The organism is Mediterranea sp. An20, from assembly GCF_002160055.1.
GTDB classification, from domain to species: Bacteria; Bacteroidota; Bacteroidia; order Bacteroidales; family Bacteroidaceae; genus Bacteroides; species Bacteroides avicola.
On the sequence record NZ_NFJV01000009.1, the window covers coordinates 57672 to 115342 of the forward strand.

51 protein-coding genes and 3 tRNA genes (2 of these 54 cut by a window edge) are annotated in these 57671 nt (G+C 48.3%); 32 read left to right on the forward strand and 22 right to left on the reverse strand.

Annotated features, from left to right (window positions below; genetic code table 11):
• The 6 genes from B5F34_RS06910 to B5F34_RS06935 form a co-directional block, all read right to left on the reverse strand.
• Positions 1-1270, reverse strand: partial view of an acyl-CoA carboxylase subunit beta gene (locus tag B5F34_RS06910; RefSeq protein WP_087336470.1) — the 5' portion only. 284 nt of this gene lie to the left of the window's left edge; 1270 of the gene's 1554 nt are visible here — the first part of the coding sequence; the start codon lies at positions 1268-1270; its stop codon lies off the left edge, out of view.
• Positions 1271-1323: 53 nt separating this feature from the next.
• The gene (gene mce, locus B5F34_RS06915) at positions 1324-1740 is read right to left on the reverse strand and encodes a methylmalonyl-CoA epimerase (protein WP_087336472.1); all 417 of its coding nucleotides are present in this window, start codon (positions 1738-1740) and stop codon (positions 1324-1326) included.
• A 240-nt stretch (positions 1741-1980) separates the two neighbouring features.
• The gene (locus B5F34_RS06920) at positions 1981-3342 is read right to left on the reverse strand and encodes a DUF2130 domain-containing protein (protein WP_087336474.1); all 1362 of its coding nucleotides are present in this window, start codon (positions 3340-3342) and stop codon (positions 1981-1983) included.
• 251 nt (positions 3343-3593) lie between these two features.
• Complete coding sequence (locus tag B5F34_RS06925) at positions 3594-4793, reverse strand: 6-bladed beta-propeller (protein ID WP_087336476.1); 1200 nt, start codon at positions 4791-4793, stop codon at positions 3594-3596.
• Positions 4794-4987: 194 nt separating this feature from the next.
• On the reverse strand, positions 4988-6223 hold the full coding sequence (locus tag B5F34_RS06930; RefSeq protein WP_087336478.1) for a DUF418 domain-containing protein: 1236 nt from the start codon (positions 6221-6223) through the stop codon (positions 4988-4990).
• 7 nt (positions 6224-6230) lie between these two features.
• On the reverse strand, positions 6231-7079 hold the full coding sequence (locus B5F34_RS06935; RefSeq protein WP_087336641.1) for a DUF3737 family protein: 849 nt from the start codon (positions 7077-7079) through the stop codon (positions 6231-6233).
• Positions 7080-7337: 258 nt separating this feature from the next.
• On the opposite strand from B5F34_RS06935, the gene B5F34_RS06940 reads away from it, so the two are divergent.
• The gene (locus B5F34_RS06940) at positions 7338-9605 is read left to right on the forward strand and encodes a cation:proton antiporter (protein WP_087336480.1); all 2268 of its coding nucleotides are present in this window, start codon (positions 7338-7340) and stop codon (positions 9603-9605) included.
• Here B5F34_RS06940 and B5F34_RS06945 read toward each other — a convergent pair.
• The 5 genes from B5F34_RS06945 to B5F34_RS06965 all read right to left on the reverse strand — a co-directional run bounded on the left by B5F34_RS06945 (position 9602) and on the right by B5F34_RS06965 (position 12901).
• Positions 9602-10588: a Gfo/Idh/MocA family oxidoreductase gene (locus B5F34_RS06945; protein ID WP_087336482.1), complete on the reverse strand. Its 987-nt coding sequence runs from the start codon at positions 10586-10588 to the stop codon at positions 9602-9604. The genes B5F34_RS06940 and B5F34_RS06945 overlap by 4 nt on opposite strands.
• A 25-nt stretch (positions 10589-10613) precedes the next feature.
• The gene (locus B5F34_RS06950; RefSeq protein ID WP_087336484.1) at positions 10614-11042 is read right to left on the reverse strand and encodes an RNA-binding S4 domain-containing protein; all 429 of its coding nucleotides are present in this window, start codon (positions 11040-11042) and stop codon (positions 10614-10616) included.
• Between the two features lie 19 nt (positions 11043-11061).
• On the reverse strand, positions 11062-11625 hold the full coding sequence (pth, locus tag B5F34_RS06955) for an aminoacyl-tRNA hydrolase (protein WP_087336486.1): 564 nt from the start codon (positions 11623-11625) through the stop codon (positions 11062-11064).
• Positions 11626-11769: 144 nt separating this feature from the next.
• Positions 11770-12360 (reverse strand): 50S ribosomal protein L25/general stress protein Ctc, encoded by a 591-nt coding sequence (locus tag B5F34_RS06960; protein ID WP_087336488.1) that lies wholly within the window; start codon positions 12358-12360, stop codon positions 11770-11772.
• Between the two features lie 142 nt (positions 12361-12502).
• Positions 12503-12901 (reverse strand): DUF3276 family protein, encoded by a 399-nt coding sequence (locus B5F34_RS06965; RefSeq protein ID WP_087336490.1) that lies wholly within the window; start codon positions 12899-12901, stop codon positions 12503-12505.
• Positions 12902-13076: 175 nt separating this feature from the next.
• Between B5F34_RS06965 and nusB the strand changes: the two genes are divergently transcribed.
• From nusB to B5F34_RS07000, 7 genes are all read left to right on the forward strand, one after another.
• A complete protein-coding gene (nusB, locus tag B5F34_RS06970) occupies positions 13077-14003 on the forward strand; it encodes a transcription antitermination factor NusB (RefSeq protein ID WP_087336492.1) in 927 nt (308 codons plus the stop codon).
• 39 nt (positions 14004-14042) lie between these two features.
• The gene (gene yajC, locus B5F34_RS06975; protein WP_087336494.1) at positions 14043-14369 is read left to right on the forward strand and encodes a preprotein translocase subunit YajC; all 327 of its coding nucleotides are present in this window, start codon (positions 14043-14045) and stop codon (positions 14367-14369) included.
• 14 nt (positions 14370-14383) lie between these two features.
• Positions 14384-15403 carry a YbbR-like domain-containing protein gene (locus tag B5F34_RS06980; RefSeq protein ID WP_087336496.1) on the forward strand — a complete coding sequence of 340 codons (1020 nt, stop codon included), beginning with the start codon at positions 14384-14386 and terminating at the stop codon, positions 15401-15403.
• A complete protein-coding gene (gene coaE / locus B5F34_RS06985) occupies positions 15393-15977 on the forward strand; it encodes a dephospho-CoA kinase (RefSeq protein WP_087336498.1) in 585 nt (194 codons plus the stop codon). The genes B5F34_RS06980 and coaE overlap by 11 nt, the downstream gene beginning before the upstream one ends.
• A gap of 72 nt (positions 15978-16049) precedes the next feature.
• Positions 16050-16484: a DUF5606 domain-containing protein gene (locus B5F34_RS06990; RefSeq protein ID WP_087336500.1), complete on the forward strand. Its 435-nt coding sequence runs from the start codon at positions 16050-16052 to the stop codon at positions 16482-16484.
• A 54-nt stretch (positions 16485-16538) separates the two neighbouring features.
• A complete protein-coding gene (gene tpx / locus B5F34_RS06995; protein WP_087336502.1) occupies positions 16539-17039 on the forward strand; it encodes a thiol peroxidase in 501 nt (166 codons plus the stop codon).
• Positions 17040-17456: 417 nt separating this feature from the next.
• A complete protein-coding gene (locus B5F34_RS07000; protein WP_087336504.1) occupies positions 17457-18026 on the forward strand; it encodes an FKBP-type peptidyl-prolyl cis-trans isomerase in 570 nt (189 codons plus the stop codon).
• A gap of 73 nt (positions 18027-18099) precedes the next feature.
• Here B5F34_RS07000 and menA read toward each other — a convergent pair whose 3' ends face one another.
• Positions 18100-19008 carry a 1,4-dihydroxy-2-naphthoate octaprenyltransferase gene (menA, locus tag B5F34_RS07005; RefSeq protein WP_087336505.1) on the reverse strand — a complete coding sequence of 303 codons (909 nt, stop codon included), beginning with the start codon at positions 19006-19008 and terminating at the stop codon, positions 18100-18102.
• Positions 19009-19284: 276 nt separating this feature from the next.
• On the opposite strand from menA, the gene B5F34_RS07010 reads away from it, so the two are divergent.
• The gene (locus B5F34_RS07010) at positions 19285-20619 is read left to right on the forward strand and encodes an MATE family efflux transporter (RefSeq protein WP_087336507.1); all 1335 of its coding nucleotides are present in this window, start codon (positions 19285-19287) and stop codon (positions 20617-20619) included.
• Positions 20619-20984 (forward strand): YbaN family protein, encoded by a 366-nt coding sequence (locus tag B5F34_RS07015; RefSeq protein ID WP_087336643.1) that lies wholly within the window; start codon positions 20619-20621, stop codon positions 20982-20984. The genes B5F34_RS07010 and B5F34_RS07015 overlap by 1 nt, the downstream gene beginning before the upstream one ends.
• A 47-nt stretch (positions 20985-21031) precedes the next feature.
• On the opposite strand, the gene B5F34_RS07020 is transcribed toward B5F34_RS07015, so the two are convergent.
• The 3 genes from B5F34_RS07020 to B5F34_RS07030 form a co-directional block, all read right to left on the reverse strand.
• Complete coding sequence (locus tag B5F34_RS07020; RefSeq protein WP_087336509.1) at positions 21032-22447, reverse strand: tetratricopeptide repeat protein; 1416 nt, start codon at positions 22445-22447, stop codon at positions 21032-21034.
• A gap of 133 nt (positions 22448-22580) precedes the next feature.
• Entirely contained in the window at positions 22581-24320 is a 1740-nt protein-coding gene (locus B5F34_RS07025) for a glutamine--tRNA ligase/YqeY domain fusion protein (RefSeq protein WP_087336511.1), read from the reverse strand.
• Positions 24321-24374: 54 nt separating this feature from the next.
• On the reverse strand, positions 24375-25193 hold the full coding sequence (locus tag B5F34_RS07030; RefSeq protein ID WP_087336513.1) for a PstS family phosphate ABC transporter substrate-binding protein: 819 nt from the start codon (positions 25191-25193) through the stop codon (positions 24375-24377).
• A 376-nt stretch (positions 25194-25569) separates the two neighbouring features.
• Here B5F34_RS07030 and pstC point away from each other — a divergent pair, with 376 nt between their 5' ends.
• The 5 genes from pstC to B5F34_RS07055 all read left to right on the forward strand — a co-directional run bounded on the left by pstC (position 25570) and on the right by B5F34_RS07055 (position 30138).
• Positions 25570-26763 carry a phosphate ABC transporter permease subunit PstC gene (gene pstC, locus B5F34_RS07035; protein WP_087336515.1) on the forward strand — a complete coding sequence of 398 codons (1194 nt, stop codon included), beginning with the start codon at positions 25570-25572 and terminating at the stop codon, positions 26761-26763.
• Positions 26764-26801: 38 nt separating this feature from the next.
• Positions 26802-27662 carry a phosphate ABC transporter permease PstA gene (gene pstA / locus B5F34_RS07040; RefSeq protein WP_087336517.1) on the forward strand — a complete coding sequence of 287 codons (861 nt, stop codon included), beginning with the start codon at positions 26802-26804 and terminating at the stop codon, positions 27660-27662.
• Between the two features lie 23 nt (positions 27663-27685).
• On the forward strand, positions 27686-28438 hold the full coding sequence (gene pstB, locus B5F34_RS07045) for a phosphate ABC transporter ATP-binding protein PstB (protein WP_087336519.1): 753 nt from the start codon (positions 27686-27688) through the stop codon (positions 28436-28438).
• Positions 28439-28498: 60 nt separating this feature from the next.
• Positions 28499-29197, forward strand: a complete 699-nt coding sequence (gene phoU / locus B5F34_RS07050) for a phosphate signaling complex protein PhoU (RefSeq protein ID WP_087336521.1) — start codon at positions 28499-28501, stop codon at positions 29195-29197.
• Between the two features lie 338 nt (positions 29198-29535).
• Positions 29536-30138 (forward strand): riboflavin synthase, encoded by a 603-nt coding sequence (locus B5F34_RS07055; RefSeq protein ID WP_087336523.1) that lies wholly within the window; start codon positions 29536-29538, stop codon positions 30136-30138.
• A gap of 110 nt (positions 30139-30248) precedes the next feature.
• Here B5F34_RS07055 and B5F34_RS07060 read toward each other — a convergent pair whose 3' ends face one another.
• Complete coding sequence (locus B5F34_RS07060; protein ID WP_087336525.1) at positions 30249-31349, reverse strand: GDP-L-fucose synthase; 1101 nt, start codon at positions 31347-31349, stop codon at positions 30249-30251.
• A 23-nt stretch (positions 31350-31372) separates the two neighbouring features.
• The gene (locus B5F34_RS07065; RefSeq protein ID WP_087336527.1) at positions 31373-31957 is read right to left on the reverse strand and encodes a Crp/Fnr family transcriptional regulator; all 585 of its coding nucleotides are present in this window, start codon (positions 31955-31957) and stop codon (positions 31373-31375) included.
• A gap of 420 nt (positions 31958-32377) precedes the next feature.
• Here B5F34_RS07065 and B5F34_RS07070 point away from each other — a divergent pair.
• From B5F34_RS07070 to B5F34_RS07095, 6 genes are all read left to right on the forward strand, one after another.
• Positions 32378-32466: transfer RNA gene (locus B5F34_RS07070), tRNA-Ser, on the forward strand.
• A 13-nt stretch (positions 32467-32479) separates the two neighbouring features.
• Positions 32480-32552, forward strand: a tRNA-Lys gene (locus B5F34_RS07075).
• 15 nt (positions 32553-32567) lie between these two features.
• A tRNA-Glu gene (locus B5F34_RS07080) sits at positions 32568-32639 on the forward strand.
• An 80-nt stretch (positions 32640-32719) separates the two neighbouring features.
• On the forward strand, positions 32720-33385 hold the full coding sequence (locus B5F34_RS07085) for a DedA family protein (protein WP_087336529.1): 666 nt from the start codon (positions 32720-32722) through the stop codon (positions 33383-33385).
• Between the two features lie 11 nt (positions 33386-33396).
• The gene (locus tag B5F34_RS07090) at positions 33397-35058 is read left to right on the forward strand and encodes a putative transporter (RefSeq protein WP_087336531.1); all 1662 of its coding nucleotides are present in this window, start codon (positions 33397-33399) and stop codon (positions 35056-35058) included.
• A 262-nt stretch (positions 35059-35320) separates the two neighbouring features.
• Entirely contained in the window at positions 35321-37309 is a 1989-nt protein-coding gene (locus tag B5F34_RS07095) for a fructose-1,6-bisphosphatase (RefSeq protein ID WP_087336533.1), read from the forward strand.
• Positions 37310-37471: 162 nt separating this feature from the next.
• Here B5F34_RS07095 and gmd read toward each other — a convergent pair whose 3' ends face one another.
• Positions 37472-38527 carry a GDP-mannose 4,6-dehydratase gene (gmd, locus tag B5F34_RS07100; RefSeq protein WP_087336535.1) on the reverse strand — a complete coding sequence of 352 codons (1056 nt, stop codon included), beginning with the start codon at positions 38525-38527 and terminating at the stop codon, positions 37472-37474.
• Positions 38528-39031: 504 nt separating this feature from the next.
• On the opposite strand from gmd, the gene B5F34_RS07105 reads away from it, so the two are divergent.
• The 5 genes from B5F34_RS07105 (at position 39032) to B5F34_RS07125 (ending at position 45709) form a co-directional block, all read left to right on the forward strand.
• A complete protein-coding gene (locus tag B5F34_RS07105) occupies positions 39032-40207 on the forward strand; it encodes a PCMD domain-containing protein (RefSeq protein ID WP_087336537.1) in 1176 nt (391 codons plus the stop codon).
• 19 nt (positions 40208-40226) lie between these two features.
• Positions 40227-41018, forward strand: a complete 792-nt coding sequence (locus B5F34_RS07110; protein ID WP_087336539.1) for a porin family protein — start codon at positions 40227-40229, stop codon at positions 41016-41018.
• A gap of 6 nt (positions 41019-41024) precedes the next feature.
• A complete protein-coding gene (locus tag B5F34_RS07115) occupies positions 41025-42626 on the forward strand; it encodes an FAD-dependent protein (RefSeq protein ID WP_087336541.1) in 1602 nt (533 codons plus the stop codon).
• A gap of 12 nt (positions 42627-42638) precedes the next feature.
• Positions 42639-43238 carry a LuxR C-terminal-related transcriptional regulator gene (locus B5F34_RS07120; RefSeq protein WP_087336543.1) on the forward strand — a complete coding sequence of 200 codons (600 nt, stop codon included), beginning with the start codon at positions 42639-42641 and terminating at the stop codon, positions 43236-43238.
• Positions 43239-43324: 86 nt separating this feature from the next.
• Positions 43325-45709, forward strand: coding sequence for a TonB-dependent receptor (locus B5F34_RS07125; protein ID WP_239448847.1), 2385 nt, complete (start codon positions 43325-43327; stop codon positions 45707-45709).
• A 309-nt stretch (positions 45710-46018) separates the two neighbouring features.
• Here the strand turns inward: B5F34_RS07125 and B5F34_RS07130 are convergent, their stop codons facing one another.
• The gene (locus tag B5F34_RS07130) at positions 46019-46231 is read right to left on the reverse strand and encodes a hypothetical protein (protein ID WP_087336547.1); all 213 of its coding nucleotides are present in this window, start codon (positions 46229-46231) and stop codon (positions 46019-46021) included.
• Between the two features lie 459 nt (positions 46232-46690).
• On the opposite strand from B5F34_RS07130, the gene B5F34_RS07135 reads away from it, so the two are divergent.
• Both B5F34_RS07135 and B5F34_RS07140 read left to right on the forward strand, forming a co-directional pair.
• Entirely contained in the window at positions 46691-46930 is a 240-nt protein-coding gene (locus B5F34_RS07135) for a DUF2007-related protein (protein ID WP_087336549.1), read from the forward strand.
• A gap of 17 nt (positions 46931-46947) precedes the next feature.
• Positions 46948-48126: a phosphoribosylaminoimidazolecarboxamide formyltransferase gene (locus B5F34_RS07140; RefSeq protein ID WP_087336551.1), complete on the forward strand. Its 1179-nt coding sequence runs from the start codon at positions 46948-46950 to the stop codon at positions 48124-48126.
• A gap of 87 nt (positions 48127-48213) precedes the next feature.
• Here the strand turns inward: B5F34_RS07140 and B5F34_RS07145 are convergent, their stop codons facing one another.
• From B5F34_RS07145 to rsmA, 3 genes are all read right to left on the reverse strand, one after another.
• The gene (locus tag B5F34_RS07145) at positions 48214-50079 is read right to left on the reverse strand and encodes a DUF349 domain-containing protein (RefSeq protein ID WP_087336555.1); all 1866 of its coding nucleotides are present in this window, start codon (positions 50077-50079) and stop codon (positions 48214-48216) included.
• A 118-nt stretch (positions 50080-50197) separates the two neighbouring features.
• The gene (gene mgtE / locus B5F34_RS07150) at positions 50198-51538 is read right to left on the reverse strand and encodes a magnesium transporter (protein WP_087336646.1); all 1341 of its coding nucleotides are present in this window, start codon (positions 51536-51538) and stop codon (positions 50198-50200) included.
• Between the two features lie 18 nt (positions 51539-51556).
• On the reverse strand, positions 51557-52372 hold the full coding sequence (gene rsmA / locus B5F34_RS07155) for a 16S rRNA (adenine(1518)-N(6)/adenine(1519)-N(6))-dimethyltransferase RsmA (protein WP_087336558.1): 816 nt from the start codon (positions 52370-52372) through the stop codon (positions 51557-51559).
• Positions 52373-52519: 147 nt separating this feature from the next.
• On the opposite strand from rsmA, the gene B5F34_RS07160 reads away from it, so the two are divergent.
• From B5F34_RS07160 to B5F34_RS07175, 4 genes are all read left to right on the forward strand, one after another.
• A complete protein-coding gene (locus tag B5F34_RS07160; RefSeq protein ID WP_087336562.1) occupies positions 52520-53512 on the forward strand; it encodes a lysylphosphatidylglycerol synthase transmembrane domain-containing protein in 993 nt (330 codons plus the stop codon).
• Positions 53513-53798: 286 nt separating this feature from the next.
• On the forward strand, positions 53799-56018 hold the full coding sequence (locus B5F34_RS07165) for a S9 family peptidase (RefSeq protein WP_087336565.1): 2220 nt from the start codon (positions 53799-53801) through the stop codon (positions 56016-56018).
• A complete protein-coding gene (gene lipA, locus B5F34_RS07170; RefSeq protein WP_087336568.1) occupies positions 56015-56878 on the forward strand; it encodes a lipoyl synthase in 864 nt (287 codons plus the stop codon). The genes B5F34_RS07165 and lipA overlap by 4 nt, the downstream gene beginning before the upstream one ends.
• Before the next feature lie 48 nt (positions 56879-56926).
• Positions 56927-57671: the 5' portion of a hypothetical protein gene (locus B5F34_RS07175; RefSeq protein WP_140392975.1), read on the forward strand. It continues 368 nt past the right edge of the window; only the first 745 of its 1113 coding nucleotides appear in the window; the start codon lies at positions 56927-56929; its stop codon lies off the right edge, out of view.

A 57671-nucleotide genomic window follows, 5' to 3' on the forward strand; every position in this document is an offset into this window, starting at 1 on the left:
CGTAGTTCATATCGCCCCGGAGCTGTTTGCAGCTCATCACGATGTGCGAACCGCCATAAGACTTGCGCAGCGTTACTGTTACCTTGGGCACTGTAGCTTCACCATAAGCATACAGCAGCTTGGCACCGTGCAGGATGACGCCGTTGTATTCCTGACCCGTGCCGGGAAGGAAACCGGGAACATCTACCAACGAAACAATGGGGATGTTGAAGGCATCGCAGAAGCGTACAAAACGTGCTCCTTTTCGGGAAGCGTTGCTGTCCAATACACCGGCAAGGTATTTGGGTTGGTTGGCCACGATACCCACCGACTGGCCGTTGAAGCGGGCAAAGCCGATGATGATGTTTTTGGCATAATCCTTCTGCACCTCCAAGAATTCACCGTTGTCGATGATGGCACCGATGACTTCGTACATATCGTAAGGTTTGTTGGGATTGTCCGGGATGATTTCATTCAGTGAGTCTTCCAGACGGTCGATGGGATCGGTGCAGTCAATGTAAGGAGGCTCTTCCAGATTATTTTGCGGGATGTAGCTTAACAGTTTGCGGATAAGCTTGAGCGCATCTTCTTCGGTGGCAGAAGTAAAATGAGTGACACCGGACTTGCTTGAATGTACGCTGGCACCGCCCAGATTTTCCTGCGTTACGTCTTCACCGGTTACGGTCTTTACCACCTTTGGTCCAGTGAGGAACATATAAGATGTGCCTTCCATCATCAGGGTGAAGTCTGTCAGCGCCGGTGAATATACTGCACCACCAGCACAAGGACCAAAGATGCCCGAAATCTGCGGAATGACACCCGAGGCCAGGATGTTGCGCTGGAAAATCTCCGCATAGCCGGCCAGGGCGTTGATGCCTTCCTGGATACGTGCACCGCCCGAGTCGTTCAGACCGATGACCGGTGCGCCCATCTTCATGGCTTTGTCCATGATGTGGCAAATCTTCAGTGACATGGTCTCAGAGAGTGAGCCGGCCGATACCGTGAAGTCTTGTGCAAAGATGTAAACCAGACGGCCGTCGATGGTACCGCATCCCGTCACTACACCGTCGCCGGGATAGTGCTTTTTCTCCATGCCGAAGTTGGTGCAGCGGTGTTCTACGAACATGTCCATTTCCTCGAAGCTGCCTTCGTCCAACAGCATGGCTATACGTTCGCGGGCCGTATATTTACCTTTATCATGTTGCTTGGCAATAGCTTTCTCGCCACCTCCCAATCGTGCTGCTGCACGGCGGTCGATGAGTTCTTTTATTTTTTCCAGTTGATTGCTCATTTCTGTTTATCTTTAGGTGATTTTATATCTGTTTGGAGATTGTTCCGGAGTGATTATTCCGGTTTTTCGCAGAGTTCTGTAAGTACGCCCAGCGTGGATTTCGGGTGCAGGAAAGCGATGTTGAGGCCTTCGGCGCCTTTGCGCGGAGCCTTGTCGATGAGGCGCACGCCTTTTTCTTCGGCGTATGCCAAGGCGTTGGCCACACCGTCTTCAATGGCGAAAGCCAAATGGTGCATGCCTCCCTTGCCGCCGTTCTTTTCGATGAACTTGGCGATGGTGCTCTCTGGTGAAGTCGGTTCCAGCAGTTCAATCTTTACCTCACCTACTTTCAGGAAAGCGGTTTTCACTTTTTGGTCTTCTACGGTCTCAATGTTGTAACATTTCAGCCCCAGTACATTTTCGTAATAGGGGAGGGCTTCTTCGATGCTTGTTACGGCAATGCCCAGGTGTTCGATGTGCGAAATCTTCATAATGGTAATTGTTTATTGTATTTTTTCCTTTGCTATAAAGGTATAAAGTCCCACAAAGAAAAGAATTTCTTGCAAGATAACGAAATATTTCCGCAAATAATTGTTGGTAGCAGAAGGTTTGAAAAGACTTTTGTTTCCCAAATGTCAGCTCGGGTTTTCAAAAAAGGCACTTTAGCGGGCTGAGGAGAGAACCTTCCGGGTGGTATCACCCCCTTTTTTTGTCCGGCAGTAGCCTTGGGATTACTCTTCTGGCTTCTGTGCGGCGCGTGCTTCTTCAAACTTGGCCTTCATTGTAGGGTTGTTGCGCGTCAGCTTCTTGATGGTAAGTGCTTCTGCTTTATCGTTGGCCAGGCGGAGGTTATTCTCGCTGCCGATGAGTGCATCTTTTATCTTTTGCAGGTGTTGGATGGATTTGTCAATCTCGTCAATCGCCGTCTTGAAGCGTTCGCTGGCCAGTCGGTAGTTACGGCCGAATTTTTCGCGGAAATCCATCAGTTGGTTCTCGAAGTTGGTCACGTCGACAGACTGGCTGCGGGCGATGGCCAGCTCTTCTTTGTATGCCAAGCTCTTCTTGGAGGTCTGTGTCAGCAGGGTGATGAGGGGCAGGAAGAACTGAGGCCGTATGACGTACATTTTGTCGTAGCGGTAAGACACGTCTACGATGCCTCCGTTGTACAGTTCGTTGTCCGGTTCCAACAGCGAGACCAGCACCGCAAACTCGCAGTTTTTCTTTCGGCGGTCGCTGTCCAGCTTTTTGAAGAAGTCCTCATTCTTGTGCTTGGGGCCTGTTCCGTCCGCTTCATTCTTCATTTCAAACATGATGGAGATGTATTCCGTTCCATCGGGACCGAAGTCGCGGAAGATGAAGTCGCCTTTGGTGCCATCGGCGGCATCGTTGTCTTTCTCAAAATAAGCTGTAGGCATTACAGGGCGCAGCATTTGGTTAAATTGGGTGGAACAATGTGTTTCCAGTGTTTCTCCAATCATTTTGGTAGACATGCGCAGCTTCAGGTCCTTGTAGTAGTCTATCTGTTCCTGCGCCACTTTCAGTTTGTTTTCATATTCCGCTTTGATAGAGTTCTCTTTGATAGTAGCGGCTTGTTGGTCCAATCGGGCTGTGGCCTTCAGTTGGGCTATTTCAGTGTCTTTTTTCTGAATTTCGTCCTGAGCTTTCTGTTGTTCTTGCATCACGGCAATGCGCAGTTTGTCGGCATTCTGGTCAATGGAGGATTGCATTTGGGTTATCACCCTGTCTTTTTCGGCCAGTGCGATACTCATGGCAGAGCGGCTTTTCTGTTCTGCAGCGTTCAGTTCTTGTTGCAGGCGTGCCAATTCCGCATCCTTTTGCATCAGTGAGCGTTGCATTTCACTTTCTTTCTTGGCCAGTTCCACGGCGTTCCGGCTCAGCTCTGCCCGGTATTTGGTCTCGGTCTGTGCCAATATGGCTTTCTGCTCGGCCTGCTGTTGTCTGTGCAGTTCCGTCAGCCGGCGTTCCACTTCGGCGGTAAATTCCGCATTCTTCACCTGGCTGACTATGGAGGCGTAGTCTGCCTCGTCCACCGTAAACATACTGCCGCAGCGGGGGCATTTGATTTCTTTCATAATGACTGTCAATGATGGGTAATACGGATGCAAACTTACAGAAAAATCCGCGATTTTCCGTGCCTGTGGGGTGAAAAACTCCGTCCGGGCGTTGTGCCGCCGCACATCCTCTTGCCCGTGCCGGAAACGGCCTATATATTCCGTGCCGGGAGCATATCGCTTCGGAGTCCGCTCCGGATATGGATGAAGCGGACTCCAAATAGCGTTGGCGTACAGAGCATCGGGAAGCCGGTTCCGCCGGGGTGGTATTCCTACTTGAATTTCACCAGCATCAGCACGGGGTTGTTCTCCGGGTCAAGGCGGGACATCAGTGCTTTCAATTCGCCGGACAGCAGATGCTGTTCGTCAAAACTGTACAAAACATCCGGAAGATAGAGCGTGATGAAGCAGTTGTCCGGTGCGGACATGTTTGCCATGTCAAACCCCGTGTAATTCTTCATTTGCGGGATGTCCTTGTTGGCAAGCTGTACGGTCACCACCTTGCCCGTTTCCCGGTCGCACATCAGCACCTTGTTTTCGGACGATTCCATCTGGTGCGATTCCGGGTTGACCTGCACATGGGTTACGTTCAGAAAGCAATAGCGGTCGCTGATAAGGAGCGTGGACGACAGCATCCCCATGTCGTCTTCGCCGCCCTGCCGGATGGCTATCGGTTCCAGGACGTGGTTGGCATACCGGTAGATGGTGTCCAATGCAAAATCGGTAATCACGGCATCGCTTCCTTTCATAATCAGGGGCGACATTTGGATGGTGCTCAACATGGTAGTCCCGTTTCCTTGGTCATAATAGTAACTGTTGTTTTTCCGTTTTTCCACTTTCAGGGGCAGGCGGGTCACCTCGCCGGTAGTTTTGGATATGAAGCAGTAGGGGTAGGGGCTGGGCGTGCCTGAGCCGGGGATTTGCAGTTTGTGCACATCATAGGCCAGCAGATAATCCTTGTCGTAATTATATATGCCGTCCGCTGATATTTCCTCGCTCAGCTTCAGTTCCCGGATGAAGTTCCCGGCAAAGTCATAGACCACAATCCTGAATTTCATGGGAGTGTCGTACACGAGAATCTCCCTGCGATCCGGGTCCACACAGAGATTGTACGGGAAGGCATACTCCGTTTTCCCGCCTCCCACATGCCCGAACGAGCTTAGATATTTCCCTTCGGTGTTGAAAAAGAACACCTTCTTTTGCTGGAGATCCAGGATAATCAGCGTGTCGTTCCGGCATATTATCTTGCTGATTACTCCCAGCACCGATTCGTCCGTAGTCTCCAGGGGAATGTACGTCACATCGGCTATGTCCTGGAGAAACACTTCCTGCTCCGGATAATCCTTCTGCAGGTCGATGACCGGCAGGCCGGTTTCCGTGCCGCTGTGCGTTTCGGTGCGTGGTTTGTTTCCGCAGGAGGCGAGGAACAGGCCTCCCAAGGCAAGGGTCAGTAAAACGTGGAATGTTTTCATCGGGCTGTCATTTTATGGGTTGAACATGGTAATGACCGGAACCGGCGTCGGGAAATGATTTCTAAGGACGCCGGTTCTGATTGCCGCAAAACTACGAATTTCTTCTGAGCCGCGCAAGGAAAAAACGGGGGGGCAGCTTTTTTAGGGATTTTTACCGCCTTTTGTGTTTCCGGCGGGTAGCGTCGACCGGCAGTTCAAGCCTTCTTCAGCAGGCTGAACCATTGGCCGTAGGTCAGCATGCGCCATATCCACTCCAACGGGCCGAAGCGGAAGAAGCGAAGCCACACCAGGCAGAAAACCACCTGGAAGAGGTACACGCCCAGCACGATGCCCTCCGTGGCGGTCAGTCCCGTATCGGCACCCCGGCCCAGGCCGATGCCGTAGAAAAGAAACATGCCGATGACCGACTGGCTGATGTAGCACGTCAGCGCCATGCGCCCGGGAGCCGCCGGCAGTTGCCACAGCCGCAGGTGTTTCCACCGCAGGTATAGCAGGCAGAACCCCGCCGCGTAGGCAAAGCCCATGGGATAGACACTGACCAGATAGAGCAGGCTGTGGACGGTCAGCCCCAGTGGATGTCCGCTCATACAGCTCCAGGCGTAAGCCACGGACAGGGGCAGGCCCGCGAGCAGGCAGCGGCGGCACACGCGGACAAGCCATGTGCGGCGCTGCTCCAGTTCGGCATACAGTTTCTTACGGCCTATGTAGAATCCGATGAGGAACAGTCCCAGCACCTTGAAGTAGCGGTGCCCGTCCACAAACTCCTGCACCCGAACCAAGGCACCCTGCAGCAGGAACTGGAACACGCCCGTATAGTCGTGAGCGTCGCGCAGCCAGTAGGCAAAGTTGTCGTCGGTGATGCCATAGCGGGCACAGACGGCCTGCTGCGCCTCAACTACGGGTTGCGCGAGGTAGATGCCTCCCGTTTCACAGACCAGGTCAATACATACGGGTGTCAGGAGCAGGGCCAGTGCCCAAGAAAGCACTGCCTTGTCCGAGGCATGGCGGAACAGCGGGAGCAGCATTCCCATCAGGGCGTAGAGCATCAGAATATCGCCGCTCCATATAAACATCAGATGCAGGAAGCCTATCAGCGTCAGCACCCCCATGCGCCGGTAGAAGATAAGGAAGCCGTTGGCACCTTTCCGGGCAGCGTTGGCAATGATGATGGAGAAGCCGATGCCGAACAGCAAGGAGAAGAGGGTGTAGAACTTGCCGTCTACCAAGTAGTAAAGCAGCCAGCGCACTACCTTGTCCGTCTCTGCCGAGGGTAGGGCAGCAGCCGCTTCGGGATTCAGGAATGTGTAGAGCGAGAATTCGGGAAAGTTGGCTAAGGCAATGCCCAGCAAAGCGAACCCCCGCAGGGCATCGAGGATGATATATCGCTCGGAGGGCCTTACGGGGGAGGAATGTATGTGGTTATGGTTCATCTTCGTTTTATTGCTTTCTTTCTTCGATGAGGCAGTTGGCAGGAGCGAGGATGTTCTCGTCCAGTGTGACAGAGCCGATGCTGTCGGCCACGATGTGTCCCGATGTGGGATTCTTGATGTTGGTGATGGCACCGCGGATGTCAGCCTGCAGGGTAGAGTATTCGAAAGCACGGTCGCAGGCGGGGTCGAAGGTACAGTTTTCCAGCACCAAGTCGTGTGCATAGCACAGAGGCTGTTCACCGGAGATGTGGCAGTTGACCAGGCGCAGGTTCTTGGAGTGCCAGCCTAAGTATTCGCCATTCAGTTCAGAGTCGTAGATGGTGACGTTCTCCACTTCCCAGAAAGCATCTTTCGTAGTAATCTTGGCATTGTGGATTTCCACGTCTTTCACGTATTGGAACACGTATTTGCTGTCGCTCTCCAGTCCGTCGATGTAGATATGGTTGCTGAACATGAAAGGATAGGTGCCGTCGTGCAGTTTCAGGTTTTTCACATGAATGCGTTCGCAGCGCCAGAACACTTCGTCGGCATCGTTCATCTGCACGTTTTCTATTTCGATGTCGTTCATTTCGCGGAACATCTTGGGAGCATCAATCACCGTGTCTTTCATCACCAGGTGGTCCGAATACCACAGCGCCGAGCGTCCGCCTACAGCAAAGTAGCAGTGGTCGATGGTAAATCCGTGTACGTGCCAGAACGGGTAGTTGCCTTCAAAGCGGCAGTTGGTGGCCACGATGTTGCTGCATTCCTTGATAGCCGATTCGCCGGCCAGTATGGTCACATTGTCCAAGTGTAGGTTGTGTGAGGCAAACAAGGGGCGCTCGCCTCCGAATTGTTGGTCTTTTATCTGTTTCATATACATATTTATTATAAATAGGGGTTCCTTGTTTAATTGCGTTGCAAAGATAAGCAGTTTTCATGAATCCCCTTGTAGACGGATTACTGATTATGTTCCCAGGATTACTGATACGCATGTCTGGTGTTGAACGCTAAGCCGCCTGTATCTTTTCTTGTTGAAAAAATGCTCATATTTGTCTTTATATGCAGGGAGAGTGTACCAAGGAATCTGCTTTTTCTGTATCTTTGTCGTTGGAATGAATTAAATGCAAACATTATGTCAGATTTAGATCCTTTGATGTCCGACCTTGCCCTTATTCTGATTTGTGCGGGCATTATGACACTTTTGTTTAAGAAGCTGAAGCAGCCGCTGGTATTGGGTTATGTGGTGGCAGGTTTTCTGGCAGGTCCCCATACGCCTTTTACAGTTTCAGTGATGGAGCAGGCCAGTGTTCAGGTATGGGCCGACATTGGCGTGGTCTTCCTGCTTTTTGCCTTGGGATTGGAGTTTAGTTTCAAGAAGATAGTCAAGGTGGGCGGCCCGGCGGTGATAGCGGCTTGCACTATAATATTCTGTATGATTATGCTCGGCGTAGGGGTCGGATCGGCTTTCGGATGGAGCAAGATAGACTGCCTGTTTCTGGGAGGGATGATTGCCATGTCGTCTACTACCATTATCTATAAAGCATTCGACGACTTGGGGATGCGCAAGAAGCAGTTCACAGGCTTGGTGCTCAGCATCCTGATATTGGAAGATATTCTGGCCATTGTCCTGATGGTAATGCTGTCTACGGTGGCTGTCCGCCACAACGTTGAGGGCACAGAGATGCTGGAGAGCGTTGCCAAACTGTTGTTCTTTCTTATTCTGTGGTTTGTGGTGGGGATTTATGCCATTCCGCTTTTGCTGAAAAAGTGCCGCAAGCTGATGAGCGACGAGACGCTGCTCATCGTGGCTTTGGCCTTGTGTTTCGGCATGGTGGTGTTGGCTGCCCGTACAGGATTTTCGGCCGCTTTCGGGGCCTTTATCATGGGGTCTATTCTGGCGGAAACGGTGGAAGCGGAACATATCGAGAAACTGGTGACCCCGGTAAAGGATTTGTTCGGGGCTATATTCTTTGTGTCGGTGGGCATGATGGTGGACCCGTCAATGATAGTGGAATATGCTGTGCCCATTTTAGTCATCACACTGGCGGTGATAGTCGGTCAGGCTCTGTTCGGCACATTGGGCGTACTGTTGGCCGGCCAGCCTTTGAAGACAGCCATGCAGTGCGGTTTCAGTCTGACACAGATAGGTGAGTTCGCTTTTATCATTGCTTCGCTGGGTGTGTCGCTGCACGTTACGGGTCATTTCCTTTATCCCATTGTAGTGGCTGTATCGGTCATTACCACTTTCCTTACCCCCTATATGATTCGTCTGGCCGAACCGGCTTCCACCTATGTGGATGCTCATCTGCCGGAGCGTTGGAAAAACTTCCTGGCGCGTTATGCCTCCGGTTCGCATACCGTGAACCACGAAAGTGTATGGAAAAAGTTGATAGTGGCTTTGCTGCGTATTACTCTGGTTTATTCCATTGTTTGTGTGGCTATCGTAGCTTTGTCTTTCCGCTTCCTGGTGCCTTTGTGTCGTGAAAGTTTGCCGGGTGTCTGGGGCTCCTTGCTGGCAGCGGTGGTGACTATCGTCTGTCTGTCTCCGTTCTTGCGGGCTATCATGATTAAGAAGAACCATTCGGCAGAGTTCGTTACATTATGGAATGAAGACCGGGGCAACCGTGCGCCACTGGTGGCTACCATTGTGTTGCGTGTGCTGTTGGCAGTAGGTTTCCTGATGTTTGTCATATCCGGGCTGTTTGAGGTATCCGTAGGTCTGGTGCTGGGCATAGCCGTATTGCTGGTTGTGCTGATGGTGGTATCACGCCAGTTGAAAAAAAAGTCTATCCTCATCGAGCGGCGTTTCTTCCAGAATCTGCGCTCGCGGGATATTCGGGCCGAATACCTGGGAGAGAAGAAACCACAGTATGCCGGCCGTTTGTTGTCCAAAGACCTGCATCTGGCCGATTATGACCTTCCCGGCGAAGCCGACTGGGCGGGCAGGACTTTGGCGGAATTGAATTTCGGCAAGCGGTTTGGTGTGCATGTCGTGTCTATCCTGCGGGGAAAGAAACGTATCAACATTCCGGGTGCCTCTGTCCGCCTGTATCCTGGAGACAAGATGCAGGTGATTGCTACAGATGCCGAACTGAACGCCTTTGGCGAGGCTATGAACCGGGCTTGTGCACTGGATGCCGATGTCGTGGAAAAAAGTGAGATGATTCTCCGCCAGTTCCGTATTGATGATTCTTCGCCATTCTTACACCTGTCCATCCGCGAATCGGGCATCCGCGACAAATACCGTTGTCTGGTAGTGGGAGTGGAGCGCGAAGAGAACGTACTTCGTGCTCCCGATCCCAATGAGCCTTTCTTAGAGGGAGATGTTGTTTGGATTGTGGGTGAAAGCACGGATGTATATCGCCTGGCAGGACAGGATTCCTTGAATGAAGGGCTTTAGATTTTCCCCAGAATCTTGTCCATCACCCAGTTGGTCAGCGTAGCACTTTCACCGTTGCAGGTACAGACTGATTTGCCGAGCAGATGGTCTACTACAGCTTGGATAAGTGGTTGCTGTACATAGGTGGGATTGTCTACACGTATTTCTTCCCGTCCTTTTTCGGTATGTAAGGCTATGGGGTCGTAGGTGAAGACGGAAAAGCATATCATGCCTTTGTCGCCGATAACTTCGATGCGGTCTTCGCGGGCGGAATCGTGAGCTACGAAGCACCACGAGCCGCTTCCTACCAGTCCGTTCTCAAACTGGAAGCAGGCGCTCAACGTGTCTTCGGCAGGATAAAGTCCTCCACGGTTGCTTTTGTAGCCGCTGGCTTCGAGGATGCAGCCGAATATCTCTTGCAGCAGGTCCAGCTGGTGGGGAGCCAGGTCGTAGAAATATCCCCCACCGGCAATGTCGGGCTGTACGCGCCAGGGCAAGTTCTCGCGGTTGTAGTCCAAGTTGCGGGGCGGTTGTGCAAAGCGTATCTGGATGTTAATGACGTTTCCGATGGTTCCTTCTTTGATCAGTGCTTTTACTTTTTGGAAATAAGGCAGGTAACGGCGGTAGTAGGCGACAAAGCAGGGGACACCTGTTTCGTGGGAGATGCGGTTGATGCGGCAACATTCTTCGTAGGTGACTGCCATTGGCTTCTCAATGTAGACAGGCTTACCTGCTTTCATAGACATGATGGCATAGGTGGCATGTGACGAAGGGGGCGTGGCGATGTAGACCGCATTTACTTCTGGGTCGTCAATTAATTCCTGTGCATCGTCATACCAGCGTGGGATGCCCCGTTCTTGTGCATACTTTTTCGCTTTTTCGCCGTTGCGGCTCATCACGGCCACCACCTCAGAGTTTTCTATCTTCTGGAAGGCCGGTCCGCTTTTATATTTGGTTACTTCACCACAGCCGATGAAGCCCCATTGGATGATTTTTTCCTCCATGACTCGTTATCCATTATAAAATTGTCTACTTGTCTTCTTCCTCGTCGAAGTCGAAATCAAAGTCGAAGTCGTCGGTGAATTCCGGTGTAGTAAATTCCTCCAGTTCCCTGCGGTCTTTCTTGGTGGGACGTCCCGTTCCTTTGGCACGATTGACGAATCCGCTGACACGGCTCATCTCCAGCAGTTCGTACTGGTCGGGCGTGGTGACGTTCTCCATCACTTCCGGCAGTAGTTTGGCACCTACACGCTTTTCGATGGGTTGCAGCACACGGAATGAGTAGGTGATGGGCGGTTTACGTACCTGTACCACATCACCCGGCTTGACTGTACGGGCCGCCTTGGCTTGTGCGCCATTGATGCTGACGCGTCCCTTCTTGCATGCTTCGGCAGCTATGCTTCGGGTTTTGAAGATGCGGGCAGCCCACATCCATTTGTCTATTCTTGCTTCGCTCATGGGTTGTCTTGTCGGATGGTTATTTACGGTTGAATTGGTTCATTGTGATGTCCAAACCTGCCAGGCAGAAACTCCGGATGATTTCACCTGCCGTTTCCAGCCTTTCGGGTATCAGTTTGTATTCTTCATCGGAGAAGTGCCCCAGCACGTAGTCTATCTGTCCCCCGCGCGGGAAGTCATTACCGATACCGAAGCGCAGGCGGGCGTATGCCTGTGTACCCAAGGTAGCGGCGATGTGTTTCAGCCCATTATGTCCGGCATCGCTTCCTTTGCCTTTCAGGCGCAGAGTGCCAAAGGGCAGTGCCAGGTCATCTACTACCACCAGGAGGTTTTCCAGTGGAATGTTTTCTTTCTGCATCCAGTAGCGCACGGCGTTTCCGCTCAGGTTCATGTAAGTGGAAGGTTTGAGCAGCACTACCTGGCGTCCTTTCAGCGAGAAGCGGGCGGTGAAGCCATAACGTCCGTCGTCGAACCTGATGCCGGCTTTCTCTGCCAAGGCGTCTACGGTCATGAAGCCGATGTTATGCCGCGTCTCGTGATATTCCGGGCCTATGTTGCCCAATCCTGCTATTAAATATTTCATAGTCAGTAGCGTGTTGGTTATATTCAAATGCAGAAACGCGGATTAACGTCGTTTCGTCCGCTGATTCGTGTAGGAATCTGCGTCCTTCCTGCGTTAATCCGCGTTCCAGTTGTATGATTCTTATTCTTGCCGACAGCAAGTGGTTTAGTTGTTGGCAGCAGCGGCAGCACCTCTGGCAGCACGTGTCAGTTTCACAGCACATACCACAGCTTCCTTGGCATTCAGCAGTTCCAGACCTTCGTAGTGCAGTTCGCCTACTTTTATAGTCTTGCCCAAGCCCAAGTGAGACACATTGATAGTGAGTCTTTCGGGAATCTCATTGTAGAGAGCTTTCACTTTTAATTTGCGCATCTGCAGTGCCAGCTTACCACCGGCTTTCACACCTTCTGCCAGACCTTCGAGCTGGATGGGCACTTCCATGACAATGGGTTTTGCTTCGTCTATTTCATAGAAGTCTACATGCAGGATGTTGTCCTTTACCGGGTGGAATTGGATATCCTTCATGATGGCATTGTATTTCTTGCCGTCAATAATGAGGTCTACTACGTAGATGTGAGGTGTGTAAACCAAGTTACGCAGTTCATCGTTGGTTACTGTGAAGTGAACGATTTCCTTACCTCCATACATTACGCAGGGTACTCCGTTGTTCTTGCGGATAGTCTTCAAAGCTTTTGCTTGTTCCGAAGAACGTTCTGCAATGGTTCTTGCAGTTCCTTTTACTTCAATAGATTTCATTGTTAATAAGATTTTGTGTTACTCTAAATTAAGTAGTTTGTTTTGCTTAATTCACCATCACACGCTGCAGCCAAGCTGCCTGATGTTGCAAAAAGCGGGTGCAAAAGTATGCTTTTTTTTTGATATAGCCAAGCCTTCCGGCTTAAAAATCAATATCAATATTAATAGTCTGGTCCAGTAGCGGGGTTCCTTCCTCCTTTTGTTTTGTTTCGTTTTCGGGGGTGTCTTGCTTATCGTTCGGCGTGCTGCTGTCATTCTCTTGAGTTTGCCGAATGAAGCGGATACTTTCGTTGAGGCTATTCAGAAATTTGTCGAAGTCTTCTTGGTAGAGGAATATTTTATGTTTCTCGAAGTTTACCTGTTGGCTGTCACCCTCTCCCGTTACGATTTTTTTGCTTTCAGTAATGGCGAGAAACATCTCGTCTTTCCGGTTCTTCTTTACGTCCAGGTAATAAATACGTTTGCCAGCTTTTACGGATTGAGAATACACGATATCTTTGTCGCTCGTATCGGCGCCGTTTTTCTTTTTAAAATCTTCCATTTTTCATTTGATTTAAAATACGGGGTCAAAATTGATGATTTTTTTTTAACTTTCAAAAGAAAAAGGCGGGATAATCGCTTTCTTGCTCAAAAAAAAAGGATTTATTTATGCCAACTCACTAAAAATATCTACTTTTGCAGCTCGTTAGAAACCAGTAAATACTTTTTTAGAGTTTATGATCAACAGAGTTCTTATCCGTATTAAGATTATACAGATTGTATATGCGTATTATCAGAACGGCAGTAAAAACTTGGATGCAGCCGAAAAAGAGTTGTTCTTCAGCTTGTCCAAAGCTTATGATCTTTATAATTATTTGCTGATGCTGATTATTGCAGTGACGAATTATGCGCAAAAACGTATTGATGCGGCCAAGTCGAAACTTGCTCCTACCGTGGAGGAATTGAACCCTAATATGAAGTTTGTGGAAAATAAGTTTGTTGCCCAGTTGGAAGTCAACAGGCAGCTGACGGAATTCAGCACCAACCAAAAACGTTCGTGGGCCAATGATGAAGATTTTGTGAAAGGGATGTATGAGCGGATTATTGCTTCTGACATATATAAGGAATATATGGAATCGGAGGATGATTCGTATGAAGGAGACCGTGAACTGTGGCGCAAGCTCTATAAGACTTTTGTATTCAATAACGATGACTTGGATGCTTTGTTGGAAGATCAAAGTCTGTATTGGAATGACGACAAGGAAATTGTTGATACTTTTGTCCTGAAGACAATCAAGCGGTTTGATGAGAAAAATGGAGCTAACCAGCCCTTGTTGCCCGAGTTCAAGGACGAGGAAGACCAGGAATTTGCGCGTCGCCTGTTCCGTCGTACCATCCTGAATAGCGATTATTACCGTCACCTCATTAGTGAGAATACGCGTAACTGGGAGTTGGACCGCGTTGCTTTCATGGATGTAATCGTGATGCAGTGCGCTTTGGCCGAGATTCTGAGTTTTCCCAATATACCCATCAGCGTGTCTTTGAATGAGTATGTGGAAATAGCCAAGATATACAGCACGCCCAAGAGTGGTAGTTTTGTCAACGGTACGCTGGACGGAATTGTTAATCAATTAAAAAAAGACGGGAAGTTGACAAAAAACTGATATTTTTGCCCCATAAACCAATTAAAAACCTGATATCTTATGAACTTTATGACTGTATTTTTACTACAGACTCCTGCTGCGGGTGGCGGCAGCTTGATTTGGATTATGCTGATAGCCATGTTAGTCATCATGTATTTCTTCATGATTCGCCCGCAGAACAAGAAGCAGAAGGAAATAGCCAACTTCCGCAAATCGCTCCAAGTAAACCAAAAGGTTATTACAGCCGGCGGTATTCATGGTGTCATCAAGGAAATTAACGACTCGGACGTAATTCTTGAGATTGCTTCCAACGTAAAAATCCGTATAGACAAGAATTCCATCTTTGCTGCAGCTGCCGATGCCAACAGCACGCAGGCTGCTAAATAAAGGGAATTGAGGCTATGTTCGATGTAGAGAACATAAAGCAGGCCTATGCGAGAATGAGCAAACAGATGAAGGACTTCCTGCTGAGCGACAAGAGCAGGGAGTTCTTCATTTTTTTGTTTTTCTTCTTTGTGGCAGGAGGATTCTGGCTGTTACAGACTTTGAATGCCGATTATGAAACGGAGTTCTCGGTACCGGTCAGGTTGCGTAACGTGCCCGATAACGTAGTTATTACTTCTGAACCGGTATCCAAACTTCAGGTGCGGGTAAAAGACAAAGGAACTGTGTTGCTCAACTACATGCTGGGCAGAAGCTTTTATCCTGTCACTGTAGATTTCTCTGACTATAAAAACAGTAAAGACAATGTGATAGAGATATTGTCTTCCCGCTTTTCGAAAAGCATTACCAGCCAGTTAAAGAATTCCACACAACTACTGTCTGTCAAGCCCGATACGCTGGAATATATCTATTCGACGGGTGTATCCAAAAAGGTACCGGTATCTTTGCAAGGCGAGGTACGGGCCGGACGCGAATATTACTTCCCCGATACTATTTTTGAGCCGGATTCTGTGCTGATGTATGCTCCGCAAAGTATTCTGGATACCATCCACACTGCTTATACCGAGTATGTAAACCTTCAGGAAGTATCGGATACACTGGTAAAGCAATTGTCGCTCGACAGACGGAAAGGTGTGAAGTTCATACCCTCTACTATCCAAATGACATTGCCGGTAGACATTTATACAGAAAAGACCGTGGATGTCCCTTTACGTGGAGTAAACTTCCCGCCCGACAAGGCATTGAGGGCGTTTCCATCGAAGATAAAGGTTACGTTTCAGGTGGGAGTAAGCCGTTTTCGCGACATTACGGCCGACGATTTCCACATCAATGTTTCCTACGAAGAACTGCTTAAGTTGGGTTCCAGCAAATACACGGTCAGGTTGCGAAGCATCCCCGAAGGTGTAAGCAACGTCCGGTTTACTCCTGAGCAGGTCGATTTCATTATAGAGCAAGTAACTCCTGATTATGGCTATTAAGATAGGAATAACAGGCGGTATAGGCAGCGGCAAGAGTGTAGTGTCGCGTCTGTTGAGACTGGCAGGAGTGCCAGTGTACGATACCGATACGGAATGTAAGGCGTTGATGCAGACCGATGCTGTTATTCGCAGGCAGCTGACCGCCCTCGTAGGTGAGGAGGTGTATCAATGCGGAACACTCAACAAGCCTCTGCTGGCAGCCTATTTGTTTGGTAACACAATCCATGCCGGGCAGGTGAACAGCATCGTGCATCCCCGTGTACGCGACGATTTCCGCCGGTGGGCAGAAGCCCGTGCAGGGAGGTCTGTCTTGGCGATGGAGTCGGCTATTCTGCTGGAGGCAGGGTTCCGTTGCGAGGTGGATGTGGTGGTGATGGTCTACGCTCCCGAAGAATTGCGCATCAGGCGGGCCATGTCTCGTGATAATTCATCGAGGGAATTGGTCGAGAAGCGTGTCAGGAGCCAGATGGGCGATGAGCTGAAGCGGAAGCAGGCCGATTTTATCATCCTGAACGATGGAGAAACCCCTTTAATACCGCAGGTTGTTGACTTGCTGGACCGCTTGGTGAGGTGAATTTAAATTTTTTGTTTACCTTTGCCGCTCGAAAAAGTAACTATCAATAATCAATATAAAATTGAAGACATTATGTTAAAGACTATTTTGTCCATTTCCGGTAAGCCCGGATTGTATAGACTGATTTCCCGTGGCAAGAATATGCTGATTGTAGAATCATTGGCCGATAAAAAACGTTTCCCTGCTTATGGCAACGAGAAAATCATTTCATTGGGAGACATCTCCATGTATACGGAAGAAGACGATGTCCCCCTGACTGAAGTGTTTGCTGCCATGAAGAAGAAAGAAGGAGGAGCACTGGTGTCGTTGGATTTGAAAAAGACTTCAGCCGACGGATTCTATGAATATCTGGGTGAAGTATTGCCTAATTTCGACCGCGAGCGTGTGCATGTGTCAGATATTAAAAAGCTGATATCGTGGTATAATCTGCTGGTATCAAACGGTCTGACGGATTTTGAAGAAGAGACCCCCGCAGAGGAAAAGGAAGAGACTGCTGAAGAAGCATGAACATTTTGAAGGGTAGCCTTGTTCTTATAAGTGTAATTTAAATGAGAATATAATATGGCTACAACAAAATTCAATGGTCAACCGGTAAATCTGGCCGGCAGTTTTATAGTAAAGGGGGCTGTGGCTCCTGATTTTGAGTTGGTAAGAACCGACTTGTCCTCTTTTTCGCTGAAAGACGTAAAAGGAAAGAATGTGATATTGAACATTTTTCCCAGTCTGGATACAGGCGTGTGTGCCACTTCGGTGCGTAAGTTCAATCAGTTGGCAGCTTCCCTGCCCGACACGGTAATATTGGCTATTTCCAAGGATTTGCCTTTTGCTCACGCCCGTTTCTGCACTACTGAGGGGATTCAGAATGTCATTCCGTTGTCCGATTTCCGTGTTTCGGATTTCGACTCAAATTACGGCGTTTGTATGGCTGACGGACCGCTGAAGGGCTTGTTGGCACGTGCCGTGGTAGTTATCGGCAAAGATGGCAAGGTGGTTTATACCGAACTGGTGCCTGAAATTACTCAGGAACCGGACTATGAAAAGGCATTGGAGGCCGTGAAATAATAGATTCTTGTAGTATACCGAAAGGGATGAAACGTGTACGGAATGTCATGTTGCATCCCTTTATTTTTTTTGCACATGCCGACCGGAATTTTCAGCTCCCTTTGGGAGAATAATAGACCAATGGATTAGAATGCTTCATGAAACGGGATAATTAGCTGAAAATAACTTTTGAAAAGCAGATTTCTAAGGTATAAGCAGCAGGGTGCCGGTAGCTTGGGAAGACGCTTCATCTATATGCGCATGTTCTTCAGATGGCTGAGAGCGGTAGAAGACGGCAGAATGCATGCATCATTTTCTCTTGAGAAAAGGAAGCCGGATTTCATTTTTTATTGTATCTTTGTCCACCCTGCCACTGGAGTGGACAGTGACGTATAAGTTAAAATCATTTCGTAGTACTTTCATTAATAAGAAACATTCATGGAAACAGCAGAAAACAAGTACATTACCGTGGCCTATAAGATGTATATGACGGAAGACGGTGAAAGAGAGTTTGGCGAAGAAGCCACTATGGAGCATCCGTTCCAGTTTATTTCGGGTTTGGGATTGACACTGGATGCCTTTGAAAATGCAGTGAAGGATTTGCAGGAAGGCGAGGAATTTGATTTTACTATTCCTTGTGCTGATGCTTATGGAGAGTATGATGAAGAGCATGTGTTGGAACTGCCGAAAGAAATCTTCCTCATCGATGGGAAGTTTGATTCCGAACGTATAGTGCCCGATGCCGTCATCCCTCTGATGACTTCCGAAGGACAGCGTATCAACGGAACAGTAGTGGAAGTAAAAGACAATGTAGTGGTGATGGATATGAACCATCCTCTGGCTGGTTGTGACCTGAATTTTGTGGGAAAAGTGGTAACCAATCGTCCTGCTACCAATGAGGAGGTGGCTGAAATGGCCCGTATGTTGTCCGGCGGCTGCGGCGGAGGTTGTGGAAGTTGTGGCGGTGGCTGCGGCGACCACGATTGCTGTGACGGTTGTGGTAATTGATATACCGATGAAAAGGAGGAAGAATGGCGGGAAAGGGCATCAGAACCGTTGCCTGCCATTCTTCTTTTTGCATTTAAGAGAGAGCCACGCTGAGCAGTATGCCCAGGAAGAGCATGTTTCTCGACGTCTCACCCAATACCGTGTTCAGGCGTTCACCGCTGCGTATGATGCAGATGTGGCGCCATGTCATCAGGTGGAGATAGAGGTAGATGCACGGTGCCCAGATGAACTCCAGCCAGGTAAGCCGTCCGCTCCATACGAACCAGCCGCATAACAGCACGGCGGCAATGCCCAAGGCCAAGTAGAATTGCCTTCCGAAGCTGGCCCCCAGACGTACGATGAGGGTTTGCTTGCCGCTCTTCCGGTCTTGCTCCACATCGCGGTAGTTGTTGATGGTCAGTAGCGTATTAATAACCAGTCCCGAAACTAAGGACAGTATCCACACATCTGCTCCCAAGGTGCCCGTCTGCACATAGTACGTTCCGGCCACAGGCACGAAACCGAAGAACACCAGCACCAGCACATCGCCCCATCCGTGATAGCTGAGGTAGGTGGTGTAGAGAAAGGCAAAGAGTATGCACGTCACTCCTACCGCCACCAGTTCCCAACCTCCTTGCGGCAACTCGCCCCACGAGCGGTAGAGCACTCCTAAGCCGCACAGGCAAGCCATCAGCAGGGTCACTCCGATGCCCAGGCGCATGGCGCGGAGGGTAATCCAACCTTCGGCACATGCCCGCTTCGGGCCCAAGCGGTCTTCGCGGTCGGTGCCTTTCTGGTAGTCCAGCAGGTCGTTGATGAAGTTGGCGGCTATTTGCATCAAGCAGGCAAATCCCAGGCACAGCAGGGCATCTATCGTTTGGAATTTTCCGTCGGAAAAGGCCAGTCCGCTGCCCAGCATGACGGGAATTAGGGCTGCTGTCAGTGTCTTGGGCCTTGCGGCCAGCAGCCACGCATAAACTGAATTTTGTCGGATGTCTCTCATAAGGATTGTTTTAGGAATTTCTTAATACAAATGTAAGAAAAATAGTGCTATGGTTGTGCTTCGCAGCAAGGAAAAATGGCTGTTTCTTCGTAAATAGGTAGTCTGAAATTTGAATATTCCGATGCTTTGTCCCATCTTTGCACCACAAATCAGAGAAGCCGTGTTTTGCAATCCTCATCGGAGGCAGAAAACAGTATATGCCGGATAAGATGACTGGGTAAAGCCAATCAGCTTGTTCGGCTTTATTGTGTTAAAGTAGAATAAGAGTTTTGTTGTATGCAGAAAGAACTTGACTTGACTCAGGGCAAGGTGCCTTACGTATTGCTTCAGTTTGCCGTACCTTATTTGTTGGCCAATGTGCTTCAGGCCCTCTATGGAGGTGCCGATCTTTTTGTGGTAGGGCAGTTTGACGATGCTGCCAGCGTGGCGGGTGTAGCCATCGGCAGCCAGGTGATGCAGACAGTGACGGGCATCATCTTGGGACTGACCACAGGCATCACCGTGCTCATTGGTATAGCGACCGGTGCGCGCAATCACCGGGAGTTGGCTTCCATCATCGGATCGTCGGTCTGGCTTTTCGGCATTGTTGGGGCAGGCCTGACGCTGGTGATGACGGTCTGTCACAATCCCATAGCTGTGATGATGCACACCCCCGTAGAGGCCATGGCTGATACCGAACATTATCTGTTGATATGTTCGTTGGGTATCCCTTTTATTATAGGTTACAACGTGGTTTGTGGTATCTTGCGCGGGTTGGGCGATTCGCGCACACCTCTCTATTTTGTAGCTTTGGCTTGTGTCATCAACATAGTGCTCGACTTTGTATTGGTGGGCGGTTTCCATCTGCGTGCCATGGGAGCAGCCATTGCAACGGTGGCTTCGCAGGGCATTAGTTTTTTGTCGGCTCTTTGGTTCTTGCATCGCAGAGGGTTCAACTTTGAGTTTTCCCGCCGTGATATTCGTCTCAGCAGATACATTTCGCTGCGTGTGTTGACGTTGGGTGCGCCTATAGCCTTGCAAGATGCGTTGGTCAATGTATCTTTTCTGATTATCACGGTCATTGTCAATCAGATGGGGGTAGTAGCCTCGGCTGCCTTGGGGGTGGTAGAGAAGATAATTGTCTTTGCCATGTTGCCTCCGATGGCCATATCATCGGCTGTGGCAGCCATGACAGCGCAGAATTATGGAGCAGGACTGACTGAGCGTATGAACCGCTGTCTGCGTGCAGGCATCGGTATGGCTCTGGTGTTCGGAGTAAGTGTCTGTGTCTATTCTCAGTTCTTTCCCGAAACACTGACTGCCATCTTTACGAATGAAAAGGCCGTTATCGCCATGGGCGCAGAGTATTTGCACGGGTATAGCATCGACTGCATAATAGTCAGCTTCGTGTTCTGCATCAATTCTTATTTCAGCGGGCAGGGTAATTCGTGGTTCCCGATGATACATAGTCTGATAGCCACTTTCCTGTTTCGCATTCCTTTGTCGTGGCTGTTCAGCCACATCGACCCGACATCGCTTTTCTGGATGGGATTTGCCCCTCCGTTGGCCACTTCGGTATCTTTGCTGATATGTTTCTGGTATTTACACAGGAGAGCATCTGTTGCGCGATGATGAAGTATGTCTTTCTGATTCTTGGTTCAGTTTCTTTGGCGTGTGGCATCGTTGGTATATTTGTACCTTTGTTGCCTACCACTCCTTTTCTGTTGTTGTCGGCCGCATTGTTTTTCCGCAGTTCACCCCGTGCTTATCACTGGCTGCTTCATCATCGTTATCTGGGAGGATACATCCGTAGTTTTCGTGAGGAGAGAGCCATTCCCTTGCGGGCAAAGGTAATGGCTCTCTCCTTGTTATGGATAACTTCTTTGCATGGTTTCTTTTTCCTGCTCGATCATTGGATATGGAAAGGAGGGATGCTGCTTGTCTCTATCGGCGTGACGTTTTATCTGCTTTCGTTCAAGACAGCCCGGAAAAAATAACCTGACTATACGGACGTTCTACGTTTGTTGTCGAATGGTAGAATTGTTTATTTTAATGCGTCCAGTATGTTTTTCATTGCCAATATCAGATTCTCTTTGTTCTCTTTTTGTACAGAATCCTGTATATTCTGCAATTCTTCCATAGTAATGGGATACTGGCAGAGTTCGTTGTACTTCTGAAAGTTTTCCTTGTCTTTTAACAACAGGTAAACTGTAGCCAGTTTCTCGTTGATGCCGATGAATTCCGGATCCATTCTTTTGGTCATCTCCAATGCTTCTTTGGCCTGTTTAATGATGCCATATTCCATGCATATGATGCCAATTTCATACCAAGTACTGGCCTTGGGGGTGTAATGGATGGCGTATCTCCAGCAGTCATAAGCTTTGTCATATTGGCTTTCCTCCAAATACATTTTGCCTTCTAAGAGATACACTTCTGAGCTTTCCGGATCATATTCATGAGCTTTCTTCCAATATTGCGTGGATTTACGCTTCTGGCCAATGTGTCGGAGGCAGAAAGCTGCGTTGGCATAAAGTGAGGAGAGAGTCACGAGAGCGTCATTCTCGTACTCATCAATGGCACGTTGTAAATATTGGTAGGCTTCCTCCCATTTTTCTTGGGCAGTTTTAGTCAATCCGATAAATGTGTTTACAAAACTTTGGGATATGCCTCCTAAACGTGCTGTTTCTTCAAAATTTTCCATCGCCTTCTCGTCGTTTTGAAGAAAGAAATAGGCATTCCCTTTCATCAGATAGGCATCCGCAAACTCTTCGTCAGAAATAATGGCATAGTCGCAGGCTTCGATAGCCTTGTCATACTTTTGCTGGTCAAAATAACAGCGTGCCAGCCCAAACCAGTAAATGGCCGAGTAGGGGTCTTGATCTATCAGTTTGTTGTAGGTATCTTCTGCTTCCTTCATCAGTCCTTTTCCATAGTATGCATCAGCTAACACACTGAGAAAAGGTTCATCGTCTTCATAGCGTCCAATACCTGGAGAGAGCCATTCCAATGCTTTGTCTGGCTTGTTTACACTAATAAACATATAGGCCACGTTTATCATGGTATCTATATTCTTTTTGTCCTTGATGGAATCAAGCACTTGGAGACCTTTCTGTAGTTTTTTATCCTGAATGTAAATCTGTGATTGCAGAATCTTGGTTACAGTAAGTGACGGGTCTATCTGATTGGCTATCTGTTGGGCGATGGTTGTGTTACTGTCATCTAAATATAGATAAGCTTTTTCTATCATCAAGGAAGTATTAGCCGGATGAAGTTTAAGTCCATAGTCCGCTATTTCAAAGGCCATATCTCTTTTTTGTCGGACGTTGTACCAGTCAGCCAAATCAGCCAGGTCTTCTGCATCCAAGTAAATACTGCGTTGTTCGCTTCGGGCATGCTCATAAGAGTTTGCCATGTCCTGTAATTCTTTCTCACGTCCAGACAAAAAATTCTTTTTATTCATAGTGGTATGATTTCTTAAAGTCCGAAAAAGGCTGTTTAGAGCATATTGAGAGGAAGTCTGAGAGATTTAAAGTGTTCTCTTTTAACTTCCTCACACCTATGCCAAGGGCGTTTTGCAGACTTGGTTTACTTATTTATTTGTTTATTTTTCCCCATGTATCTTTCAATCCTACGGTGCGGTTGAATACCATCTTTTGGGGAGTGGAGTCTTTGTCTACATTGAAATAGCCGATGCGTTGGAACTGTAGGTAAGTCAACGGTTTCATGTCCTGCACGAACTTCTCTACATAGCAGCAGGGTAAGATTTGCAGGGAGTCAGGGTTGATGATTTCCTTCATGGCTGTCAATGCATCGCAGTTTTTCTCTTCGCGGATGGAGGCCAGTGCATCGCGCGGGTTTTCTACCTTCCACAACCGGTCATAGAGACGTACTTCGGCTTTCAGGCAATGTGCGCAACTTACCCAATGCAGCGTTCCTTTTACTTTGCGGTTGGCTTCGGGCATGCCGCTTCGTGTATTCGGGTCGTATTCGCAATAGACTTCTTCTATTTCGCCAGCCTCATTTTTCTTGCATCCAGTACATTTTACGATATAGGCATTTTTTAGGCGTACTTCCTGCCCCGGTGTCATGCGGAAGTATTTCTTGGGGGCCACTTCCATGAAGTCGTCGCGCTCCATCCAAAGTTCACGGCTGAACTCAATGAGGTGGGTACCTTCTTCAGGGCGTTCGGGATTGTTGATGGCTTCCAGTTCTTCCACTTGGTTCTCGGGATAGTTGGTGATGATGAGTTTCACGGGGTTAAGTACAGCCGAAACACGGGTTGCACGCTCGTTGAGGTCTTCACGCACGGCACTTTCCAGCAGAGCAAACTCATTGAGAGCATCGTAGGTTGTGTAGCCTATCTTGTCAATAAACTTGTGAATGGACTCGGGTGAGTAGCCGCGGCGTCGGAAACCACAGAGGGTCGGCATACGGGGATCATCCCAACCGCTAACAAGACCTTCTTTGACCAGCGTCAATAGGTTGCGTTTACTCATCAGCGTGTAGCTTAGATTCAGTTTGTTGAACTCATACTGGCGAGGACGGTTATCATCCAAGTCCTTGCCTTCTTTCAACCAGTCCACGAAAAGGTCATATAAGGGGCGGTGTACCACAAACTCCAAGGTACACAGCGAGTGGGTTACACCTTCGAAAAAGTCGCTTTGCCCATGGGCGAAGTCATACATCGGGTAGGCTTTCCACTTGGTGCCGGTGCGGTGGTGTGGATGTTTTACAACGCGATAGATGATAGGGTCGCGGAAGTGCATGTTGGGATTAGCCATGTCTATCTTGGCACGGAGCACCATAGCGCCTTCCTCTATTTCGCCACTGTTCATCTTTTGGAAAAGTTCCAGATTCTCTTCGATGGGGCGGTTTCGGTAGGGGCTTTCTACGCCAGGTTGAGTGGGAGTACCTTTCTGGGCGGCAATCTGCTCCGAAGTCTGTTCATCAATATAAGCTTTTCCTTCCTTGATGAGGCGTACGGCAAAATCCCACAACTGCTGAAAATAATCAGAAGCGTAGTATTCATGTCCCCATTGGTAGCCTAACCAGCGGATGTCTTCTTTAATAGCCTCTACGTATTCAACATCTTCTTTGGTCGGGTTAGTATCGTCGAAGCGCAGGTTGCATACTCCACCGTGGGCGGCTGCTATGCCAAAGTCCAGACAGATGGCCTTGGCGTGTCCAATGTGCAGGTAACCATTGGGTTCAGGCGGAAATCGAGTTTGCACCCGTCCGCCGTTTTTCCCTTCCTTCAGGTCGTTCTCTACTATTTGTTCGATGAAGTTCAAGCTCTTCTTTTCGCTTGTTTCTTCAGTTTTCATTTCTGCCATAATGCTGATTCTTTCGTATTCTGGCACAAAAATACGATTATTTTCCGGATTTTCTTATTTCACCGGGATATATCCGCTTTTTTTAATGATTTCCTGTCCTTCTGTCGAGAGAATGAACTTCATGAGTGGAGTTACCTTCTCGGTATCGTCGGCATTATAATAATAGTATAATGGGCGTACGATAGGGTAGGTTTTGTTGATGGCGTTCTCCAGCGTAGGGGTAGCAAAGTGTTCACCGTCGTAGGATATGGCCAGTGTTTTGATGCGGTGCGACACATAAGCCAGACCTACGTAGCCAATGGCTCCTTTGGTTTGGCTCACCGATTGTATGATAGCGCCGGTGGCTGGCATGGAGAGGCTGCTACTCATGTAGTTCTTATTCTTCAGCACGCTTTCCTTGAAGAATTCATAAGTGCCCGAAGAAGTCTCACGAGAGTAGACTACGATTTTACGGTCTTCGCCGCCCACTTCTTTCCAGTTCGTGATTTTTCCGCGGAAGATGCCTTCCAACTGTTCGCGGGTCAGCTGTCTGACAGGATTAGAAGGATGCACTACAACGGCCAATGCGTCGTAGGCGATGATTGCCTCTACCAAATCTTCTCCGGCTGTTTTGGCTTTCATCTTTTCGCTGAACTTGATAGAACGCGAGGCCATGGCAATGTCAGTTGTCTTGTCCAATAGGGCGGAGATGCCTACGCCGCTTCCGCCTCCGGTGACAGTAACGCGGGCATTGGGATTGATTTCCATGAATTGTTCGGCTGTTTGTTGTGCGATGGGCAGCACTGTATCACTGCCTTTGATGCGTTGCGCATTCATCTTCACCTGGGTTCCCGCAAGCAGGAATCCGAGCACGAGGAAAAGGGTAGTTCTCATTTGTCTCATTGGTTTAAGTAGGGTTAATGAACGTCCGATGCAGGCATAGGCGAAATTCGGATTCAAGGTAACTCTGTCAGGGGTGAATCTCTGATTTCCAAACTTAGGATTCATTAGCTCCAAACTCTGGGAATAAGTCGGGGAAGATACCTTACGGTCTCCGTCCATACGCCCGTTGACCCACTACGGATATTCGGTTGCGTGTGCAAAGTAAGTGATTAGATATTACATCTTCTTTACAAAACCGCATTATGGGTGGAATGTAACACGAATGTAACAAGTATGTAACACATCTTTCAAGTCTCAGACACATTCCCTTAATATGTAAACTCTTTCTTTGCATCCGGAAAAATCAACCTTTTTACAAGAAAAAGATATGAAGAATGTATTGGAAAAGATTGTTGCCGGGATATTGACGTGCAGCGGCTTTGTGACGAGTCTGACCATTGTACTCATCGTGCTGTTCCTCTTCTCGGAGGCATTAGGACTGTTTGGAAGCAAGGTTATTGAAGAGGGCTACGTGTTGGCTCTGAACAAAGAAAATGTGGTAGATGAACTTTCTCCCCAGGAAATCAAAGATATTTTTGACGAGGAAATCACCAACTGGAAAGAGGTGGGGGGAGAGGATAGGCCCATCAAACTCTTCCGTCTGGAGGATGTGACTTCGTATTTTACGGAGGAACAATTGGGGGCAGCGTATGAGAATGCCGGTGCCTGCATTACTTCGCTGATTGAAAGCACACCGGGCATCATAGCTTTCATACCCGAACAGTTTGTTGTGCATCCCGACCAGGTGCATCTGGTGAAGGACAATACTATTTCAGTGAAAGACGTGTTTGCCGGTGCCGAGTGGTTCCCTACGGCAACGCCTGCGCCTCAGTTCGGTTTTCTGCCGCTGATTACGGGTACGTTATGGGTTAGTTTCTTTGCCATTCTTTTTGCCTTGCCCTTTGGTTTGGCTGTGGCTATCTATATGTCTGAAGTTGCCAACCATAAGGTAAGAAATATGCTGAAGCCTGTTATCGAGTTGTTGAGCGGCATTCCTTCCGTAGTCTACGGTTTCTTCGGTTTGATAGTCATTGTGCCGTTCTTGCAGAAGTTTTTCGACCTGCCCGTGGGCGAGAGTGGTCTGGCCGGCGCCTTGGTGCTGGCTATCATGGCGTTGCCCACCATCATTACGGTGACAGAAGATGCCATGCGCAATTGTCCTCGCGCCATGCGTGAAGCCAGTTTGGCATTGGGTGCTTCGCATTGGCAGACCATCTATAAAGTAGTGATTCCTTATTCTATTTCCGGCATCACATCGGGTGTTGTGTTGGGTATCGGTCGCGCCGTGGGCGAGACAATGGCAGTGCTCATGGTGACAGGTAATGCTGCAGTCATTCCCCATAGCATTCTGGAACCCCTGCGCACCATTCCTGCCACCATTGCTGCCGAACTGGGCGAGGCACCGGCCGGCGGAGCACATTATGGTGCCCTGTTCATGTTGGGCGTAGTGCTGTTCTTCATCAGTCTGCTCATCAACTTCACTGTCGAAGCCGTATCGGCCAAGCAGCGTAGGGGACGCTAATCATTAATCGTGACTAACCTTATACACATATATATATTATGGTAAGCAAGAAACATTTGACACAGAAAATTGCATTCGGCCTGTTCCGTCTGCTTAGCCTGAGTGTGGTGGTGATTCTTTTCGCCATCCTGGGCTTTATCATATTCAAAGGTATCGGAGTGATTAATTGGGATTTCCTTACGACAGCTCCCAAGGATGGTATGACTGCCGGCGGCATTTGGCCTGCTATTGTCGGTACCTTCTGGCTGATGGTGGGCAGTGCTCTCTTTGCCTTTCCGGTCGGTGTGATGAGCGGTATCTATATGAACGAATATGCCCCCAAGGGCTGGATAGTGCGCTTCATCCGCGTAATGACCAATAATCTGAGCGGTATTCCATCCATCGTATTCGGATTGTTCGGCATGGCATTGTTTGTCAACTATCTTGGTTTTGGCGATAGTATTCTGGCAGGTTCTCTCACACTGGGCTTGTTGGCTCTTCCGCTTGTCATCCGTACTACCGAAGAAGCTTTGAAAGCCATTCCCGATAGTATGCGTGAGGGAAGCCGGGCACTGGGAGCTACCAAGTTGCAGACCATTTGGCACGTCATACTCCCTATGGGTATGCCCAATATTATTACCGGACTTATTCTGGCTCTGGGACGTGTGTCGGGCGAAACGGCTCCCATCCTCTTCACTTGTGCTGCTTACTTCCTGCCTCAGTTGCCCGGCAGCATCTTCGACCAGTGCATGGCCTTGCCCTACCATTTGTATGTCATCTCTACCAGTGGTACAGACCTCGATGCACAACTTCCCATCGCATACGGCACAGCTTTGGTATTGATAGTTATCATTCTTTTTGTAAATTTGCTGGCGAATGCGCTGCGTAAGTATTTTGAGAAGAAGATTAAAACGAATTGATAAATCATTAATCTGAAAATAAGATGAATAAAATCGAGACGCACGATGTCAACTTCTGGTATGGTGACTTCCATGCTCTAAAAGGCATCAGCATGAACATTGAAGAAAAATCGGTGGTGGCCTTTATCGGTCCCTCAGGTTGCGGCAAGTCAACTTTCTTGCGCCTGCTCAACCGTATGAACGACTTGATTCCGAACATACGCCTTGAAGGGCAAATACTCATCGACGGTCAGGATATCTATGCTAAAAACGTGCAAGTAGATGAGTTGCGCAAGAATGTAGGCATGGTCTTTCAGCGTCCCAATCCTTTCCCGAAAAGCATCTTTGAGAACGTAGCCTACGGTCTTCGTGTGAACGGTGTAAAGGATGAAAGTTTTATCCGCCAGCGTGTAGAAGAAACATTGAAAGGAGCAGCTTTGTGGGATGAAGTGAAAGACAAACTGAAAGTGTCGGCCTATGCCCTTTCCGGTGGCCAGCAACAACGTCTGTGCATTGCCCGTGCCATGGCCGTTTCTCCTTCGGTATTGCTTATGGACGAGCCGGCTTCGGCTCTCGACCCCATTTCTACGGCTAAAGTGGAGGAACTTATCCACGAACTGAAGAAAGATTATACCATTGTCATCGTAACGCACAACATGCAGCAAGCCGCCCGTGTGAGCGACCGTACAGCTTTCTTTTATATGGGAGAAATGGTGGAAATTGGCGATACGAAGACTATCTTTACCAATCCGGTGAAGCAGGAAACGCAGAATTATATTACAGGACGATTCGGGTAAGAAAGTCCTTTCTGTTTCTCCCGGCGATTATTAAGAATAACACATTAAATTCATACGATTATGGTGAAATTTATAGAATCTGAACTCGTCTTGCTGAAGAAAGAAATAGACGAGATGTGGACATTGGTTTATAACCAGTTGGAGCGTGCTGGTGATTCTGTGCTGACTTCTGACCGCGAGTTGGCCCAGCAGGTACGTGTGTGCGAGCGTCGTGTCAATGCTTTCGAGCTGAAGATTGACAGCGATGTAGAAGACATTATAGCTCTCTACAATCCCGTGGCCATTGACTTGCGTTTTGTGTTAGCCATGCTGAAGATAAACAACGATTTGGAGCGTTTGGGTGACTTTGCCGAAGGTATTGCCCGCTTTACCCTCAACACGGTGGATTTCGATGTTGATCCGGATTTGCTGGAGCGTCTGCGTCTGAAGGAAATGATTGCGCAAGTGCTTTCGATGTTGGAGTTGGCCAAACGGGCTCTGCAGGAAGAAAACCAGGAATTGGCTATTTCTGTTTTCGACAAAGACAATTTGTTGGATCAAATCAATGCCGAGGCACCGGTTATTCTGGAAAAATACATTGCCGAGCATCCGGATCATGTCCGTTATTGCTTGGAGTTGATAAGCGTTCTCCGCAAATTAGAGCGTTCTGGCGACCATATCACCAATATAGCTGAAGAAATTGTCTTTTTCATTGATGCCAAGGTGTTGAAACATAGTGGGAGAGTGTACGAAGGCTATCCTAAAGAAGATAAAGAGTAAAAAAGGGGAAAGATAATTTTTAGGATAAGTGGCAGAAATTCCAGAAATAAAATCGACTTCTGGTTTTAGAAAATCTTTGTAAATGTAGAAAAACTCTACGACTTTTTAATAAAATCAAATAATTTCTCAAAAATGTGTTATAGGACATGTTTTTTTATTTGGTTAGTCACTTCAAAAGAGCCTATATTTGCACCGTTATCCTGAAAACAATCTTTTTACCTTAAAAAAAACTAATACCTATTGAAGACTGAAAACGGAGGCTTTGTGAAAAGCTTCCGTTTTTTGTTATAGATTCCCAAGGCTTTTGTATCTTTGTCCCGAGTTTAAAGTTTACAGTTATGTTTTCCGGAATAGTAGAAGAATGTGCCACCTTGGTGGCTATGGTGAAAGAGCAGGAGAATGTGCATTTCACATTTATGTGCTCATTTGTGAGCGAATTGAAAATAGACCAGAGCATTTCTCACAATGGGGTATGCCTGACTGTGGTAAAGCTTACCGACGACACTTATACGGTGACGGCCATGAAGGAAACACTGGACCGTTCGAACCTGGGCCTTCTAAAGGTGGGAGATGAGGTGAACGTGGAGCGTAGCATGGTTATGAATGGTCGTCTGGATGGGCATATCGTGCAGGGGCATGTAGATCAGACTGCTATTTGTACGGCGGTGGAAGATGCCGAAGGAAGCTATTATTTCACTTTCCAGTATGCTTTTGATGAGGAGATGGCCAAGAGAGGTTATATTACTGTAGATAAGGGGTCGGTGACGGTCAATGGGGTAAGCCTGACGGTATGTAATCCGACGGATGATACATTCCAGGTTGCTATTATTCCTTATACATTCGAGCATACCAATTTCCATGACATTCATGTGGGTAGTGTAGTGAATCTGGAGTTTGATATCATAGGTAAGTATATCAGTCGGATGATTCAGTATAAGTAAGTGCTTTTTAAAGATAGCATGTCATGGGGATAGGGCAAATCTGTGTCGCCTTATCCCCTTGTTATTAATAGGAAGAATCTGTTTCAAAGGCAGAAGTATGCGCCCCTGCCTTATTCTGTCTGATGATTGATGCAGATTCCTTTCAGATACCAGTCATAAAGCCGGTGTATTCCTTCATCTATGTCGATTTTGTGATGCCAGCCCAAGGCATGCAGCTTGCTTACATCGGTCAGTTTGCGTAGAGTGCCGTCCGGTTTGGAGGTATCCCACCGCAGTTCTCCCTGAAATCCTATTTCGTTTTTAATTTTTTCGGCTACGTCTCGGATGCTGACCTCCTTTCCCGTGCCCACATTGATGTGACAGTTTCGGACCTCTCGGCTTCCGGTGGTATAAGTATCTTTAAAATCTACATTCAGCAATACATGTACGCTGGCATCTGCCATGTCTTCGCTCCAGAGAAATTCGCGTAGCGGTGTGCCTGTTCCCCATAAGGTGACATGGTCTGGAGTTATGCCGAATCTGACCAGCTTTTCTAATATTTCCTGCTGGCTGTTGTTTCCTTTCACACCCTCTGCCGGGCGCAGGTCCAAATCTTTGCGCACAGCCTCCCAATTGTTTTCGTTGAGGCATTTGGCCAAATGGATTTTACGTATCATGGCAGGTAAGACATGGCTGTTTTCCAAGTGGAAGTTGTCATTCGGCCCATAGAGGTTGGTGGGCATTACGGCTATGTAATTGGTGCCATATTGCAGATTGAAGCTTTCGCACATTTTCAGTCCGGCAATTTTGGCAATGGCATACGGCTCGTTGGTGTACTCTAAAGAAGAAGTGAGGAGGCAGTCTTCTTTCATGGGTTGAGGAGCTTCACGCGGATAAATACATGTGCTTCCCAAGAAGAGCAGTTTTTTTACTCCATGTCGGAAGCTTTCACCAATGACATTCTGCTGGATCTGCAGGTTCTGGTAAATGAAATCGGCGCGATATTGCAGGTTGGCCATGATTCCTCCCACATGGGCGGCGGCCAGCACTACGGCATCGGGTTGTTCTTTGTCGAAGAAACGCCGTACAGCCGTTGCATCCAATAAATCTAATTCGCGATGGCTCTTTCCTGTCAGCCGGGTGTATCCCCTTTGCTGGAGATTGTTCCAGATGGCAGAGCCCACCAATCCGCAGTGGCCTGCCACGTATATTTTAGCTGATTTGTCAAGCATGGGTATATGGTTTTATATTGTTATTATAATGCTCCGGCGCGTACCCGGCTCAAAGTTTCCGGAGTCATCAGCAGGTAAGTGGCGATATAGGCCAGCGGGGCACGCCGGATGACTTCCGGTTGGGTTTTCATCAGGTGTAAGTAGCGTTCCTTGGCTGTTTCAAAACGCCACGAGTCTGCTTTCACCTGTGAGACAATGAGGCTGAATTCTAACATTTTGCGATAGAACATATTGATTCCCCACGAGGCGCGCGACAGTTTCAGCATTTTGTCGGCCGGCAACATATAGACCGTGCCTGCCTCCAGAGCCTCTACCATCAGTCGCGTAGGTTCTTGTTTCATAATGCTTTCTATGCAAATCACAATATCCCCTTCATAAGAGAAGTGTTCGGTGACATCTTTTCCGTTCTTGTAATAAAATTGGCGTACCATTCCTTTAGCCACCACAATGAAATCGTGGCTCACCTGTCCCTCTTTCAGAAGAATTTCTCCCTTTTCCATCTCTTTGCGCACTGCTATTCCTTCTAAAAGCTTTCGGTTTTCCGTATCTAATTCCGGGTAGCGCCGGTTTACGGTTTCGTTGATGGTTTCTTTTAATAATGTATCCATTCGTTTTAGGTTAATTCTCTGCAAATATAGCTTATTTCCTCATTCCCACTGCGAAGAGGTTTGAACTTTTTTGTGGTGTCATACGACTGTCGGTCGTGTCGGGTGGTTCCGTGGCAAATCCCCGGATGCGGAGAGGCGGTTTTGCCGGCGCTAAGGAGCGTTTTTCTACGCGCTAAGGAGTCGGCTTGGCCTATATAAGGAGCAAACTTGTTATATATAAGAAGCAATATGCTGGTTATCAGTGTAATTTTTGCTTTGTATGTCGGAAATTTCCCAGGAAAGTCGTTCGATAGGCAGCAGTATATTTTGCGACAAATCTGCGATAAGATTATTTTTTTTGAAAAAATGTGCCTGAAACGTTTGCTGAATCCAAAACTTTGCCTACCTTTGCACCGCATTTGAAAAAATGCTGGTCACTAAGGAAGTTTGGGTGAGTGGCTGAAACCAGCAGTTTGCTAAACTGCCGTACGAATTTTCTCGTACCGGGGGTTCGAATCCCCCAGCTTCCGCAGTTGATGACTTGCACTCTTAGCTCAGTTGGTAGAGCAACTGACTCTTAATCAGTGGGTCCAGGGTTCGAATCCCTGAGGGTGTACAGAGTTGATAAGTTGGTGGATTCGTCTAACGGTTAGGACACATGCCTCTCACGCATGCAATACGAGTTCGATTCTCGTATCCACTACAAAAAGTGTGAAATGGGCGGCTGCAGGATTTTCTTTGCGGTCGCCTTTTTTGGTTAATGTCAAACTAAGAATTAGAATTATGGACTTCATTATTGATTTTATTCTGCACATCGATGTGCACATGATTGCTATTGTGCAGGAATATCATTTATGGACGTATGCCATTTTGTTTGCGGTGATTTTCTGTGAGACGGGTTTGGTCGTTACTCCTTTCCTGCCCGGCGATTCTCTTTTGTTTGTGGCCGGTGCCATTGCTGCGCAGCCTAATATGCCGCTTGAGGTGAATATTCTGGCTCTGATTGTCTTTGTGGCAGCCGTATTGGGCGATTCGAGCAATTATGCCATCGGGCATTTCTTTGGGCAAAGGCTCTTCAGTAATCCCCATTCAAAAATCTTCAAGCAGAGTTATCTGGACAAGACGCACAGTTTTTATAAGAAGTATGGCGGGAAAACCATCATTATAGCTCGTTTTGTTCCCATTGTCCGCACTTTTGCACCGTTCGTGGCTGGTATGGGTAAGATGCACTACTATTATTTTATGTTCTATAATGTGACGGGTGGTGCCTTGTGGGTGGCTCTCTTCTGTTATGCCGGTTATTTCTTCGGCGATTTGCCTTTCGTGCAGCAGAATCTGAAGCTGTTGGTTGTGGCTATCATTGTCATTTCTATCCTGCCGGCCATCGTTGAGGTATTGCGTGAGCGGAGGAAACTGAAGAAAGAACGCTCGCAGAATGCCGAATCTTAATTCTTACCGCTTTGGATTGGTTATATAGTTTGTTTGTAGAGCCTACCGCCCTGCAGGCCATTGTGGTGCTGTCGCTGATCTCAGCCATTGGGTTGGGGCTGGGCAAGGTGCATATTTGGGGCGTTTCGCTGGGCGTTACTTTTGTGTTTTTTGCAGGTATCCTGGCCGGACACTTCGGTTTGAAGATTGACGCCGGGATGCTGAATTATGCCGAGAGTTTCGGCCTGGTGATATTTGTCTATGCTTTAGGATTGCAGGTGGGGCCTGGATTCTTCAGCTCTTTCCGAAGTGGCGGGCTTACGCTCAATATGCTGGGGGTGGCTGTGGTGTTGGTAGGCACGTTGTTTACCTTGGTGGGCAGTTGTGTGCTGGGCATTTCCTTGCCGGATATGGTGGGGATTCTGTGTGGAGCCACTACCAATACACCTGCTCTGGGTGCTGCCCAGCAGACACTGAAGCAATTGGGGATGGACGCCTCCGGACCTGCATTGGGGTGCGCTGTGACTTATCCTTTAGGGGTGGTGGGCGTGATATTGGCCATCTTGTTGCTGCGAAAGTTCCTTACTCGTCCGCAGGATTTGCAGGAAAAAGAGAAAGAAGATGTCAACAAACCCTATATTGCCGCCTTTCAAGTGCATAATCCTGCTATATTCGACAAGAATATCAGGGAGATAGGAGAACTGCATTATGCCAAGTTTGTTATCTCCCGTTTGTGGCGGAATGGTAAAGTGACCATACCTACATCGGATACAATAATTCATGAAGGTGACCGCTTACTGGTGATTACTTCCGAAAAAGCAGCTCCGACGCTTACGGTGCTTTTCGGTGAGCAGGAGCATACCGATTGGAACAAGGAAGATATTGACTGGAATGCTATCGACAGCCAGCTTATCTCGCAACGTATCGTGGTGACCCGTCCGGAACTGAACGGCAAAAAACTGGGGTCGTTGCATTTGCGCAACAGCTATGGTGTTAACATTACCCGTATTTACCGTAGCGGTGTGCAGTTGTTGGCTACGGCCGGGTTGCGTCTGCAGTTGGGCGACCGTCTGACTGTGGTGGGTGAAGCTGCAGCCTTGCACAACGTGGAGAAGGTACTGGGCAATGCTGTGAAAAGCCTGAAAGAACCTAATTTGGTGGCAGTGTTCATTGGTATTGTCTTGGGACTTATGGTAGGTGCCATTCCTATATTTCTGCCAGGTATGAGTTCTCCCGTTAAGTTGGGGCTGGCAGGTGGTCCCATTATTGTGGGGATTCTTATAGGTACTTTCGGTCCGCGTTTGCACATGATTACTTATACTACCCGCAGTGCCAACCTTATGCTCCGCTCCCTCGGTCTTTCGCTTTATTTGGCTTGTCTGGGGCTGGATGCGGGTGAGCATTTCTTTGAAACAGTGTTTCGTCCGGAAGGGCTTCTGTGGATAGGTACCGGTTTTATATTGACTCTGGTGCCTGTGCTGCTGGTTGGTGCTATTGCTTTCAAGTCGTTGAAGGTCGACTTTGGCTCAGCGATGGGGATGCTGTGTGGAAGCATGGCCAATCCTATGGCTCTGAATTATGCCAACGACATCATTCCGGGCGATCATCCTTCGGTAGCTTATGCCACGGTGTATCCTCTTTGCATGTTTTTGAGGGTCATCATAGCGCAGCTTGTATTGATGTTTATGCTGTAGTTATAGCTTAAGCAAACTTGTTGGAAAACGAAATTGCATCTTTGCGCAAAATAAAAGCTCATGAAATGATGAATATTTGGCGTAAATTGTGTAATTTGCGTTCCGATTCATAACATGGTATATGCATAGTATTTTATATCAAGCACAGAGATGTAAGGGGAAGAGACGCTTCCGTCTGGAAAGACTTGTTGTTTCGAGCCTTTGTATCTCTGCGTTTGGTATGATTGAATCCAATTGGTTATAATATTAAATCAAAACCTATATGGGAAACATAAGTCCAGAATCTATTGTTAACGATTTGCGTTATTTGCAGCTTCTTTCGCGCAGTTTTCCGACCATAGCTGACGCTAGTACTGAAATCATTAACTTGGAGGCCATACTCAACCTGCCTAAGGGCACAGAGCATTTTCTGACGGATATACACGGTGAGTATGAAGCCTTTCAGCACGTGCTCAAAAATGGCTCGGGAGCGGTGAAGCGCAAGGTGAACGAAATCTTTGCCCATGCTTTGAGGGAGAGCGAAAAGAAAGAATTGTGTACGCTCATCTACTACCCGGAAGAGAAACTTCGACTGATTAAAGCGCAGGAGAAGGAACTGGACGACTGGTATCAGATTACGCTGAACCAGTTGGTGAAGGTTTGTCAGAACGTATCTTCCAAGTACACGCGCTCAAAAGTGCGCAAAGCTTTACCTGGGGAGTTCTCCTACATCATTCAGGAACTGTTGCACGAATCGAGCGTAGACCCCAATAAGCAAGCTTACATCAATGTTATCATCTCTACCATTATTTCGACCAGACGGGCTGACGACTTCATTGTGGCCATGTGCAACCTCATCCAACGCCTTACCATTGATTCTTTACACATAGTGGGCGATATCTACGACAGAGGTCCCGGCGCACACATCATCATGGATACTCTGTGTGATTATCATAACTTCGACATCCAGTGGGGGAACCACGACATTCTCTGGATGGGAGCGGCTTCGGGTAATGATGCCTGTATAGCCAATGTAATTCGTCTGTCCATGCGTTACGGCAATCTGGCTACACTGGAAGACGGATACGGCATCAACCTTTTGCCTTTGGCGACTTTTGCCATGGATACTTATGGAGACGACCCTTGCACGGTGTTCATGCCCAAGACGGATTTTTCCGACGGGCAGCATAATGAGAAGACACTGAAGCTGATTGCACAGATGCACAAGGCCATTACCGTCATTCAGTTCAAATTGGAAGCGGCTATCATCGACCGTCGGCCGGAATTTGGCATGCAGGGGCGTAAGTTATTGGACAAGATTGATTATAAGCGTGGAATCTTTGTGTATGAAGGTAAGGAATATCCTTTGCGTGATATGAACTTTCCTACCATTGACCCGGCCAATCCGTATCGGCTTACCGATGAGGAAGAGGAATTGGTGGGCAAGATTCATGCTTCGTTTATGAACAGTGAGAAGTTGAGGAAGCACATGCGTTGCCTTTACACGTATGGGGGGATGTATCTGGTGTGCAACAGTAATTTGCTCTACCATGCCTCTGTACCTCTGAACGAAGACGGCAGCTTCAGGCATGTGGTCATAAACGGTAAGGAGTATTGGGGGCATAAGTTGCTACAGAAGACCGACCAACTGATACGCACAGCTTATTTCGGTGAAGAAGGAACATCCCGTACGGATTTTGCGGTGGATTATATGTGGTATTTGTGGTGTGGTCCCGATGCTCCCTCGTTCGACAAAGATAAAATGGCGACCTTTGAGCGGTATTTTGTGGGCGACAAGGATTTGTGTAAAGAAACCAAGGGTCATTATTATACTTTGCGCAATGAAGCGGAAACCTGCGACCGCATTCTTCTGGAGTTTGGCGTAACGCCCGGCCCTCATTCGCACATCATCAACGGTCACGTGCCGGTCAAGACTCTTAAGGGCGAGAAGCCGGTAAAGGCGGGCGGTAAGTTGCTGGTGATAGACGGAGGATTTTCCAAGGCTTATCAGCCTGAGACTGGTATTGCGGGATATACGTTGGTGTATCATTCGCACGGCTTGCAATTGGTTCAGCACGAGCCTTTTCAGAGCCGGCAGAAGGCTATTGAAGAGGGATTGGACATCAAGTCGACCACCTTCCTCGTTGAATTCAATTCGCAGCGTATGATGGTGAAGGATACCGACAAAGGGGCGGAGCTTGTCACGCAGATTGCCGATTTGGAGAAACTGCTGGCTGCCTACCGGATGGGTCTTATCAAGGAAAAAGAGTAGGGGCGAAGGGCATAATGCCATAATCGATTGGCTGTACGCCCCTGAATGGCACACAGATGATACAGATTTAAACAGATTTCTTCAGTCCTGATTCAGTCCGCAGGCTTCGAACATCTGTCATATCTGTATCATCTGTTGTTGTTTATATAGCATGGTGGTTCCCTATAGGGATTTTAGGTTCTGTAAGTCATTGCTCACCATGATATGTACCAGTTCTTCGAAGGTGGTCTGCCTCGGGTTCCATCCAAGCAAGGTCTTGGCTTTGGTCGGGTCGCCCAGCAGTTGTTCTACTTCGGCAGGACGGAAATATTTGGGGTCAACCTCGACGAGCGTGCGGCCGGTGCGCTGGTCAATACCCTTTTCGTTAACTCCTTCTCCTTCCCATCGCAGGCTTATTCCTGCTTCACTGAAGGCCAACGTACAGAATTCGCGCACGGTGTGCATCTCTCCTGTGGCTATGACGAAGTCTTCGGGCGTGGGGTGTTGCAACATCAGCCACATGCATTCCACATAGTCCTTGGCATAACCCCAGTCGCGTTTGGCGTTGAGGTTGCCCAAGTAGAGCTTGTCTTGCAGCCCGTGGGCAATGCGAGCGGCGGCCAGCGTGATTTTGCGGGTGACGAACGTCTCTCCCCGTCGTTCACTTTCGTGATTGAAGAGAATGCCGTTCACGGCAAACATGCCGTAGCTTTCGCGGTAGTTCTTCGTTATCCAGAATCCGTACTGTTTGGCTACTCCGTAGGGGCTGCGCGGATAGAAAGGCGTCGTTTCCCGCTGAGGCACCTCCTGTACCTTGCCAAAAAGTTCGGAAGTAGATGCCTGGTAGATTTTCGTTTTCTTCTCCATGCCCAATATGCGCACGGCTTCCAACATGCGCAAGGTGCCTACCGCATCGGTCTCGGCGGTATATTCGGGCACGTCAAAACTCACCTTTACATGGCTTTGGGCAGCTAAGTTGTATATCTCGTCGGGTTGTACCTGCTGGATGATGCGTATGAGTGAACTGCTGTCTGTCATGTCGCCATAGTGCAGGTTGACAAGGCGCTTCTGTTTCATGTCACGCACCCATTCATCGAAGTAGAGATGTTCGATGCGTCCTGTGTTGAACGACGAGGAGCGGCGTAGAATGCCATGGACCTCATAACCTTTCTGGAGCAAGAGTTCGGCCAGGAACGAGCCGTCTTGTCCTGTGATGCCGGAGATAAGAGCTGTTTTCATTTCTGTTTTTTCTGATATTGGTTGGTATGGTGGACAAAGATACGACTTTAGTGGAAATGGAGCAAATAAGGAGGGTGGAAGTTTCAAATGGCAGATGAAGGTGATTCTGATTTTTCGACCAATGCCGGAATGTTATCGTGTATGGATATATACTTTGTTGATAATCACTATGTTGCTTTTTGTATATAACGAGCGCGCTGCTTATTGCTTCGAAATCCGCTGCTTAGCGCCTGGCTATTGGCTGCATAGCGCTTGGGCATTTTTTATGAAAGACTCACCGGAATAATCGGCAGGTTTCTCAACTGTCTGTCGTTTACTGAGCGGCCTGATTTCTGTCCGTTGGGGATATTCCGGTTTATGGGTTATGAATTTGTCGCTAAATTCCGTTAAAAAACTTGCATAAGTTTCTGTCTTTCCGCATAAAAATGGATAAAATGTATGGGCAAAGACATTATTTCGTATCTTTGCACCCGAATACGAAATTAAAAAGGACATTTTTTATTTATGAAACTGAAACTTACGATTATTTGTCTTCTGCTGGGCACAGGCCTTTTTTCTTCGTGCATCCGCGAGGAAGCCTTGAACACAGAGGCAGATATTGAGAGCGTTACCCTGGCGGGGGACGTGATGAACCGTAGCGCGGAGTTTGGCGACGCTATCACGACGCCAAGTGGCGGACTTATATATCCCGTGACACTGTATGTGAAAAAAGGTACGGATGTGACCCGTCTGGCTCCCGAACTGACCTTGACGGAAGGAGCCAGTGTGGTTCCTGCCAGCGGTACGACGCTGGATTTTACCGATTCGCAGGATTATATCGTAACGTCCGAAGATGGCTTGTGGAAGCGGCATTATCGTCTGTCGGTGACTACCAGCGGCATCACGAATACGAAATACAGCTTTGAGCATGTGCGCATGGGTGGTGGAGGCAAATATCACATTTTTTACGAAGTAGACCAGGCAGAAGTAGAGACCTTTGCTTGGGCCAGCGGTAATCCTGGCTTTGCTCTGGCTGATTCCCGCGAAGACAATCCGGTGAACTTCCTCACTTATCAGGACGATAACGGATACGAAGGTAAGTGTGTGACAATGGTGACACGGCGGGCAGGCGGGCTGGCCGAACTTGTCAACATGCCTATTGCTTCGGGCAATCTCTTCCTGGGGCAGTTTGATGTGTTGGATGCTTTGAACAATGCGCTGACTGCGACCAAGTTCGGCTTGCAGTTCGAACATGTGCCTACCCGGCTGAGCGGTTATTATAAGTATAAGTCTGGCGACACCTTCTACGAACTGGATACCAGTGCGGAAGACAAGCTCAGTCCTGTGCCCGGCCGGAAAGACCAGGGCAATATCTACGCCGTGTTCTACGAAAGCACTGAGGAACGTCCCATACTGGACGCTACAGACATCCTGTCCGAAGACAACGAACAGGTTATTTCTACGGCCGTAATCAATCAGGATGACATGCCGGAAACGGATGAGTGGACTTATTTTGAAATCCCCTTCACTTTCCGCGACGGCAAGACGGTAGACTACGATAAATTGGCTCAAGGCCAATATTGCCTCACCATAGTCTTTGCCTCCAGCATCCGCGGCGACTACTTCGAAGGAGCACCGGGTAGCACGCTGAGCATTGATGAAGTGGAACTGGATTATGAAGATGCCGTAACAGAAGAATAATCAATTAGAGTGACAAAACATGAAGAAAAGAAATACCATCATAGGAATTCTCGTGCTACTCCTGACGGGAATAGCCAATACCCTGCAGGCGCAGGAAGACCGCAACCGCGGTATCATTCAATCTGCTCTCTATGGTCTGGAGTATGAGGTAAGAGCCGGCATCAATATCGGAGGTGCTTCGCCGCTTCCTCTGCCTCGCGAGATCCGTTCGCTGGACAGCTATGCGCCTAACATTAACTTCTCCATCGAGGGAAATATCATTAAATGGTTGGGCAAGCAAGAACGCTGGGGATTTATCTTGGGTCTGCGTGTCGAAAGCAAAGGTATGGAGGCAGAAGCCACAACCAAGAACTACAGCATGGAAATTATTGGTGACGGTGGCGAACGCATGTCGGGCAACTGGACGGGCAGGGTGAAAACCAAATTCCGGGCTTCTTACTTTACCGTACCCGTGCTGGCAGCCTGGAAGGTGAACGACCGTCTGCGGCTGAGCGCCGGGCCGTATGTGTCGTTCCGTACCAGCGGTGACTTCTCCGGTCATGTGTTCGACGGTTACCTGCGCGAGGGCGACCCCACAGGAAACAAGGTAGTGTTCGAAGGTGAGAGTATCGCTCCTTATGACTTTTCCGATGAGTTGCGTAAGTTCCAGTGGGGCGTACAGGCTGGTGTTTCTTGGCGTGCCTTCAAGCATTTGACTGTGCATGGCGATTTGACGTGGGGGCTGAACGATATCTTTAAGAAAGATTTCCAGACAATTACCTTTGCCATGTATCCTATCTATCTGAATGTAGGATTTGGTTACGCATTCTGAACGCGCATGATACAAGAATTCACTCTACGCGTCTTACCGGAGGTAGCCGCTAATGAACATAACTTAAAGGAATATCTCAAACAGGAGAAGGGGCTTTCTTCTCAGGATATTACAGCTATACGGGTTTTCAAGCGCAGCATAGATGCCCGGCAGCGTACGGTTTTTGTCAATTTGAGTGTGCGGGTCTTCCTGAATGAAATGCCTGATGAACCTACCTATCGCCCTATTGCCTATCCGATAGTCGACGGGCGTCCGGCGGTAATTGTAGTAGGTGCGGGACCAGGTGGATTGTTTGCGGCTCTGCGCTTGATAGAGTTGGGATTACGTCCGATTGTTGTGGAGCGGGGAAAAGATGTGCGTGAGCGTAAGAAAGATCTGGCACAGATAAGCCGCATGCAGGTCGTAGATCCGGAATCGAATTATAGCTTTGGAGAAGGAGGGGCAGGCGCTTATTCGGATGGAAAACTCTACACAAGGAGTAAGAAGCGCGGCAATGTAGAAAAAATCCTTTCTGTATTTTGTCAGCATGGGGCTTCCGAATCTATATTGGTGGATGCGCATCCTCATATCGGCACCGATAAGTTGCCACGTGTTATCGAAAACATACGGCGTACTATTTTGCAGTGTGGAGGGGAGGTGCATTTTCAGACAAGAATGGATGCCCTGGTGCTCGAAGGTGACCGGGTGATTGGCATTAGAACTGACTCTGGAGATTTATATCGGGGGGCAGTGATTCTGGCGACAGGGCATTCTGCCCGTGATGTCTATCGTTGGTTGGCCGAGAACCAGGTGGAGATGGAGGCCAAAGGCATTGCCGTAGGTGTGCGTTTGGAGCATCCTGCTAAGCTGATAGATTGTATGCAATACCATAATAAGGAAGGACGCGGAGCTTATTTGCCGGCTGCAGAATATAGCTTTGTCACTCAAGTTGCGGGACGTGGAGTATATAGCTTCTGTATGTGTCCTGGGGGCTTTGTAGTACCGGCAGCCAGCGGCCCCGAACAGTTAGTGGTCAATGGCATGAGTCCCAGCAGTCGTGGTTCACAGTGGAGCAACAGTGGTATGGTGGTAGAGCTGCATCCCGAAGATTTGTCGGACAAAAGCTTACGTGTGGAAGGAGGAGAACCGTTAAGCGGTAGCTCAGTGTTGGATGTGATGCATTTTCAGGAGCAGTTAGAACGTCTTTGCTGGCAACAAGGAAATCGGCAGCAAACAGCTCCTGCACAACGTATGTATGACTTTTGTACTAAACGGTTGAGTGCTGATTTGCCTCAGAGTTCTTATGCTCCCGGTTTGCTGGCTTCGCCCTTGCATTTCTGGATGCCATCGTTTATTTCTGCCCGTCTGGCAGAAGGTTTCCGGATATTTGGGCGTAATGCACGTGGCTTTCTTACGAACGAGGCCGTCATGATTGGGGTGGAAACGCGTACTTCTGCTCCTGTCCGTATTGTGCGGGATCGTGTTACGTTGCAGCATATCCGTCTGAAGGGGCTTTTCCCTTGTGGAGAAGGAGCAGGTTATGCGGGAGGTATTGTTTCTGCGGCTATTGACGGTGAGCGTTGTGCAGAAGCGGCAGCTTGTTTCCTAACAGGTTCAGAACCCCAATAACTGGAGAAGCGTATGTCTGTTCCTGAGATTGCCGTTATAGATGCTAATACTTTGAGTTGTTTAGGACTCCAGAATCTGTTGGAAGAGCTCATTCCGCAGGCTGTCATCCGTATGTTCCGTTCGTTTGGTGAACTGACGGACGACACGCCGGATATGTATGTGCATTATTTTGTATCGGCTCAGATTTTTTTTGAGCATGTGTCTTTTTTCCGTCAGCGACTTACCAAGACCATTGTATTGGCCACCGGCGATAATCTGCCTCAGCTGGCGGGCGTGAAGACGCTGGATATTTCGCAAGATGGGAAACACTTGGCTAAGAGTATTTTGCAGTTACACAGCTTTGGTCACCGGAGTGGGCACCCTTCTACCGTGGGAGCTTCTTCTACAGATGTCGGGATGGGTAGCCACGAGCTTTCCGTCCGTGAGATTGAGGTTTTGCGGCTTCTTGTCAGAGGATACATTAATAAAGAAATAGCCGACCGTTTACACATCAGCCAGACCACAGTCATCAGCCATCGCAAGAACATTATAGAGAAACTGGGCATTAAATCGGTGCCGGGACTTACTATCTATGCAGTGATGCACGGTTATGTGGAGGCTGACCAGATATAAGAATCCTCATAAATGAGGGTTGCCTACCTGCCGGAAATGTCGTTACTTTGCCCCGTCTTTTTAACCCAAGTATAAATATGAATAAGATGAAAGCAATGTGTCTGTTAGCGGCATACTGGTGGGTCGCTGTGCCATTATGGGCCGAGGAAGTAACTACCGATACCATTCGTTCCATCCAGATGGATGAAGTGGTCATTGTAGCCACCCCCAAGGAAACCCGTGCCCTGCGCGAACTTCCTATGGCTTCCACCCGTTTGTCGCAACAAATGATGAGAGCGCAGCAAGTTACAGGCATTAAAAGGTTGACATCAGTCATACCTAACCTGTTTATTCCAGATTATGGGTCCCGTCTGACTACGGCAGTTTATATCCGTGGCATCGGTTCCCGTATCAATACACCTGCTGTAGGATTATATGTTGACAATATCCCTTATATTGACAAGTCTGCTTTTGATTTTAATTATGCCGATATTGAGCAGATTGAGGTATTGCGTGGTCCGCAGAGCCTGCTTTACGGGCGTAACACCATGGGTGGACTTATCAAGGTGCAGACCAAGTCGCCGTTTGATTATCAGGGTACTGACTTGCGCCTTGGAGCTGCTACTTATGGCGATTACAATGCTTCACTCACTCATTATCACCGTATATCGAGGCGTTTTGCCTTTTCTGCCGGAGGTTTCTACGAACATGCGGGCGGTTTTTTTAAGAATGCCTATAAAAATAATGAACGGATAGACCGGGGAGATAACGGAGGCGGTCGACTCCACGCTGTAGTCTTGCCAACTGACAATCTGAAGCTGGATTTGAACCTCAATTACGAATATAGCGACCAGGGCGGTTATCCGTATTATTATATGGGGGCAGTTTCTGCTTCTTCTTCCGATGAAGAATCCGAGCTAAAAGACTATGTAGGGCATATTGCTTATAATGACCCGAGCGGTTACCGGCGAAGTCTGTTAAATGGAGGGATGAACATCGAATATCACGCTACAGATTTTATCCTCAGCTTTATTACCGGCTACCAGCATCTGAACGACCGTATGGCTATGGACCAGGACTTTACGCCGCGTGACATTTTTACTTTAGTGCAAAAACAACGTTCCAATACTGTCAGTGAGGAGATTGTATTGAAGTCCAATCCCGGTAAACGCTGGCAGTGGACCACGGGTGTGTTCGGTTTTTATCAGTGGCTGGATACTTCTGCTCCCGTGCTTTTTAAGCAACAGGGTATTCAGGAATTGATAGAAGACAACGCCAATGCAGCTTTCCCCTCTTCGCCGCAGGCTCCTCAGATGGCTTTGAGTATTCACAATGACCAGTTACTGATTGGTGGTGACTTTTCTACTCCCCAGATGAGTGGTGCTGTCTATCATCAGAGCACCTGGAACGATTTGTTTGTAAAAGGCTTGTCTGTCAGTGCCGGTTTGCGTTTGGATTATGAAAAGATGTGGCTGGATTATTCTTCTGCCAGCGACCCTATGCTCTTTGGCTTTTCTTTTGCTATGGGGGGCATGAGGTTGGAAGACCAGCAGATGCAGGCCGTTTCTTCACTGGCCGGCAAAATGAAGCACGACTATCTGCAATTGTTACCTAAGTTTTCGGTGCAATATGAGTGGAGCCCCGCCAATAATGTGTATGCTACCGTGGCCAAGGGCTATCGCTCGGGAGGATATAATATTCAGATGTTCAGCGATTTGGTTCAATCTCAATTTATCAACGTAATGAAGGGAGCCATGGAGCAGAGTGAATCGTTGAAGCCTATTGCAGGCATGATTTCGAGCATGATGCCTACTGTGGAGCTGGACGTCAAGGGGACGGCGCTTTATCGACCCGAATATACGTGGAGCTATGAAATCGGTACGCATCTTACCGGATGGCAAAAGCGCCTGACTGCCGACCTGGCCGCATTCTGGATGAACACTCGCGACCAGCAAGTCTCGCAGTTTTCGGACAACGGCATGGGGCGCGTTACCCGCAATGCCGGCCGAAGCCGCAGTGTGGGGGCTGAGGCTTGTGTGACGGCTTGTCTGACCGATGCTTTCACGTTGAATGTATCGTATGGTTATACGCATGCCACTTTCCGTAATTATGTAACGGTGGACGATGAAGGGCAGGAAGTGAACTATCGGGGATACAAGGTGCCTTTTATTCCGCGGCATACCTTGAACGTGGGCGGACAGTATGTCTTTGCGCTCCAACCGCATAAGCTTTTCGACTACATTCGTCTGCATGCCGACTATAGCGCAGCCGGCTCTGTCTATTGGACGGAAAGCAACAATGCTGTCCAGCCGTTCTATGGGACGCTGAATGCGCGTCTCAGTCTGGAGAAAGGGCAAGGGTCTGTTGCTTTCTGGATACGCAATGCTTTGAACAAAGACTATACCTCTTTCTATTTTGAAAGCATGGGCAACCGTTTCATGCAACGTGGACGCCCCTTGCAGGCAGGTATCGAGCTGAGATGCAGGTTCTGATGTCGCAGCGGCAGGCCTTTCCCTCTTGTCTTTTTTTCTAAGTGATGATGAGTTTGCTGCTTATAGCTTCGAAGCCGGCTTCTTGTAGCTTGGAAGTCGGCTTCTTATTGCTTGGAAATGGTTCCCCTGCAGACAGCCTGTTGTCATTCGTCGGGTCGGGGTATGCCACAGAGAGGAGATACTGTTCCCCTCTGTCATATTTCCGTCTCACATAAAGTATGGATAATTTATCAGAGCATGTCTGTAATAGTCAAAGAAACAGTTACCCGTTTCTTTCTCGTCCGCAGGGTGAGTCCGGAATGAGAAATATTATAGTTTTTCACGGACATTTTCGGATAAGTCTGTAAAAAAATCACGTCCTAATACGATAGATATACGCGTAAGCAGACTGGTATCAATGCTCTCTTTTTGGAACAGGCGGTATATGTTGGAGCGATCGCAAGAAAGTTTACGTGCAAACCAGCTTACGCTTCGCTCTTGTTTATCTAATTCTTCTTTAATCAGAACTCCAATAGGTTTCATAATCGTTTTTTCATTGCCTTCTTGCTCCCTCAGACAGTAGGCACTATTCTCAAGTGTTTGTCATGTATAGGGCATATTGAGAAAACGCTGGGGGAGCAAACGATTCCTGAGTAATTATCCCGTCTGGATACTGAAGATAGAACAAAGGAAACGGGAATAAACAAGTATTGGAACGAATACCTTATCAGGTGTTCTCTTATGATTTATACATATAATATTTGGACAGTCATTCCCGTTGTTTGTTAATCTTTATCTTGTAGCTGGTCTTGCAGACTCAGCGGCGCTCAGTATATCGTTTAAAAACGTTTTTTCAATGCTGCCTATCACTCGGTGTAAAACCTTGTGATATTGCAAAGGTAATAAATAGATTCTTAATAAACTATTTTTTCTTGGATAAAATGTGTCTTTCCAAAACAAAATGCTATATTTGTAGGGTATTAACTTTAATGACTAAGGATTATGGAAGAGAACGATAAGAGTAAGCTTGTGGAGGTATTCTCCGGTTCGCTCTGGGAGGCGGAACTGATAAAAGGGCTGTTGAAGGACAGAGGCATTGATTCTAATATTAAAGATGGTATCCTGGCCGTTGGTGTTTTGCCGGAAGCGATGGTGGATGTAGCCGTGGTGGTCAATGAGGCCGATTACGAACCGGCTATGGACGTGATTCGAGAACGGAGTAGGGAAAATTCGGTGGATTAACAACAGAAAAGACAAATATGGCAGAAGAATTAACATTGAAGTACGGCTGTAACCCCAATCAGAAGCCGGCCCGCATCTACATGCAGGAGGGGGAATTGCCTATAGAGGTATTGAACGGTCGTCCTGGTTACATCAACTTTCTGGATGCGCTGAACGGATGGCAGTTGGTGAAAGAACTGAAAGAGGCTACCGGTATGCCGGCAGCTACGTCGTTCAAACATGTCAGCCCGGCAGGTGCAGCCATAGGTTTGCCGTTGGACGAAACGTTGAAGCAGATTTATTTTGCAGATGACCTGCCGCTTTCCCCCTTGGCTTGTGCATACGTGCGTGCCCGCGGTGCCGACCGTATGTCTTCTTATGGCGATTTCATTGCCTTGAGCGATGTGTGCGACAAAGAAACAGCGGCCTTCATTCATCGCGAAGTCTCCGATGGCGTCATTGCTCCGGGCTATACGGAGGAGGCGTTGGAAATCTTGAAGGACAAGCGCAAAGGCACGTACAACATCATCCGGATAGATCCTGGCTATAAGCCTGCCCCTGTTGAACATAAAGATGTGTTTGGCATAACCTTTGAGCAGGGCCGCAACGAAATCAAGCTGAACGGTGATGACTTGTTTGCCAATATTCCCACACAAAACAAGAACTTCACAGACGAAGCCAAACGCGACTTGAAGATAGCCCTTATTACGCTGAAATATACGCAGTCTAATTCCGTCTGCTATGTGAAAGACGGGCAGGCTATTGGCATTGGGGCCGGTCAGCAGAGCCGTATTCACTGCACGCGCCTGGCTGGAAACAAGGCCGACATTTGGTATCTCCGCCAGCATCCCAAGGTTCTCAACCTCCCTTGGGTGGAGAAAATCCGACGTGCCGACCGCGACAATACCATCGACGTTTATATCAGCGACGATCATGATGATGTGCTGGCCGATGGTGTGTGGCAGCAGTTCTTTACAGAAAAGCCTGAAGTCCTTACCCGCGAGGAGAAACGTGAGTGGCTGAAAGGTTTGAAAGGCGTATCGCTGGGTTCGGATGCATTCTTCCCCTTTGGCGACAATATTGAACGGGCACATAAGAGTGGGGTAGAATACATCGCTCAGGCTGGTGGTTCAGTGCGCGATGACCATGTTATTGCAACGTGCGATAAGTATGGCATTGCTATGGCCTTTACGGGTATCCGGCTCTTCCATCATTAAATGGAGGGATATTCCTTGTTGGGTATAACAAAAAAAGAGGGCACTGATGTGTCCTCTTTTTTTGTTCTCAACCTTCCGTGGGTTGGCTTATGCTTCCGTTTTTTCGTTCCTGATGCTTTCGTCGATGACTTTGATCTTTTCCTTCATCAGTTCGATGTCTGCTTTCAACTTCTCAACCTTACGGTTCAGTTCAGAGAGCAGGCTGTTGCCTTTCTTTGAGGAAGCTGTTAGGAAGCCCAGGTTGTTTTCGTATGTCTGCAGTTCGCTTTTCATGTTTTCAAAGGCACGCACCAGTTTTTCGCGTTCGCGGTAAAGTTGCGAGCTTCCACCTTCTTGTAACGCACTGACAGACGATTTGAAATTGCTCAACTTCTTGTTGGATGCACTGATGTTGAATTGTTCAAACAGCTTGTCTACGATGTTGTGGTAACGTTTGTAAATCTTGTCCTTGTCTTTCAGAGGAACATGACCTATTCCGTTCCATTCTTTCATCAGGTCGCGTACTTTCTGCGCAGTTTCTTCTGCATCTGCCTTATCGTCGATGGCAGTCAGTTGGTCAATGATTGCTTTTTTCTTTTCCAGGTTTTCTTGTTCCTGTCCGCGTTGTGCGGACATACTCTGGTTCCGTTGCTCGAAGAAGTAATCGCAAGCCGTAATGAAGCGTTTCCATACCTCGTTGGAGTGCCGTTTGTTGACAGGCCCGATGGTTTTCCATTCTTTCTGCAATTGAGTCAGAGCCTCGGCCGTGGCTTTCCAGTCGGTGCTTTCTTTCAGTGCTTCTGCTTTTTCGCACAAGGCCCGTTTCTTTTCCAGGTTGGCGCTCATGTTCTCCTTCATAGCTTTGAAGAACCCATTGCGTTTATGGAAGAAATCATCGCAGGCTTTGTGGAATCGTTCGTATATTTGTACGTTCATTTTTTGGGGTGCATATCCGATGGTTTTCCACTTAGCTTGCAGGGCAATGACTTCCTGCGCCTTTTCTTCCCATTGAGCAGGAGTAGTCAGGCTGTTGCAGTCAATAGCTTCTACGATTTCGCAAATTACGGTCTTTTGGTCCAAGTTGTTACGTTCGCGCTCTTTCAGCGATTCGAAGTATTGCTGATGGCGTTTGTGTACAGCAGTTGAGGCAGCCCGGAAACGCGACCAAATCTCGTCACGTTGTTCCTTGGCCACGGGACCCGTATCGCGGAATTCCTCGTTCAGTTTCTGCCATTGATGGAAAGCTGAAACTACATCTTGTTCATCAGCCAGTTTCTCGGCAGCTTCGCATAAGCGCTGCTTGATCTCAAGATTCTTCTTGAAATCATATTCGCGGAACTCGTTGTTTAACTTCAGCAGGTCGTAGAACTTTTCTACATAGAGCTGGTAGTTTTTCCATAGTTCGTTGACTTTGTTGGCAGGCACAAGGGTAACTTCGTTCCATTGTTGCTGCAGCTTTTTGAACTCTGTGTAGTTCTTGTTGGGATCATCAGGTGATTCCACCAAGTCTTTCAACTCTTCGATGATGGAGAGTTTAACTTGCAGGTTCATTTCCTTTTGTTTTTCCTGTTCGGCTGCAAGGGCATTCCTTTTTTCTTTGATGACGGACATAATCTTCTTGAATTCCTCCTCCGCCGGGTCGGGCGCAGGAACAAAGTCTTCGACAGAGCCTCCGTTTTCAATGAATTGTTTCTTGGCTGCTTCCTGTTCGGAGTTGTGCTGCTTGTAGAAAGCTTGTTTCAGGCTGTCTATTTCTGCCTTGGTTGTGCTTCCCACGCTGTCAGTCATCTCTTTAAGTTGGGCCAGGATTTCTTCCTTGGTCAGCTTTTGTACAGGTTCTACCGGCTGTTTGTTGATAGTCTCTTCTTCAGCAGGAGTTTCCACCACAGCCGGTTCGGGAACTTCTGCTGCTTTCTTTTCTTCTTCTAATTCCACCGGCTTTTCGGGGAGATTAGTGTCATGAGTGTCCGTCATTGTATTTAATTTTTTTAGCGGATTGCCCGCTTGTGTAATATCAAGCTACAAATTAATGAAATAAAAATGGTTTTTTCCTACTGTTTAGGCATTTTTTTTCGTTTTTTGCTTCTTAATCTTATGAAAGCAACACTGTGATGCCCATATAGAGCATCATACCAATGATGTCGTTGGTAATAGAGATGAACGGTCCGGTGGCAATTGCCGGATCCACTTTCAGCTTTTCCAGCGTCATGGGAACCAGTGTGCCGAAGATAGAAGCGAACATTACTACGGCAAATAGGCTGATGGATACTGAATAGGTCACCGTGGCAGCCGCTCCGAAGCGTACGAAGTTGTATACATACACCAGCAGTGAGATAATGGTGGCATTGATGGCAGCTACCATGGCTTCTTTAGCTACTTGCTTCAGGGTGTCTTTGGCGTTGAGCGAACTGTTGGCCAGTCCTTGCACGATGATGGCCGACGATTGCGTACCCACGTTTCCACCTGTGCCACCAATGAGAGGGATGTAGAGTGCCATCTCGGGATGGGCAGCAAAAGTACTGTCGAAGTTACCCAGAATCATGGAGTTGCCGATACCGCCCAACATGCCGATGAGCAACCAGGGTAAGCGGGCCGAAGTCTGGCGTACCAGGTTGTCATCTGTTTCTACGTCCTGTGACAGACCGGATGCCAACTGGTAGTCGCGTTCCGACTGTTCGCGCACTTCGTCCATGACATCGTCTACGGTGATTTGCCCCACCAGGCGGCCTATACTGTCGATGACGGGTACGGCTACCAAGTCATACTTCTCAATGGTCTGTACGACTTCGTCGATGGGGGTGTCTACGTGTACGGAGATAGGGTCTTTTTTCATCACATGTTTTACCTTCGACACCGAAGGTGAAGTTATCATCTTTTTCAGTGGGAAGACACCTTGCAGCCGGTCTTCATCGTCGATGACATATACATAATAGATTTCGTCAAGGTCTTCTGCCTGCTGTCGCATTTCTTTCAGGCATTCGGGCATACTCCAGTTTTCGTTGACGGTCACCATTTCCGTACCCATCAAACCACCGGCCGTATCCTCGTCATATTTCAGCAAGTCTACGATGTCGCCCGCCTGTTCGATGTCTTCGATGTGCGAGAGCACCTCTTCCTGTTTGTCCTCGTCGAGGTCGCGCATCAGGTCTACGGCATCGTCTGTGTCCATGTAGTCCACGAAACGTTTGGCGATGGTTTCGGAGGGCAAGGCATCCAACAGTTCCTTGCGGACATCTTCGTCCATTTCCACCAGTACGTCTGCCGCCGTTTCATTGTCCAGCAAGCGGTAGACGAAGCGGGCTTCTTCCAGGTCGAGTTCGTTGCATAGTTCGGCAATGTCGGCCGGATGCAAGTCGGTTAACAGGCCTTTTACGCTTTCGGCATCTTTCTGTTCGATGAAGCCTTTTACTTTTTCAATGTATTCTTCGTCCATTTCCATAGGTCACAATCTTCAGTATATGGTCGGGTTCGTTGGTTCTTCTTGAGTTTTCAGCACTTCCTCCACTTGGTTAGTCAAGTCGATGAACTGCTGTACAGACAGTTGTTCGGGACGTTTGTCAAACAGCGAGTCTTGCACCAGCGGGCAGTCTTTGCCCAATATCGGTTTGATAGAGTTGCGCAATGTTTTGCGCCGTTGGTTGAAAGTAGTCTTCACGATTTGCCGGAACAGTTTTTCGTTGCATCCCAACGACTGAGTTTCGTTGCGTGTCATGCGTATGACAGCACTTTTCACCTTTGGGGGTGGATTGAACACATGTTCGTGTACGGTGAACAGGTATTCCACGCGATACCATGCCTGAATGAGCACGCTCAGTATGCCGTATGTCTTGCTGCCCGGTGCGGCAGCCATGCGTTCGGCCACTTCTTTCTGAATCATGCCCGTGCAACAGGGAATGAGATCTTTGTATTCCAACATCTTGAAGAATATCTGACTGGAGATGTTGTAGGGATAGTTACCGGTAAGGACGAAGGGCTTGCCGTCGAACAGGCGTTCGAGGTGCATTTTCAGGAAGTCATCCTCGATGATGTTGTCTTCCAGCTGCGGGAAGTTTTCGCGCAGGTAGGCCACCGATTCATAGTCGACCTCCACCACCTTGAGCGGACGTTCCTTGCGGAGCAAGAACTGCGTGAGCACACCCATGCCCGGTCCTACCTCCAGGACGGGCAGGCCGGGGCAGGTATCGATGGTGTCGGCGATGTCCTGCGCTACCTTCAGATCCTTCAGGAAATGTTGGCCCAGAAATTTCTTTGGCTTGACTGATTTCATCTTTTTAAGATACGGATTTTGTATGGCTGTTGTTTTGCGCTTATCTTTGCACCCCGCAAAGATAGCGTTATTTGGCCGGATTTGCCTTATCCGAAGCAGATAAAATATACGCGGCCTGCGCATCGGTGCCTTGTAAGTACCACTGTAATGAATAAATTGCTAAAAGAAATATTGCGCGTAGCATTTCCCATTGCCTTGGGAATCTTTATCATGTATTGGGTGTACCGTGATTTCGACTTTGCCCGTGTAGGGCAAGTGTTGTTGCATGGCACCTCGTGGGGGTGGATGCTGTTTTCGTTATTTTTCGGTGTGATGAGCCATGTCCTTCGCGGTTGGCGCTGGAAGCAGACGCTGGCACCGTTGGGTGCCTGTCCGCGTGCCGGTAATTGCGTCGATGCCATTTTCATTTCCTATGCCGCCAATCTGGTGTTGCCCCGTGTAGGTGAGGTGTCGCGTTGCGGCGTGCTGGCGCGTTACGACCATGTATCCTTCTCCAAGTCGCTGGGTACGGTGGTGACTGAGCGTTTGCTGGACGGGGTGTGCATCCTGCTTATTACCGGCTTTACCTTTCTGTTGCAGATGCCTGTGTTCCTGCGTTTCTTTGAGGAGACAGGCACCAAGATTCCTTCGCTTGTCCATCTGCTTTCTTCGCCGTGGTTCTATGTGTCTTTGTTTTCCGTGGCGGGTGTGCTGGTGTTGCTTTATTACCTGCTGCGGATGCTTTCGTTTTTCGAGCGGGTGAAGGGAATGGCACTTAACCTGTTGGAGGGGGTCTGGTCGCTGCGCCACGTTGGCAATGCGGGGCTGTTTGCTTTTTATACGGTAGCCATCTGGCTTTGCTATTTCCTGCATTTCTATCTCACGTTCTTCTGTTTTGACTTTACCTCTTCGCTCAGTTTCCAGGCAGGGCTGGTGATGTTTGTGGGAGGTACGTTTGCCGTCATTGTGCCTACCCCTAACGGGGCAGGACCGTGGCATTTTGCCGTTATCACCATGATGATGCTTTATGGAGTGAGCGATGAAGATGCTTCGATGTTTGCCCTTATTGTGCATGGCATACAGACGTTGTTGGTCATTGTGTTGGGTATGTACGGGTGGTTGCATGTGTTGCTGGCAAACCGTCGGACTCAGGCGTCCTGATGACAATACTCTGAACGGAAAGTTCTTATACTTTAGAAGCCGATTGCTTATCGCTTCCAGGCGGACTGCTTATCGCTTGGAATTTCCCTTCTTTTATATGTGCCAGTCATAAGCTTGTGTCTCAATGTTTTGCTCATTCCCTATGTGTTCTTTCAACAGATTGGGTTCCTTTTCCCTTTTGCTGGAGTCGGCTCAAAATAATTCTTTCTGGAGGCATCTGCTGTAATCACGAGTTTTTTATTTAAATTTGCACTTTCAAAAAACAAAAAACATCAGTGTAATTATTATGAAGCAGAAACTTTTTATTCTCCTGCTCCTTGGCCTGTGCGCGCCAATTTTGTCTATGGCTCAAGCCAAGAAGGAACTTACGCTGGCAGAGACCGTGAACGGTGCTTTCCAGCAGGAAAACATTTATGGGGTCATCCCTATTCCGGGCGATGGCGAACATTATTCGCAGATGAATGCCCAAGGCACTCAAATCGTTAAGTATTCATTCAAAACCGGCCAGCAGGTAGAAGTGCTGTTCGATGCTGCCACAGCCCGTGAGTGCCCCTTTAAGCATTTTGACAGTTACAGCTTTTCGCCCGATGGCAGCACGCTGCTCATTGCCACCGAAACACGTGCCATCTACCGGCGTTCATACACGGCTGTGTATTATCTTTATAGCTTGAAGCGTAACATGGAGGGCAAGATAGACAATAAGGTAGAAGCCTTGTCGGATGGCGGGCCGCAGCAGGTACCCGTATTCTCGCCCGATGGCTCTATGGTAGCTTTTGTGCGCGATAACAACATCTTCCTGGTAAAGCGCCTTTATGGAAACAGTGAAAGCCAGGTGACTACCGATGGAAAGCGTAACGCCATATTGAATGGTACGCCCGATTGGGTATATGAAGAAGAATTTGCCTATAACCGTGCCCTTGAGTTCAGCGCCGACAGTAAGATGCTGGCTTATGTGCGTTGGGACGAGTCGGCTGTGCCTTCATATTCTTTTCCTCTTTATGCAGGCGAGGTGCCGCACCGTGCCGACTATGAGAAATATCCCGGCTCCTATACCTATAAGTATCCCAAGACCGGCGAGGTAAATTCGAAAGTATCAGTTCATACTTTCGATATTAAGACGAAAGTCAACCGGCAGGTACAGGTTCCGATGGACGAGGACGGCTACATCCCCCGTATACGTTTTACTAAGGATCCTGAAAAATTGGCAATTCTGACGTTGAACCGTCATCAGAACCGTCTTGAACTATATTTTGCCAATCCGCGTAGTACGGTTTGCAAACTGGCGCTGCGGGATGAGAGCGATACGTACATTAAGGAAAATGTATTCGACAACATTGTGTTTTATGCCGATAACTTTACGTTTATGAGTGAACGCGACGGTTTCAACCACCTTTACTGGTATAGCATGAATGGAAATCTGTTGAAACAAGTCACTAAAGGCGAATTTGAAGTGAAGCAGTTTCTGGGCTATGATAGCAAGACCGCTACTTTCTATTATACCAGCAACGAAGAGAGCCCCATGCGCCAAGCTGTCTACAAAATAGACCGTAAGGGACGCAAAACAAAACTCTCGCAGCAGCCGGGTATCAATTCACCCCAGTTCAGCACAGATTTGAGGTATTTCCTGAACCGTTACACCAGTCTGAATACTCCTACCGTTATTACGCTGAACGATAATACCGGCAAGACCTTAGCCACTCTGGTCGACAATGCAGCACTGAAAGAAAAGCTGGCCTCTTACCAGATGCCGGAAAAGAAATTCTTTTCTTTCCAGACATCAGACGGCATCATGCTGAACGGCTGGATGATGAAGCCTGCCGACTTTGATGAAACGAAGAAGTATCCGGTCATTATGTACCAATATAGCGGTCCGGGTTCGCAGGAAGTGCGCGATGCTTTCAGCATCAGTTGGGAAACTTATATGGCCTCGCAAGGATATATCGTAGTTTGCGTAGACGGACGCGGAACCGGTGGTCGGGGAGCTGCTTTCGAAAAGTGCACTTACATGAACTTGGGTGTCAAGGAGTCGCATGACCAGGTGGAAGCGGCTCTCTATTTAGGCATGCAGCCTTATGTCGATAAAGAACGCATTGGTATCTGGGGCTGGAGCTTTGGCGGATACATGACGCTGATGAGCATGAGCGAAGGTACGCCGGTATTCAAGGCTGGAGTGGCAGTGGCTGCTGTTACGGATTGGAATTATTACGATACAGTGTATGGAGAGCGCTTCATGCGTACTCCTCAGGAAAATACCGACGGATACCGGGCTTCGTCTGCGTTCACACGTGCCGATAAGTTGCACGGGCATCTGTTGCTGGTGCATGGTACTGCCGATGATAACGTACATTACCAGAACTGTGCCGAATATGCGGAACGGTTGGTGCAATTGGGAAAGCAGTTTGATATGCAAATCTATACCAACCGCGACCACAGCATCTGGGGTGGCAATACCCGTTTGCATCTTTATACTAAGCTGACGGATTTCTTTAATATGCACTTGAAATGAGTGGAGAAACACGTAAGCCCGAGTGGCTTAAAATAAGCATTGCTGCCAATGAACGGTATGCGGAAACCAAGCGTATTGTAGAATCGCACTCTTTGCATACCATCTGCAGCAGCGGCCGTTGTCCCAATATGGGAGAATGCTGGGGACACGGTACGGCTACATTTATGATAGGAGGTGACATTTGTACGCGTTGCTGCAAATTCTGTAACACCCGTACCGGCAAACCGTTTCCGCTCGATGAAAAAGAACCGGTACATGTGGCCGAATCGGTGGCGCTGATGAAGTTGTCGCACGCTGTCATTACTTCGGTAGACCGCGATGATTTGCCCGATTTGGGTGCTGCGCACTGGGCACAGACCATTCGGGCGATTAGGCGGATGAATCCGGACACCACTGTCGAAGTCCTTATCCCCGACTTCCAGGGACGGCGGGAACTGGTGCAGCAGGTTATAGAAACCGGTCCCGATATTATTTCGCACAATATGGAGACCGTACGCCGCATCAGCCCCATGGTACGGAGCGCTGCCCGTTATGAGACCAGCCTGGCTGTATTGCAGCAGATTGCAGAAAGTGGCATTGCCTGCAAATCGGGCATTATGGTAGGACTGGGAGAAACACCTGAAGAAGTGGAAACATTAATGGATGATCTTCGCGCTGTAGGGTGTAAGATTCTTACCATAGGGCAATATCTGCAGCCCTCCCGCCAGCATTATCCGGTAGTAGAATACGTGACGCCTGCCCAATTTGCCGCCTATCGGGAATTGGGCCTGGCGAAAGGATTCTCGCAGGTGGAAAGCGGTCCGTTGGTGCGTTCTTCCTACCATGCTGAAAAGAGCCGGCTTTTATTGAAATGCCTTTGATCGTGAACATTTCCCGTAAGCCACATGTTATGACGAAAGAACGGATAAGTGATACGGGAAATGGTACTGTCGAGCAAATATAATTTTTCTCTTGGTTTTGTGCCAGCCATCGTCGCCATTGTGGCAGGTACATTCATTGCACCAGTCTATGCCGCCTGCATGGGAGGAGGTATAGGACTGGTGTTTTGTTTTATGAGCCGGAGACAGGCATTACCTTTCTTTCTGTTGTATGGCACTACGGTGGTGCTGTTGTTGTTGAGCGTAGTTTTCGTCTTATTCCCTTATTCACCACCGGGCAATCGTCTTCCGATATTGTTTGAAGGCATCCTTCTGCTTCCTCCTCTCCTGTTGTTGGCGTTAGGAAACAGGTGGGTTGCTCCGGCATCAGCCAATGCTGCAGCTCACAGGCAACATTCTTTGTTGCAGGGCGCTGAGGCTGCCATTGTCTCGGCACGTATCGTATTTATTCTGGCTCTCATTCATGGATTGTTCCTGTTGCTTGCCTGGCTGGCTGGTCATCCGGTGGACGGTAAGATTGATATTATGCTTTATAAAGTGGCTCCTCCTGGCGTTTTTGCCATGGCTATTTTGCTGAATCAGGCAGGAATTGTTTATTTTAACCGGCGTCTGAAAAGGGTCGCTTTTGTACCGGTTGTAAACACCTGCGGCGAAATAGTGGGCAAGAAACCACTGCTGTCCACTATTCTCCGGTCGGATAAAGAGGCTGTTTATCCTATTGTACGTATTGCAGTCACAGTGTATGGCATGCTCTATTTATTGCCCCGGTCGCAGA

What these genes read in the sequence shown, in the direction of transcription:
- mce (WP_087336472.1), bottom strand. Translation starts at nt 1,740, where the DNA reads ATGAAGATTTCGCACATCGAACACCTGGGCATTGCCGTAACAAGCATC.
- B5F34_RS06920 (WP_087336474.1), bottom strand. Translation starts at nt 3,342, where the DNA reads ATGAAAGAAATCAAATGCCCCCGCTGCGGCAGTATGTTTACGGTGGAC.
- B5F34_RS06925 (WP_087336476.1), bottom strand. Translation starts at nt 4,793, where the DNA reads ATGAAAACATTCCACGTTTTACTGACCCTTGCCTTGGGAGGCCTGTTC.
- B5F34_RS06930 (WP_087336478.1), bottom strand. Translation starts at nt 6,223, where the DNA reads ATGAACCATAACCACATACATTCCTCCCCCGTAAGGCCCTCCGAGCGA.
- B5F34_RS06935 (WP_087336641.1), bottom strand. Translation starts at nt 7,079, where the DNA reads ATGAAACAGATAAAAGACCAACAATTCGGAGGCGAGCGCCCCTTGTTT.
- B5F34_RS06940 (WP_087336480.1), top strand. Translation starts at nt 7,338, where the DNA reads ATGTCAGATTTAGATCCTTTGATGTCCGACCTTGCCCTTATTCTGATT.
- B5F34_RS06945 (WP_087336482.1), bottom strand. Translation starts at nt 10,588, where the DNA reads ATGGAGGAAAAAATCATCCAATGGGGCTTCATCGGCTGTGGTGAAGTA.
- B5F34_RS06950 (WP_087336484.1), bottom strand. Translation starts at nt 11,042, where the DNA reads ATGAGCGAAGCAAGAATAGACAAATGGATGTGGGCTGCCCGCATCTTC.
- pth (WP_087336486.1), bottom strand. Translation starts at nt 11,625, where the DNA reads ATGAAATATTTAATAGCAGGATTGGGCAACATAGGCCCGGAATATCAC.
- B5F34_RS06960 (WP_087336488.1), bottom strand. Translation starts at nt 12,360, where the DNA reads ATGAAATCTATTGAAGTAAAAGGAACTGCAAGAACCATTGCAGAACGT.
- B5F34_RS06965 (WP_087336490.1), bottom strand. Translation starts at nt 12,901, where the DNA reads ATGGAAGATTTTAAAAAGAAAAACGGCGCCGATACGAGCGACAAAGAT.
- nusB (WP_087336492.1), top strand. Translation starts at nt 13,077, where the DNA reads ATGATCAACAGAGTTCTTATCCGTATTAAGATTATACAGATTGTATAT.
- yajC (WP_087336494.1), top strand. Translation starts at nt 14,043, where the DNA reads ATGAACTTTATGACTGTATTTTTACTACAGACTCCTGCTGCGGGTGGC.
- B5F34_RS06980 (WP_087336496.1), top strand. Translation starts at nt 14,384, where the DNA reads ATGTTCGATGTAGAGAACATAAAGCAGGCCTATGCGAGAATGAGCAAA.
- coaE (WP_087336498.1), top strand. Translation starts at nt 15,393, where the DNA reads ATGGCTATTAAGATAGGAATAACAGGCGGTATAGGCAGCGGCAAGAGT.
- B5F34_RS06990 (WP_087336500.1), top strand. Translation starts at nt 16,050, where the DNA reads ATGTTAAAGACTATTTTGTCCATTTCCGGTAAGCCCGGATTGTATAGA.
- tpx (WP_087336502.1), top strand. Translation starts at nt 16,539, where the DNA reads ATGGCTACAACAAAATTCAATGGTCAACCGGTAAATCTGGCCGGCAGT.
- B5F34_RS07000 (WP_087336504.1), top strand. Translation starts at nt 17,457, where the DNA reads ATGGAAACAGCAGAAAACAAGTACATTACCGTGGCCTATAAGATGTAT.
- menA (WP_087336505.1), bottom strand. Translation starts at nt 19,008, where the DNA reads ATGAGAGACATCCGACAAAATTCAGTTTATGCGTGGCTGCTGGCCGCA.
- B5F34_RS07010 (WP_087336507.1), top strand. Translation starts at nt 19,285, where the DNA reads ATGCAGAAAGAACTTGACTTGACTCAGGGCAAGGTGCCTTACGTATTG.
- B5F34_RS07015 (WP_087336643.1), top strand. Translation starts at nt 20,619, where the DNA reads ATGAAGTATGTCTTTCTGATTCTTGGTTCAGTTTCTTTGGCGTGTGGC.
- B5F34_RS07020 (WP_087336509.1), bottom strand. Translation starts at nt 22,447, where the DNA reads ATGAATAAAAAGAATTTTTTGTCTGGACGTGAGAAAGAATTACAGGAC.
- B5F34_RS07025 (WP_087336511.1), bottom strand. Translation starts at nt 24,320, where the DNA reads ATGGCAGAAATGAAAACTGAAGAAACAAGCGAAAAGAAGAGCTTGAAC.
- B5F34_RS07030 (WP_087336513.1), bottom strand. Translation starts at nt 25,193, where the DNA reads ATGAGAACTACCCTTTTCCTCGTGCTCGGATTCCTGCTTGCGGGAACC.
- pstC (WP_087336515.1), top strand. Translation starts at nt 25,570, where the DNA reads ATGAAGAATGTATTGGAAAAGATTGTTGCCGGGATATTGACGTGCAGC.
- pstA (WP_087336517.1), top strand. Translation starts at nt 26,802, where the DNA reads ATGGTAAGCAAGAAACATTTGACACAGAAAATTGCATTCGGCCTGTTC.
- pstB (WP_087336519.1), top strand. Translation starts at nt 27,686, where the DNA reads ATGAATAAAATCGAGACGCACGATGTCAACTTCTGGTATGGTGACTTC.
- phoU (WP_087336521.1), top strand. Translation starts at nt 28,499, where the DNA reads ATGGTGAAATTTATAGAATCTGAACTCGTCTTGCTGAAGAAAGAAATA.
- B5F34_RS07055 (WP_087336523.1), top strand. Translation starts at nt 29,536, where the DNA reads ATGTTTTCCGGAATAGTAGAAGAATGTGCCACCTTGGTGGCTATGGTG.
- B5F34_RS07060 (WP_087336525.1), bottom strand. Translation starts at nt 31,349, where the DNA reads ATGCTTGACAAATCAGCTAAAATATACGTGGCAGGCCACTGCGGATTG.
- B5F34_RS07065 (WP_087336527.1), bottom strand. Translation starts at nt 31,957, where the DNA reads ATGGATACATTATTAAAAGAAACCATCAACGAAACCGTAAACCGGCGC.
- B5F34_RS07085 (WP_087336529.1), top strand. Translation starts at nt 32,720, where the DNA reads ATGGACTTCATTATTGATTTTATTCTGCACATCGATGTGCACATGATT.
- B5F34_RS07095 (WP_087336533.1), top strand. Translation starts at nt 35,321, where the DNA reads ATGGGAAACATAAGTCCAGAATCTATTGTTAACGATTTGCGTTATTTG.
- gmd (WP_087336535.1), bottom strand. Translation starts at nt 38,527, where the DNA reads ATGAAAACAGCTCTTATCTCCGGCATCACAGGACAAGACGGCTCGTTC.
- B5F34_RS07105 (WP_087336537.1), top strand. Translation starts at nt 39,032, where the DNA reads ATGAAACTGAAACTTACGATTATTTGTCTTCTGCTGGGCACAGGCCTT.
- B5F34_RS07110 (WP_087336539.1), top strand. Translation starts at nt 40,227, where the DNA reads ATGAAGAAAAGAAATACCATCATAGGAATTCTCGTGCTACTCCTGACG.
- B5F34_RS07115 (WP_087336541.1), top strand. Translation starts at nt 41,025, where the DNA reads ATGATACAAGAATTCACTCTACGCGTCTTACCGGAGGTAGCCGCTAAT.
- B5F34_RS07120 (WP_087336543.1), top strand. Translation starts at nt 42,639, where the DNA reads ATGTCTGTTCCTGAGATTGCCGTTATAGATGCTAATACTTTGAGTTGT.
- B5F34_RS07125 (WP_239448847.1), top strand. Translation starts at nt 43,325, where the DNA reads ATGAAAGCAATGTGTCTGTTAGCGGCATACTGGTGGGTCGCTGTGCCA.
- B5F34_RS07130 (WP_087336547.1), bottom strand. Translation starts at nt 46,231, where the DNA reads ATGAAACCTATTGGAGTTCTGATTAAAGAAGAATTAGATAAACAAGAG.
- B5F34_RS07135 (WP_087336549.1), top strand. Translation starts at nt 46,691, where the DNA reads ATGGAAGAGAACGATAAGAGTAAGCTTGTGGAGGTATTCTCCGGTTCG.
- B5F34_RS07140 (WP_087336551.1), top strand. Translation starts at nt 46,948, where the DNA reads ATGGCAGAAGAATTAACATTGAAGTACGGCTGTAACCCCAATCAGAAG.
- B5F34_RS07145 (WP_087336555.1), bottom strand. Translation starts at nt 50,079, where the DNA reads ATGACGGACACTCATGACACTAATCTCCCCGAAAAGCCGGTGGAATTA.
- mgtE (WP_087336646.1), bottom strand. Translation starts at nt 51,538, where the DNA reads ATGGACGAAGAATACATTGAAAAAGTAAAAGGCTTCATCGAACAGAAA.
- rsmA (WP_087336558.1), bottom strand. Translation starts at nt 52,372, where the DNA reads ATGAAATCAGTCAAGCCAAAGAAATTTCTGGGCCAACATTTCCTGAAG.
- B5F34_RS07160 (WP_087336562.1), top strand. Translation starts at nt 52,520, where the DNA reads ATGAATAAATTGCTAAAAGAAATATTGCGCGTAGCATTTCCCATTGCC.
- B5F34_RS07165 (WP_087336565.1), top strand. Translation starts at nt 53,799, where the DNA reads ATGAAGCAGAAACTTTTTATTCTCCTGCTCCTTGGCCTGTGCGCGCCA.
- lipA (WP_087336568.1), top strand. Translation starts at nt 56,015, where the DNA reads ATGAGTGGAGAAACACGTAAGCCCGAGTGGCTTAAAATAAGCATTGCT.